We start from the raw sequence: 57,671 nt of genomic DNA, 5'->3' as shown, positions 1-57,671 counted from the left end.
ATCAGTTAGTTGATGGATTAATGATTTCCCGAGCAACATTAAAGAATATTAAACAAAATTTATTCTTTGCTTTGATTTATAATGTGTTAGGTATTCCACTTGCAGCATTGGGTTATTTAAGCCCTGTCTTGGCTGGTGCAGCGATGGCGATGAGCTCACTTTCGGTTCTGTCTAATGCACTGAGATTAAAAAGAGTGAAAATTAAATAAGAACAAGGCGATATGAAAATATCGCCTTGTTTGAATTAACTTTGTTTCCATAATGGAAGTTGAATCGTGACAGCAAGCCCACCTAAATTACTTTGTTCAGCCCAGACCTTTCCTTGATGCTCATTAACTACATTAGCAACGATAGTTAAACCTAATCCGGTCCCACCAGTAGCTCTAGTTCTTGTTTCATCAACACGATAAAATGGCTTGAAAATTTTTTCAAATTCTTCAGGTGGCAAACCAAGTCCATTGTCCTCAACTCGGATTTGAACATAATCATTCTCTTGCACATTTCTATGCAAGGAAATAGTCAGAAAAATTCTGTTTTTAGTATATTTTAATGCGTTACGAATAATATTTTCAATAGCACTTGTGAGTAGTCTTAAATTACCATAAATGGTGTGTTGTTCTGGGTGTAAAATTGAAATATTGACATCACAAATTATTTTACGTTGCTCTGCTTCAAATAATGCATCTTTGATAACGTCAGTCCAAAGATGATCGATTGTAAATAGATTATGCTCCATTTGAGAATGCATTTTTTGACGAGAAATGAGGAGTAGCTCACTAATCATTTTATCCATTCTTGATATTTCTTTTTCAATTCTTTCAACAGCATCTATATTACCTACTTTGTGACGAATAAGTGCTGTAGAGAGTTGTAATCTGGTTAACGGGGTTTTTAATTCATGTGAAATAGATGAAAGTAAATTATGTTGGTTAGAGATTAAATTATTAATAGCAATGGACATTTTGTTAAAGCTTTGTCCGACCTCTCGTAGTTCAGAAGGGCCTTGATTAGCTAGTTCGTTATCTACCTTGAAATCACCCAGTGCAACACTATTAGCGGCTTTTTGTAGCTTGGTGATAGGCTTAACAATTGTATAAGTAAACCACCAAAGTAAGGGAGTTGTAATAATTAGGGTCATGAGTAGTAGTACCCATGGATGGTTTAGCATATAGCGTAATACTTCTTGCTGCCCGTTAACTCTTGATATAAAAAAGAGCTCAGAGGCTTCTTCAGCATCGCCTATATATACTTTAAAGGGACCTGCAATTTGGATATCTCTGAAGGTTTTTCTTTGTGGAATAGTAAAGTTAGTTGATTCATCAAAAAATTGAAGGATATGTGTTTTTTCTTCTCCTAGTGCACCAAATACTTCTTTATTTGGTGTAATTAAAACTGGGCGTGCTGAGTCAAATTTATCTGTAGGAAGAACAGGAACACCCGCTAGAAGTCCTTTAATTTTATTATTTCGAATAGACTCAACGAGTTTTTGTTGATAAGTGGCTATTTCATTATCATCAAGCTCAGAATATAAATGTCCATCGAAATAAGGAAGAATGACTAGAAGAGTCGTCATTACAAACAACGCAATCCAGAAAACGGAGAATGTACGTATGGTTAAACGGTTTAAACTAAGTTTTGTTGTATACATTATTCACAAACCAATAAATAACCACGACCACGTAATGTTTTTAGCCATGGCATACCATTTTTTCTTTCAGGAAGTTTTTTGCGTAAGTTTGACATATGCATATCAATTGAGCGATCAAAAGGAGATAAATTTTTTCCTAGAACATTTACACTGAGTTCTTCTCTAGAAATAATTTGTCCAGGGTTTAGAGCCAATTTATATAGCAGGGCAAATTCAGAGCCAGTCAAAGATAAATCAATACCCTGGTAAGAGGCTTGTTGAATTCCAGGATGTAGTATTAATTCATCAAATTCTATTGTCTTGTCTTCTTTTGATGATATTTGATCTGATTGTGAGTCAAGTTCAGAAGAGCCTACTCTACGTAAAATTGCTTTTATACGAGCAACTAATTCTCGATCGTTAAATGGTTTAGGAAGATAATCGTCAGCACCTAGTTCAAGTCCTAATACTCGATCAATTTCTTCTCCCCGAGCGGTGAGCATCATTACTGGAATATTCGATATTTGGCGAATTTTCTTGAGCGTTTCAATGCCGTTTAAAACAGGCATCATTACATCCAATAAAACTAACTGGTGGCTTGCATTTAGTTTATCTAATGCTTCTTGGCCGTTATTGGCGACCTCGATTTCAAAACCTGTCAGTCTTAATACTTCTGCAAGCAAATCAGTTAGCTCAATATCATCATCGACTAATAGAATTTTTGACATTTTTATTACCTTGTAATACAACGAACCTGCTTGATGTTGCAAGCAGGTTTTGTTTTTTAATTATTACCAGAATTTCCACCAGCTTTTCTTACCTGTATTTTCAGGAGTGCTGATGATCGTATTATTTTCGTCTTGTTTTGCTACTTCAGGTAATGGTTTATCTAATTCAGCACTGCTTACTAAACCGTTTTGATCAAATTTTACCGTAAATGTGTGTTGTTCAGGTTTTTGGTAAGAGTGTTGTTGTAAGAATACGTAATACCAAGTTAAGTTACTATAAGGATCAATTAAAACCGGTGTGCCAAGTAAATATTGTACTTGTTGCGCTGTCATGCCCGGTTTTACTTGTGCTACCGTCGATGCTTCTAAATAGTTACCTTGTGGAACATCAATACGATAAACGACTTTTTGTACCGTTGAGCAAGAAGTTAAACTTAATGCTAAAACAACTACACCTAAAAATGTTCTTAATTGCATATTTTTTACCTTTTACTGCAAAGTTATGTCGAATGATACCGAAACTTTATGATCTTGCCAAATTAATTATCGCACTTTAATGCTTTTTGAAGTTGATCTTTCAGATTTGGTGGTATCCCTTTGATTGTTAAAGTATCTGTGAGTGGATCCCATTCAATACGGTTATTCAATAAATCCGCATCAAAACTTAATGTTACCCCCTTACCTGAACCTGAAAATTTCGTTAATGTTTTTAAGGCTGAGCGTACTGGCGGAATTGTTTCTTCCAAGCCGTAATCTTGCTCTTCTGTAAAGGTAACAAAAGGGCGCTCGTTTAGAGTAGGTAAATTCGCTGAAAGTTCAGTTAAGGCAATTTCATCACCGCTTGCTAATTGACCTTTACAGTATTCAAATACCTGTTTTTTCACTGCTTGAGTTTGTTCTTTATTCAATTCACCCTGTTCACAGTAGTCACTTACTGCTTGTAATAAGCATTGGTTTTGAACTTGTGGATTTAAACCTTCTTCCGCCCCCAAGAAATCCATAAAGAAGTCACTGATTTTACGGCCAACACGACCTTTAATAAAAGTAAGGTAGCGGTTTGAGTTTGCGTTTACTTGCAAATCCGTTAGGTTTATACGTGCAGCAATATCAAATTGTGTGATATCTAAGTATTCCGTACGGCGAATTTCAAGATTTTCGTCAACTAACATGCTGATACGACTATCTAATAGTGCGATGAATAGGTAGTCAGTTGCTAAAAAGTTGTATTGACATAGGATTAGTGTGCCACTATCAGCAAAATTATATTTGCCCAATTCTTGCGCTAATAATTTTGTGGATTGTTGGCTGAAATTTAAAAAATTGATTTCATTTTCTAATAAACGATTCAGATCTTGTGCGAAAATGGAATTTTCTTGGAAGACACCAAATGCTTTACCTTTATTTTGATATCCTTGATGTAGTTGCAACATCATTTGTTCGACTTCTGGCGTAATAGTGAGAAGTTCATCACGCAACACGCTTTCCATCATAGTGGTTTCATTTTCAGCGTGCTTAACTAGTTGATGTAGCACGATTTGATTAACCGTAATGCTCATAATTTTTTCCTTCGTAAAATTTACCTTAAATTATAACCGCACTTTTTAAGCAAGAAAAAAGAAATTATTCAGATTGGACAAATTATCGGGTATGATATGAGAAGTTTTTTGTATTTAGAAACAGGCTTAAACATTCCAAATGGCTCAACATTCAAAGTATTCCGATGGGCAAGTTAATGCCATCATTAATGACATGATTAGCGTGCTTGAAACTCACAAAGCGCCCGTTGATCTTTCTCTTATCGCTTTAGGCAATATGGCCAGTAATTTATTAACCACTAGCGTACCAGCCGTACAGCGTGAAGCATTAGCACAAGCCTTTGCCAACTCTCTAATGAATTCGGTAAAAATAAAATAAAATGTTTTGGTTTAAAAAGAGCAAATTTAACGGACGTGAATACCGTGAAGAAACCTCACGAAAAATTTCGTGGGGACACTGGTTTGCTTTTTTTAACATTATTATCGCAATTCTTATTGGTAGTCGTTATGCCTTTCTCATTGACTGGCCAGATACTTTACTCGGCAAAATTTATTTCTTTATTAGCTTATTAGGGCATTTCAGTTTTTGTGTTTTTGCCTTGTATTTACTGGTTATATTTCCGCTGAGTTTCATCATCAAAAATCACCGTACTTTCCGTGGACTAACGGTGATTATAGCGACAATTTGCACTACATTATTGCTGTTTGACACGGAAGTTTTTAACCGTTTTAATATTCACCTTTCTTCTATCGTTTGGAATTTATTAGTAAATCCTGAAAAGGGTGATCTTTCAAGAGATTGGCAAATTTTCTTTGCGCCAATGCCGATTATTTTGCTAATCCAAATGCTTTTCTCCCGTTGGAGTTGGGAAAAATTACGTAGTTTAGAGCGTCAGAAATGGCTGAAGAAAGTGGGATTAGTTCTGACTTCCACGTTTGTCGCGACACACTTAATTTACGCTTGGGCGGATGCATTTTTATATCGTCCGATTACTATGCAGCGTTCAAACTTCCCGCTTTCTTATCCAATGACCGCACGAACATTTTTGGAAAAACAAGGGTTTATTAATGCGGAAACATACTCACAGCGTTTAGAGCAAGAAGGGCGTTTGGATGCATTAAAAATTGATTATCCGAAAAAAGATCTTCAGTTTGAGCAAGTTGAAAACAAACCAAATATTCTCGTGATTACCGTTTCAGGCTTACGTTATGATGCGCTAACTAGCGAGAAAATGCCTAAATTATTTGAGTTTGCCACAAGCTCTACTCAATTTACAAATCATTACAGTAGCGGCAATACGAACAATGCCGGCTTAGTCGGTTTATTCTATGGACTGAATGCAAATTATACGGACAGTATTTTGAGTAATCATACACCGTCGGTATTAATTAAAAAACTACAAGATGAGAAATATCAATTTGTCGCTTATTCGTCTACGGCATTTAAAGACAGCTTGTTTAAACAAGCCTTATTCCGTAATGTGAAATTACCTAAAGTGAAAGCCTCCTCACCAAAAGAAGCGATAAATAGCGTTTTATCTCTCTTAAAAGAGGATAAGCCTTGGTTTGCTTATGTGGATTTAGATATTGTGGATCAAACGGAAGAAAATTACACCAAATCGCTTGCGGAGATTGATCAACAAATTGATGCTACTTTAGCATCAGTTTCTTTAGATAATACGATTGTTATTATTACGGCAGAGCATGGTACAACGTTTAATAAACTGGATGAAAAAGCACAAGAAAACTATTTTGGTCGTGATGAAATCCAAGTGCCGTTTATTGTTTACTGGAAAGATTTGCCGGTACAAGAAGTGACAAAATTAACAAGCCATACCGATTTATTGCCAGCATTGATGTTATCGATCTTTAAAGTGAAAAATCCAATTTCGGATTATGCACAAGGTCGCAATTTATTTGAGCTTAATGGTGATCCTTGGGTGTTGGCGTCGAATTTCCGTTGGAATGTCATTATTCAGCCGGATGGCACACAGTATCATATTGATCGCAAAGGAAACTATAAGAAATTTGACCGCACTTATACTGAACAATCTTCAAGCCGCCCACCACTCGGCTTGTTCTTAGATGTCTTCAAACAAGAGCGTTCTTTTGTCAATAAATAGATAGCTTTTTTGTGCTTAAAATCTTATACTTTGCACTCAGTTGAAAGACTGAAAAGATGTTATTAATTAAAATCTGCGAATTTTTCATAACATTGCAAACAATTCACAATAGACCCGATCCTTATTGGGTTTGCTTTTCAATTAATACACTTCTCGTCTCTCTTTTCCTTTCTTTTTTGGTGGAGTTATTATGAGAAATCACGTTCGTAGTTTTAAAACGTTTATTCGAGACGAAATTATTAAAAAAGGTGGCTGGGTTAACGCCCATGCTCACGCAGATCGTGCTTTTACAATGACACCTGAAAAAATTGGCATTTATCACAACAGTAATCTTCAACAAAAATGGGATTTAGTAGATGAAGTTAAACGTACATCAAGTGTTGATGATTATTACGCCCGTTTCTGTCAATCGATTGAATTGATGATTTCCCAAGGGGTGACGGCATTTGGGACTTTTGTGGATATCGACCCGATTTGTGAAGACCGAGCCATTATTGCCGCACACAAAGCTCGCGAAGTTTATAAGCATGACATTATTTTGAAATTTGCGAATCAGACCTTAAAAGGGGTGATTGAGCCAGAAGCACGCAAATGGTTTGATATTGGCTCTGATATGGTGGATATGATTGGAGGCTTACCTTATCGCGATGAGCTTGATTATGGTCGCGGCCTTGAAGCAATGGATATTTTACTTGATGCAGCTAAATCTCGCGGCATTATGTGCCATGTGCATGTGGATCAATTCAACTCTCCGAAAGAAAAAGAAACAGAACAACTTTGCGATAAAACTATTGAACATGGAATGGAAGGTCGAGTCGTAGCGATCCATGGTATTTCTATCGGTGCACATAGCAGAGAATATCGTTATAAACTTTATGAAAAAATGCGTCAGGCAAAAATGATGATGATTGCTTGCCCAATGGCCTGGATTGATAGTAACCGAAAAGAAGATTTGATGCCTTTCCATAATGCGTTGACACCGGCAGATGAAATGATTCCAGAAGGGATTACAGTCGCGTTAGGTACGGATAATATCTGTGATTACATGGTGCCCCTTTGTGAAGGGGATTTATGGCAAGAACTAAGTTTACTTGCTGCGGGCTGTCGTTTCCCTCATCTTGATGCAATGGTTGATATTGCCAGTATCAATGGACGTAAAGTGTTAGGTTTAGAGCCGGTTTAATCTAAAAATTTAATGAAAGTGCGGTCATAAAATGAAACGTTTTGTGACCGTTTGTATTTATAAGATAAAACAGAATTAATGTTAATTTGAGTGATTTAAATAAGGGTTTTAAGAAAAGTGGTGGGCGATACCGGTCTCGAACCAGTGACCCCCTCCTTGTAAGGGAGGTGCTCTCCCAACTGAGCTAATCGCCCGATGCACCTGAAAAGGTATTCGGATTTATTTAAACACTAAAATTAAGTGGTGGGCGATACCGGTCTCGAACCAGTGACCCCCTCCTTGTAAGGGAGGTGCTCTCCCAACTGAGCTAATCGCCCACATAAGAAAAGCGTTTAAATAATGGGAAAGTTTGAGCGGAAAGAACACTTTAGAAAAGTGGTGGGCGATACCGGTCTCGAACCAGTGACCCCCTCCTTGTAAGGGAGGTGCTCTCCCAACTGAGCTAATCGCCCGCTTGGTCAAACTTTTACAACATTAAAGCCAACTTTGGAAAAAGTGGTGGGCGATACCGGTCTCGAACCAGTGACCCCCTCCTTGTAAGGGAGGTGCTCTCCCAACTGAGCTAATCGCCCTTAATGTTGTGGATTGGCATTATAAGTATAATGAGATTTCAGTCAATATATTTTTATGAAAAAGCGTCTAGTTGTTGCAAAAATAGGCATAAAATCAGATTTTTTATTTAGAACTCACGCAAGTCGTAGTAAAATAAGGGTAATTTTTGTAAATGAATAGGTTATTAAGAAAATGAAAATTGATCCTCCTTTTGAATTAGATCCGAATGTCAAAGTACGTACGCGTTTTGCCCCAAGCCCGACAGGTTATTTGCACGTAGGCGGTGCACGTACAGCCCTTTATTCTTGGTTATTTGCAAAACATAACAACGGTGAGTTTGTACTACGTATTGAAGATACTGATTTAGAGCGTTCTACACCGGAAGCAACGGCGGCAATCATTGAAGGGATGGAGTGGTTAAACCTTGCTTGGGAACATGGTCCTTATTATCAAACCAAACGCTTTGATCGTTACAATCAAGTGATTGATGAAATGATTGAACAAGGCTTGGCTTATCGTTGCTATTGCTCTAAAGAACGCTTAGAAGAATTACGCCATACACAAGAGCAAAACAAAGAAAAACCACGTTATGACCGTCATTGTTTACATGATCACAATCATGCAGCCGATGAGCCACACGTAGTACGTTTTAAAAACCCAACAGAAGGTTCAGTCGTGTTTGATGATGCGGTGCGTGGTCGTATTGAAATCAGCAACAGCGAATTAGATGATTTAATTATTCGTCGTACCGACGGTTCACCAACATACAACTTCTGTGTGGTGGTAGATGACTGGGATATGGGTATTACTCACGTTGTACGTGGTGAAGACCACATTAACAACACTCCGCGTCAAATTAATATCTTAAAAGCGTTAGGCGCACCAATTCCAGTATATGCGCACGTTTCTATGATTAATGGTGATGATGGCCAAAAACTCTCCAAACGTCATGGGGCGGTAAGTGTAATGCAATATCGTGATGACGGTTATTTACCTGAAGCCTTAATTAACTATCTTGTTCGTTTAGGTTGGGGCCATGGTGACCAAGAGATCTTTACACGTGAAGAAATGATTAAATACTTCGACTTAGATCATGTGAGTAAATCAGCAAGTGCATTTAACACGGAAAAATTATTGTGGTTAAATCACCATTATATTCGTGAATTACCATCTGAATATGTGGCAAAACACCTAGCATGGCACTATAAAGATCAAGGTGTTGATACTTCAAATGGTCCAGCGTTAACTGAAATCGTGACAATGCTTGCCGAACGTTGCAAAACTTTAAAAGAAATGGCATCAGCAAGCCGTTATTTCTTTGAAGAGTTTGAGAGTTTTGATGAAGCAGCGGTGAAGAAACACTTTAAAGCAGCGGCAATTGAACCACTTGAAAAAGTAAAAGAAAAATTGACCGCACTTTCTAGCTGGGATTTACATTCTACTCATGAAGCGATTGAACAAACCGCAGCAGAATTAGAAGTAGGGATGGGTAAAGTCGGGATGCCATTACGCGTGGCAGTAACAGGCTCAGGCCAATCACCTTCTATGGATGTGACATTAGTGGGTATCGGTCGTGAACGTGTGTTAGCGCGTATCCAACGTGCCATTGATTTTATTAAATCTCAAAACGCTTAATATTTAGGCTGATAAGCGGGATTTGATTATTTCAATATTGACAGTTTATCAGCCGAAATTTATCATAGCTTGCGTTATTTGGGGATATAGCTCAGTTGGGAGAGCGCTTGAATGGCATTCAAGAGGTCGTCGGTTCGATCCCGATTATCTCCACCAAATTTAAAACCTTGAAACTTAAAAGTGAGTTTCAAGGTTTTTTTCTTTATGGAAATCTACATTTCTTTTAGATAATTCAAGCCCAATCCATTCATTTGTCCCATAATCCAACTTTGTTTTTTACGAACTAATGCACTAGGCTTATTTACTTTATAGATGATAGGGTTTGGTAAAACCGCAGCGAGTAATGCTGCTTCGGATTGAGTTAAATTCTTCGCCGATTTTTTGAAATAATAACGGCTGGCAGCTTCCACACCAAAGATACCATTACCAAATTCTGCGATGTTTAAATACACTTCTAAAATCCGTTCTTTGGACCAAAAGATTTCCATTAATGCCGTTGTGGGAACTTCCAATCCTTTGCGAAACCAGCTTTGTCCATGCCAGAGAACGAGGTTTTTCGCAGTTTGTTGAGAAATCGTTGAGGCACCTCGGGTTCGGCGAGATTTTTCATTAAATTTAAAGGCCTTTTGAATTGCCTCAAAATCAAAGCCCCAGTGGTGGGGGAATTTTTGATCTTCAGCGGCAATCACCGCAAGCTGCATATTCGGTGAGATTTCATCAAGGCTCACCCAATCATATTTGATTGAATAGCTAAAATCTAACTGTAATAAGTGCCCGATTTTTTGCTGTACCATATAGGCAGAGAAGGGAACAGGGATAAAGCGAAAACAAATGAAAAACGCCAGGATTGCGAGAGAGAAACGCCACGCAACCCGTTGCCAATTTTTTTTCCACCAAGAGGGGCGAAAAAGAGGTAAAAGAGCGGTCAGAATTCGCTTAGTTTTTTGCAGCTTGCTCATCGAGTTGGCTTTTCACCCAGTTTATAAAATCCGGATCCATTGTTTTGAGCATATTAGAACCACGCGTAATGGTTGCCGCACTGGTATTGAGATTCTGTTGAATCTCTCGTTGGGAGAGATTTTTATCCAATAACTGGGCCACGATTTGTAAACGTAATCCTACTGCATCGCGCTCATCTGGCGTGAGCAGAAGCGTTAAGAAATCTTGCGCTTTCCCTTGTTCAAACGCAGTTTGCAAGGTTGCGAGGAAAGCATTCCATTGTTCTAAATTGCGACTAATATACATATCAACAACCCTATACTATTAAACTAGTGCGACTAGTATAGCCGATCGTATTCCTCTTTGCTAAAGGTTTGTAATTTTTCTTTGTCTTGTAGGTTTTGATAGTAAAAATCGTAAGTTAATACGTTTTGAACATACCCCCGAGTTTCAAAGAATGGAATGGACGCAATAAATTCATCCATAGTCAATTTGCCATTTGCTCTCGCAAGCCATTTTTCTACACGGCTTGCTCCCGCATTATAGGCAGAGGCGATCAAAATGCGATTGTTTGGATATTTAGCATTCAGCTCATTTAAGTGAGCCGTACCGAGTAAAATATTATTAAGCGGTTTGAATAAATCTAACTCACCGTTATAAGGAAGTTGCTGATTTTCTGCCGTTTTTTGCGCGGTACTTGGTAATAGCTGCATTAATCCCCGAGCATTTGCGGAAGATTGTGCCATTGGATTCCACGCACTTTCTTGGCGAGCAATGGCCATGGCAAAAGTTTTGGTTACACGATTATCCACAATAGCTTGAGGTTCCGTTGCGCTGAGATTCACATTGCTGAGGGCGATATCAAAATATTGACTGTAAGCATTTGGTAAACGTAATCCGATATAATCCCATGCTTTCGCAATAATCGACCCATCCACACCTAATTCAAACCAATTTTGTTCATTCGCATATTGGCTTAAAGCAATCTGTAGTTGTTCTTCTTGCGATAATTTTTCTAACAGAAAACGCCAACGTTGTTTGGCAGCGCCTAATCGATCTAATTGACGTAATTCAGCAATTTCTGCGAGCTCTGGTTGAAATTTTTTATATTCATGTGCCCAGTAGGGATCGGAAATACTCCGCGCGACATATAATTCTGCTTGACCGAAATCATATCCTGCGCCACGATTTTCAGGATATAATTTTGCTGTCGCTAACATTGGGTAGAATCCGCGTTCGTTGCTTAATTCAGAGAATATTTCTTTGGCTTTTGTGACATTCTCTTTTTCGAGTGTTTTCCCCATCCAATAACGCCATTCTTGTTTTTGCTTCGCTTCATCTGAAAGGGCATTCAACCAACCTAATAAATCCGTTTTTTGCCAAATAGCCGTACGCAAACGACGTTCAATGAGATTATCTGCATTGAGTTTGAGAAGTTCTTGATCGCGCCATTGCACAAAATTAGGACTTTCATTATCAAAGAAACGGTTAATAAAGGCGATTTTCCAATCACGTAATTCAGCTTCGTTTAATTGCCAAGTCTTCGCCCACTGCTCGTAAGGGGTGAATGTTGGCTCATTCATATTTTCTGGAATGGTCCGCAAATAACGAGCAAAACCTAGCACTACGACAAATTTATTGGTGATTTTATTCGTATTACCATCAATTAATGGCAGGCTCTCAGCGAGCATTTTCAAATTTGCTGGATTTTTTAAGAGATCCTGATAGAGCGCTAAATGAGCGGCTATTTGCTCATCTTTTTTAGCGTTCTCAATTTTTTCTAACTCTTTAGCGAGTATTTCTAATCCTTTCGCATTATTTTTACTGAAGAGCATTTCCGCTTTTTGATAGATCTTCTCTTCAGTGCGTCCACCTTGTGAATACCAAGCCGCCCATAGCTGAGCATCATTAGGTAGTTCAGCATTATTGAGCCAAAGTTGTTCATATTCAGACAAAATAGCCGATTTATTCTTGTCGTTTGATTGATTTTCTGTCGTCTGACTGGTATTGGCTGCCTCTATTTGATATTTAGCTGTAAGCACGGCAATTTGTGTTTCCAAATTATTAGGTGTGAGTTTGGCGAGTGCTTGAGTATCTTCAGCATTGGTTAATAATGTAAAAATGCTTTGTTCTAATTTTCCGCGTAGAAAATGAGAGGCGTGCTGTTGAATAAATTGTTCAATGTCTGTTCGCAATGCATTCACTTCTTCACGAGGCGTATCGCGATTAACGGTTTTTATACGTGCATCTAAATAAGCCGCTATAGCATCAGTTTGCAATGGATAACCTTTTAAAGAATCAATAAGCCCAAGGAATAATTTTGCATTATTAGAAACATGATTATTTTTGACCGCACTTTTTAGGAGCGACTCTAATTGTAGAAAAGTTGCACGTTGTTCAATCAGCTTTAATTCATGAGCGTGCTGTTGTTGTGCCCATTTGGCTTGTTCTTCTGCAAGGTTAATTTGTGGCGCTGTTTCATTTTTGCTTTTATGGGCATGCTGATTAGCCAAAGCTGAGCCTGAAAGTGCGGTTAAAATTAATAACGAAATTGTCGTGTGTTTAAGTGCTCGCATAGGAGATTCCATATAAAGAGAAAGACGGATATTTAGATCCGTCTTTGAGTGTAGAGTTCGTTTTATTTAGAAAACTTTTTTGAAAGGCTTCACAATCACATCACCGTAAACGCCAGCTTCAACATAAGGATCTTGTGCCGCCCAGTCTTTTGCTGCCGACAGGCTTTCGAATTGAGCAATCACTGTCGAGCCGGTAAAGCCAGCTTCGCCTGGATTTTCATCGTCAATGGCAGGATTGGGACCGGCTGTTAATAAACGACCTTCTGCTTGTAATTGTTTTAAACGAGCAAGATGCTGCTCACGTACTGAAAGACGTTTTTCTAAACTGCCAGGAAGATCTTGGGCAAAAATCACGTAATACATCATTTATCCTTTTAACAATTTAATTCTTCGATAGAGGCTAATGCACGTTCTAGTTCAAGATTACCTTCACGTGGAATAGCGCGGGATTTACCGTCTTTCCCAACCGCGACAAAGGTAAATACGGCATCTGTCACGCAGTAACGTTCCCCAATTGGTTCACTGGCAACTTTTTTCACCCATACTTCTACCTTGATTTTAATAGAAGAACGTCCCACGCTGAGGCATTGACCATAACAACATACCACGTCACCGACAGCGATAGGTTTGATGAAATTCATACTTTCTACGGCAACAGTGACCACACGGCCATGAGCGATTTCTTTGGCAAGAATTGCTCCGCCCATATCCATTTGGGACATAATCCAGCCACCGAAAATATCGCCATTGGCGTTGGTATCTGAAGGCATCGCTAGGGTACGTAGTAATAATATGCCTTTAGATTGACGACCTTCTTTATCAGTAAGATTTGAAATCATTATTTTTCCCCATCATTTTTTTGATCATCTTTAGGTAAGTAACGGTAAATATAAGCGCCGCTGACGATTGTTGCAACAAAGGTCATACCAAGTAAACCAAAAGATTTGAAATCAACCCAAACATCTTCAGACATATTTTGGCTGATATAAATATTTACAAGCATACACAGAATGAAAAATCCTGCCCAGCCTAAATTCAATTTGTTCCACACATTATCCGGTAATTGGATTTCTTTGCCTAATAACTTTTTTACCAGTGGCGTATTGAATTGGAATTGTGCAACCAATAAAACAATGGCAAATAAGGCATTAATAATCGTGACTTTCCATTGTAGGTATTTGATTTCATTGAAATAGGCAGTGAGCAAACCAAAAAAGACGACAGCAATCGCCATGATTTTTTGTTGTTTCTCAATCACGCCATATTTCAGTTTTAGTACAACCATCTGAATGATGGTCGCGATCACTAAGACAATAGCTGCTTCACGCACCCCAAACATTTTGTAGGTGATGAAAAAGAGAACAAGAGGAATAAATTCAAGAAGTTGCTTCATATTATGCCTTCATAAATAAGCTGTAAAAACGGTAAGTAAATACCAAAATAAACATTTGAAATAATGCAACCAAGATACCAACGATAGCACTTAAAAATGATGAACCCAAGATTGCACCAATGGTATTCACCACTAAAGGAAGAAGTAAATAAGTGAGCAAGGCATAAATAATTAATACGCCATTACGTTTAATACCTGCACGCCACACCTGTAAAGCACTTTGCCCGATAGATTGATTTGCGGCAATGTAATGCACAGGCGATAAGCATAGGCGAACAAAGAAAAATAAACCAAATACCATTGAAACAAAGGCTAGAGGGGAGAGGGCATTTTTGCTTAAAAATGAGCTCATGACATCCGCTATGCCAAAGAGAAGTGGCAAGCTCATAAAAATATCTAAAACGACCACACCTAAAAAACGACGCAATGTAAGCATGAGACCTTGATTAATCGGATTTTCATTTTGCAGACTAATATGATGAATGGTTGCAATACCGAAGGTCGCAATAAAAGACATCAATAATTGTTGGAATAAAAAAGATCCAATCAGTGCAGTTGGCTCCACTTTGCTCAATGCATCAATAATATCCTGTTGTGATGGATTAGGATTATCACCCAAACTCGGCATTGGGACACTGACTAGTGCATTAATCAATTGTGAGATGACGAAAATACCAATGAAAATCAGCACGGTTTTTCGCTGATTACGCATAAAGTTGAGGCTATCTTGAAAAATCTGAGTAAAATTAATTTGCATACTATATCCCACAATAATAAAACCCCGATTATACAGGGTTTATTGTTTTTTTCATAAAATCAGGTTATTTAATGGTGATTTCATTTACCATTTTCAAGAGAGAATATCGTTTTATTCATAAGCATAGCCATTAGGCGGTAGCAACTTACCATCTAAATAAGCTTGATTTTCAATCAGTTTTAATCGCTCTTCAATAAACCATTTAATCACTAAAGGATAAATATTATATTCCTGTTCACGCGTACGAAGTTCAATTTCCTCGACGGTATCACCAGGGAAAATAGGCACTTTAGCTTGTAACACAATGGCACCACCATCGATCTCTTCATTGACAAAATGCACAGTTGTACCGTGTTCGCTGTCGCCATTCTCAAGTGCTCTTTGATAAGTATGTAACCCAGGATATTTTGGCAGAAGGGAAGGATGAATATTTAAAATTTTCCCAGTAAAACGTTGTGTGAATGGCTTGGTTAAGATTTTCATGTAACCGGCTAACACAATGAGATCAATATTGAGAGCGTCTAAATAATCCCCTATAGCCTTATCCATAGCGGGATTGGAACTAAAATCTTGGTGCAAAAAAACTCGGCTAGGAATGCCCGCACTTTCAGCGCGTTCTAAGCCAAATGAATCAATTTTATTACTGATGACAGTCACGACCTTTCCTGGAATAAACCCAGTTTGACAAGCCTCAATTATCGCTTGAAGATTTGATCCTTGCCCTGAAATCAGGACGGCAATTTTTTTCATATTATACTACATAAAAGAAGGGCGAACCTTTCATTCTGAAATTTTCGCCCTGAAATGGAAAAGAGAAATTATTTAATAATAACTTGTGGTTCGTTATCTGTCGCATTTTCAATATGACCGATTAACCAGGCATTTTCACCGGATTGTTTTAAAATCGCTAAAGCGGTTTCCACTTGCGATTGTGGTAATGCAATCACCATACCAACGCCACAGTTAAATGTACGGTACATTTCATAGGTTTCAATGTTGCCTTTTTCTTGTAACCATTTGAATACGGGTTGCCATTCCCAACTGCTTTCATCAATAACAGCTTTGGTATTTTTCGGTAATACACGAGGGATATTTTCCCAGAAACCGCCACCCGTTAAGTGTGCGATAGCATGGACTTCCGTTTGTTTGATTAAAGCGAGAACAGATTTTACATAGATTTTTGTCGGTGCAAGCACTTGTTCACTTAATGGACGACCATCTAATTGCTCAGTGGCTGGGTTGACGCCAGCAACATCAATGACTTTACGAATTAAAGAATAACCATTTGAATGCGGGCCACTTGAACCTAGTGCAATTAAAGCATCTCCTACTTTAACTTGGCTACCATCAATGATTTCTGATTTTTCGACGACCCCCACACAGAAACCTGCTAGGTCATAATCGCCAGCGTGGTACATACCCGGCATTTCAGCGGTTTCGCCACCCACTAATGCACAACCCGATTGTACACAGCCTTCTGCAATGCCTTTTACCACATCAGAGGCAACATCCACATCAAGTTTTCCTGTCGCATAGTAGTCTAAGAAGAATAATGGTTCGGCGCCTTGAACCACTAAATCGTTAACACACATCGCAACCAAATCAATACCAATGGTATCGTGTTTTTTTAAGTCAATGGCTAAACGTAGTTTTGTTCCTACACCGTCTGTGCCTGAAACGAGGATCGGTTCTTTATATTTGCCCGGGATAGCACATAATGCGCCAAACCCACCTAATCCCCCGATGACTTCAGGACGAGTAGTTCGTTTCACGTGTGGTTTAATACGTTCAACTAATTCATTACCGGCATTAATATCCACGCCTGCATCTTTATAACTTAATGATGGTTTGCTCACAATGCTATCCTATATTTTTAGGTTAAATGATAAAACGGCGTGATTGTATCAGATTAAGCAAACGTTTGCGATAGTGATTTAATCAGGATTTAAGCAAAAAAATAACCGCACTTTATTTTGCATGATAAAGTGCGGTCAATTTCTAAAATATTTTTAGCGATTTGCTAATTCGAAAATCATCGCTTCAGCTTGGCAGCTAAATGTAAAACGCGCCGTTAAATTGACGCCATTTTCAGTTTCTGTGATTTCACTTTTAATGTCGCAAGGATCGCTTTCTGTTTTGCGTGCTTTTTCAATGAAACGATTAAGTGCCGCTTCAGCTTCAGCTTTATTCGCATAGATTTGATGAATATCAACAGAGCAATCTGAACCGTCAATAATCGTACCCACATCAACACAACTACAAGTGAGAGATTCTTCTGCTTTGCATGTTACTGTCATAGGATTTCCTTATTTAAAATTAAGATTGGTTCTATTCTAGCATTTTTAAAACGCTCTGCCAAAGTAGCCGCATTTTTTTAATTTAAATATCATTTATTTATCACTGGTCGGAACACTTTTAAATTAATCTAAAATAATTTGCACTCCATTTATTGGAGTTTTAGAATCTCGCGGATTTTTTCATTATTATTAATAACAAAAGGTTCCAAATGACAAAATTTAATAAAACGCTATTAGCAATGACCACATTGTTAGCAGCAAGCGGTGCAAATGCAGCCGCATTCCAATTAGCAGAAGTTTCAACATCAGGTCTTGGCCGTGCTTATGCCGGTGAAGCAGCAATTGCTGATAATGCTGCAGTAGTTGCAACTAACCCTGCATTAATGAGTTTATTCAAAACTAATCAATTCTCTGTGGGTGGCGTTTATGTGGATTCTAAAATTCACATGAGTGGTCCAGTTACAGTTAATGCACTAGGTCGTACCGTTGCTGTTGGTTCTGCAGCTCATAATAGTGTTGTTCCTGGTTCATTGATTCCAAATATGTATTTTGTGGCACCAATTAATGACAAATTTGCCATTGGTGGTGGTATGAATGTGAATTTTGGATTAAAAAGTGAATATGAATCAGATTACAATGCAGGTGTATTCGGCGGTAAAACCGATTTAAGCGCGATTAACTTAAATTTAAGCGGTTCATATCGTGTTTCTCAAGGTTTAACTGCTGGTGTGGGGTTAAATGCAGTTTATGCCAAAGCAGAAATTGAACGTCGTGCTGGTATTTTAAGTGATGCAGTAAAAAATGTTGCACCATTAGTTCCTGGACTAGTTAAAGCAGGAAAAATTCCTCAAAGTGCTGCCGCATCTTTAGCTCGCTTACAAGGAGTGAATAAAGATACTACATTAACGCATTTACAAGGTTCTGCTTGGGGATTCGGTTGGAACGCAGGTTTAGCCTATGAGTTTAATGAGCGCAACCGAGTTGGTTTAGCCTATCACTCAAAAGTCGATATTGACTTTGAAGATGATAATGCTGTGAGTGCGAGTCGTACTATTCGTGGTCAAGGCCCTGCTGCAGGTGGATTAACACTACACTTACCAGATTATTTAGAATTATCAGGTTTCCACCAAGTTACAGATAATTTGGCATTGCACTATAGCTACAAATTTACACATTGGAGCCGTTTCAAAGAGTTACACGCAACCTTTAATGACGGTGAACTTGCTTTCCATAAAGATGAAAAATACCGTAGCAATTCTCGTTATGCATTAGGTGCAACCTATAATGTAAATGATAAATTAACACTTCGTGCCGGTATAGCTTATGATGAAGCGGCAGCACCAACAGAACATGCAAGTGCATCTATTCCAGATACAGATCGTATGTGGTATAGCGTAGGAGCAACGTATAAATTTACCCCGAATCTTTCTATTGATGCGGGCTTTGCTCACTTGCGTGGTAAAAAAATTCACTTTACCGAAAGCCAATCAATTGGTGGCTTAGCGACAGTAACAGCGAATTATACCTCTAAAGCAAGTGCTAACCTTTACGGTTTAAACTTAAACTACAGTTTCTAATTTGTTAAAAATTTAGCATAATACGTAGCACACCGAATGAATGTTCGGTGTGCTTTTTTCTTATATGGTCCCATAAAAAACGGGAGAAAAATGACCGCACTTTTTTATGCTTATATGGATTCACCAATTGGTCGGTTATTAATGCTTTCTGATGGTGAAAACCTTACAAATTTAGATTGTGAGTTAGAACAAACCACGCCAAATCCAAATTGGATTTTACGAGAAGATTTACCGCTTTTTGAAAAAGTGCGGTGCGCTTTAATGCGTTATTTTAATGGCGAGCCAGAAAGTTTCTCCGATATTCCTTTATCGCCTAAAGGTACCGCATTTCAACAAGCGATTTGGAAAGCATTGCGTCAAATTCCTTATGGTAAAACAGCCAGTTATGGTGGATTAGCCGAAAGTATTAATAACCCTAAGGCGGTGCGAGCCGTTGGCGGTGCTGTTGGGAGTAATCCAATTAGTATTATCATTCCATGTCATCGTGTATTAGGGAAAAAATGTGAAATCACCGGTTTTGGTGGTGGATTGCCGGCAAAACGCTTTTTATTGAAACTAGAAAATATTCCTTACATCGACAAAGGCGTAGAATACGTTAAACCGAAATTATTGAAGAAATACCACGAATGATCCCACAAACCGAACAAGTCTTATTAGAAAAAGCACAATCTATTTCGGGGTTAACCTTTGGCGAACTTGCAGATGAGTTAAATATTCCTGTTCCGCCTGATTTAAAACGCGATAAAGGTTGGGTTGGAATGTTGCTTGAAACCGCATTAGGGGCGACTGCCGGCAGTAAAGCAGAGCAGGACTTTTCTCATTTAGGCATTGAGTTAAAAACGTTACCCATTAATACCGAAGGTTTTCCGTTGGAAACTACGTTTGTGAGCCTTGCGCCCTTGGTTCAGAACGCTGGGGTGAATTGGGAAAACTCACACGTTCGTCATAAATTATCGAAAGTCTTGTGGATTCCTGTTGAAGGTAGTCGAGATATTCCTTTGCGTGAGCGCCATATTGGCCAACCTATCTTATGGCAACCTTCGGCTGAACAAGAACATCAATTACGCCAAGATTGGGAAGAGTTGATGGATTATATTGTGCTCGGAAAGTTAGATCAGATTACGGCGCGTATTGGTGAAGTCATGCAACTACGTCCAAAAGGTGCAAACAGCAAGGCCATTACGAAAGGCATTGGTAAAAATGGGGAAGTGATTGATACCTTGCCGCTGGGATTTTATTTACGGAAAGAATTTACGGCAGGCATTTTAAACGCTTTTCTTAATTATAAAAATGGGTGAATCATCACCTATTTTTTATTTCTCTAAGTTCTGAAAAACACGGAAAAAACCCACCGCACTTTGTAAAGTCTCACCATAAAAAATGAGCGGAATACGATTTCGTTGCCAAGGCGGAACGCCGAGCTCTTGCCAAATTTTTTTCATGGTTTCGGCAGGGCGATTATGCTGTCGTTTTACTTTGCCAGTATAAGCAAATCGTATTTGAATCGGCTCTTGTGTATCAGCAAGTTGAACCTGTTTGTTATTCCAATGCACTAAAATGCCTTTCGCATTGTGGGTAGCATAAATTGTTCCAAGATTATCAGGCAAGGCAATCTGTTGATTTAACGGCATATCAAGACAAGTTTTCGACAAATCAGCAAATTTCCCCGTTAAATAGAGATATTGCTGATAACGGCGAATAATATGCTCCCCAAGTTGAAATTGTGGGGATGCATCCGCTTTAGCCTGAATAACATCATCAATAATATGCATTAATTGAACCTGCGTAGGCATAGCAATCTGATTTTTAGCCAACCACATGCGTAAAAGTGTGGTTTGTTTTTGCAATGAATATTCTAGAAAATTTACGAGTGAAAACTGTTTTTGATCCTCAAGAATGTGCTGCTCAAAGCAGGTCTGTAATAATTCATTAATCAGTTGTTGTTGCTCAAAACAATGTTGTGCGGCATGCTGAACTGCATGATCAAAATGTCTCCAGCGTTGGCGTATTTCAGGCAAAATTTGGTTACGTAAGAAATTGCGATCGTAATGATTGTCTTGATTGCTTTCGTCTTCGACCCAAGACAGAGTTTCTCGCTGAACGTAATCTTCTAATTCATAGCGGCTAAAAGAAAGGAGTGGGCGTAGAATAGGCATTCCGAATAATTGGCTTTCTTTTTGCATAGCACCTAAACCTTGTAATCCAGCTCCGCGTTTTAGCGCCAGGAAAAAAGTCTCAGTTTGATCATTTAAATGATGTGCAGTGACCAGATATTCATCTGGCTGAATATGTTTTAAAATCGCCCGATAACGAGCTTCTCTTGCGCCCGCTTCAATGCCATTGTGCATTTCCACTTTGACTTTTTCAATAATAAGTGGAATGGCAAATTGCTCACAGAGTTGTTGGCAATGAGTCGTCCAAGTATCCGCATTCGGGCTTAATCCGTGATGGATATGAATAGCTCTCAGGCTTAAGTGCGGTCGTTTTTCGCTGAGTTTTTTAACTAAAGAAAGCAGTGCAGTTGAATCCAAACCACCGCTAAAAGCGATGAGAAGCTTATTGGCGGTGGTTGGGATTTGTGCTTGGAATAATGAAAAAAGATTCATTAGGCAACTTTAACAGCTTTGTAGTTTGTGCTTGGATTTAAGATCTCAAAACGTGCAGCAATAGGTTGGAGTTCGTAAGATTTTAAATCAAAGGTAGTTTTCATTACGCCAGCAACAGCATTATTCATTTTTTCAAAAGCTTCAACATCATTGCCACAGTTTAAGTAATGCGCCAAGAAAGTTCCCGCAATTAAATCACCCACACCAACAGGTTCAAAAGAGAATTTATAAAGTGGACGACTTAAATGCCATACACCTTCAGGTGTCGCCATAATAATTTCAAAGGTATCAGGATCATTTAATTTACCTGCTTTACCTAAGTGTTTAACCAACACTTTTTTCACACCTTTAGCCACTAATGCATTAGCGGCTTTCAGCACATCGTCAAACGTATTGATAGGGAAGTCAGAAAGTGTACGAAGCTCTGAAAGGTTTGGGGTCATGATGTCCGCACGTGGAATAGCTTTTTCAATTAAGCGTTCACGTACGCCATCGGCTACCACGCAGACTTTTTCGGCATTTGGCATCACTGGATCGCACAAGTAAAGTGCATTTGGGTTACGAGCTTTGATTTTCTCTAAAGCATAGATAATTTTGTCAACTTGCTCAGCTGAACCTAAATAGCCAGAGAGCAACGCATCACATTCTTGCAGTTTTCCAATGGCATCTAAACCGTTAGCAATTTCACCAATTTGTTCTTGTGGAATCACCATGCCTGTCCATTTGCCATATTGAGTGTGATTAGAGAATTGCACGGTATTAAGTGCCCATACATCCACGCCTAATAGTTGCATTGGAAAGGTGGCAGATTTATTACCGGCAAAACCATAAACTACGTGGGATTGGATTGCTAATACGTTTTTCATTTTAAACTCCTTTTACGTTATTTTTATTTTAGCATTGATGCATTTTCTGGCATCCATGTATTATTCTTTAAACACAAAAAAGAGCGGTTAAATTAACCGCTCTTTTTATATATTATTAACAATAGCCATAAGACATTAAACGTTCATAACGTCTTTCTAATAAGCCATCTTTATCGAAGGTATCGAGTTCGTTGAGTTCTTCAACAAGACAGTGTTTTAAATTGCGAGCCATTTCATGATAATTACGATGCGCACCACCTAATGGCTCAGGAACGATATTATCAATTAAACCTAACTCTTTTAAACGAGGTGCGGTTAAGCCCATGACTTCTGCTGCGGTTGACGCTTTTTCTGCGCTTTTCCATAAGATAGAAGCACAACCTTCTGGTGAAATAACGGAATAAGTTGAATATTGTAACATATTCACTTTGTCACCCACACCAATGGCTAATGCACCACCGGAACCGCCTTCACCAATTACGGTACAGATAACAGGCACTTTTAAGGTAGACATTTCACGTAAGTTACGAGCAATCGCTTCAGATTGACCTCGTTCTTCCGCACCGATGCCCGGGTAAGCCCCTGGCGTGTCGATAAAGGTAATGATAGGTAAGTTGAAACGCTCAGCCATTTGCATTAAACGTAACGCTTTACGATAGCCTTCAGGTGCTGGCATACCAAAGTTACGTGTTACTTTATCTTTTACTGTACGACCTTTTTGGTGACCGATAATCATTACCGCGCGACCATCTAAACGAGCAAGACCACCTACGATCGCTTTATCATCTGCAAAGGCACGATCGCCTGCAAGTTCTTGGAAATCAGTAAAAATATGTTCGATATAATCAAGGGTGTATGGACGATTTGGGTGACGTGCCATACGAGAAACCTGCCATGCATCAAGATTTGCAAAGGTTTTTTTGGTTAATTCATCGCTTTTCTTTTGTAAGCGTTTAATTTCATCGTGTAAATCAATTTTGTCATCAGATGCTGAACGTAGTGCTTCAATTTTGGCTTCAAGTTCAGCAATAGGTAATTCAAAATCTAAATATTCTTGGCTCATTTCTTATCCTAAAATATCGTCAAAAGTTGCCCGCACTTTATCAAGATTTAAGGTGCGGTGCAAATGGTTTTCACTGGTTGGAGCGGATTATAAATATTCCTTTTTTAGTAATGATAACAAAAACAAAAATGCGGAACAAATCACGACAGAAGGCCCCGCCGCTGTATCATAAAAGGCGGAAAGGAATAACCCGCCAACGACGGAAAGCATGCTGATTAAAATCGCAATAAATACCATTTGTTCAGGCGTTTTAGCAAAACGTCTTGCCGTTGCAGCGGGAATAATTAAGAGTGATGTAATAATCAGAGCCCCAACAAACTTCATACTTAAGGCAATGGTAAGTGCGGTCAAAATCATTAAGATAAATCGCATTTTTTTGATGTTAATGCCTTCCACTTGAGCCAGTTCAGGCGAAACTGTGGTGGAGAGTAAGGCTTGCCAGAAGTAAAGCAGTGTGCCTAATACAATGACGACACCTGCGCCAATGTAAGGTAAGTCGTTAAAGTTAATGGCGAGCAAATCCCCAAAAAGATAACTCATTAAATCTACGCGGACATTTTTAAGTAAGCCAACTGTGACTACACCAAGGGAAAGACAACTGTGTGCGATAATGCCTAAAAGGGTATCCACTGAAAATTGCGTGTTACTTTCGAGCCATACCATTAATACGGCGAGAATAATCGTCAAAATTACAATGGCAACATAAGGATTAATTTGTAGGAAAATCCCTAATGCCACACCAAGCAAGGCTGAGTGGGAAAGGGTATCACCAAAATAAGCCATTTTACGCCACACCACAAAAGCACCCAGTGGCGCGGTAATTAAGGAAAGCAGTAAGCCCGTAAGCAAGGCGGGAAATAAAATCTCAAACATGATTTTTCCTTATTGTTGGCATTCTGATGGATTGGCGCTGCAACTACAAACATCACCATGCATATTATGGTGGTGATTATGATGGTGTGTATAAAAGCCCACATTTTGTGAGATTTGATTGCCCCAAAGACGCATAAATGTGGGATCATTCGATAGGCTTTCTGGTGTGCCGGCACAGCAAATATGTTGATTGATGCACAACACTTCTTTACTGTCTGCCATCACGATATGTAAGTCATGAGAAACCATTAACACCGCGCAATTTAAGGTTTGTTGAGTACGGTGAATCAGCTGATAAAGTTCAGCTTGACCATTAATATCCACGCCTTGAGTCGGTTCATCTAGCACCAGTAAATTGGGTTTATTCAAAATCGCACGAGCCAATAATACACGTTGCATCTCGCCACCTGAGAGTTTTTGCATATTATTTTTTCTTAAATGAGTAATAGAGAGTTGCTCAAGTGCGGTTGATATTTCTTGCGTTTTAACACCTTTTTTGAGCGCAAGAAAACGCTCAACCGTCATCGGTAAGCTGTGATCGAGGTGAATTTTTTGTGGTACATAGCCAATTCTGACATTCGCGCTATAAATCACCTCACCTGATGTAGGCGTTTGCAATTTTAATAAGGTTTTTAAAAGGGTCGATTTTCCCCCACCATTTGGGCCTACAATGGTGATAATTGAATTAGGATAAATACTGAGGTTAATATCCCGCAATGCGGTCTTTTGTTCAAAGACCACATTGATATTTTTCAGTGTAATTAATGGTGTGAGTTGAGTTGGTTGAATGGCGCGAATCTGCATAATTCCCCCTTTAAAAATAGCTCACTAAAATAGCTCATTTCCTTATTTTTCTCAAGAAATTCCGACTATGCCTAATATTTAGGCATAAGATTTGACATTTTTAGGGTAAAATGAATTTTTCCCAGAGTTTGTAGTCTGAAAAGCGAAAAGCTTTTTATTCATTTTAAAGGTATCTATTTTGCAACACGTTAAATTAGCCAGAGATAGACGGAAACGAAAATCCCGCATAAAAGCGGCGATTTTTTTCGCCGCACTTTTGCTTATTTTAACGGGTATTTTCCTCGCCTTTAAAGATACCGCTGATTATGATCCTTCTCTGCAAAGTAATCTTGAACCAGAGATGGTGGATAATGTTCAATATCAATCTCTTACACCTGAAAAAACAGAATCAGACAAGCAACAAACTCAAGCAGGTGAACATCCTGAAACTAAGCAGAATGCGAATACGGAAGATGCGACTTCTTACGATGATGATCTTCAAGCCAAAGATGATGAAGTTGATGAAATTAAACCACAATTTGACGATCTCAATGATTTACCAAAAGATGCACAAGATGCACTCAGCGGCATTTTAGATGTAGCTGATCAGGCATTGCGTATTACCGATCAATTTAGTCATACCGTGGTGCGTGGTGATTCATTAAAAGATGTATTAGAGCTTTCCGGTTTAGAAGATGATACGGCGAAAGATTTGATTGCTGCGTATCCTGAATTAAAAACGCTGCGCGCAGGTCAACAGTTCTATTGGATTTTAGATAAAGAAGATCAACTGGAATATTTAAACTGGTTGGTGTCTGAAAAAGAAGAACGCATTTATGAACGCATGGAAGACGGTAAGTTTAAACGCCAAATTCTAGAGAAGAAAAGTATCTGGAAGAAAGAGGTGCTAAAAGGTACGATTAACGGATCTTTTGCATCAAGTTTGCGTGATTTAGGTTTGGATGGTCGTCAAATCAGCCAATTAAGTTCCGCGTTACAGTGGCAGGTAAGCCTTCAAAAACTCAGTAAAGGCACCAAATTTGCGATCTTAGTATCCCGTGAATATTTAGGCGATAAATTAACCGGTCAAGGTAACGTTGAAGCGATTCACATCATGGCAGACGGGAAGAGCTATTATGGCATTCAAGCCGCCAATGGTCGTTACTACGATAAGCAAGGGGAAACCCTTGGTAAAGGCTTTGCGCGTTATCCATTGCAACGTCAAGCGCGTATTTCGTCACCATTTAACCCAAATCGCCGCCATCCGGTAACAGGACGCGTTCGACCGCATAAAGGGGTGGACTTTGCTGTTTCACCAGGGACGCCAGTTATTGCGCCAGCAGAAGGTGTGGTAGAAAAAGTGGCTTATCAAGCAGGTGGTGCAGGACGTTATGTGGTGATACGCCATGGTCGTGAATATCAAACGGTGTATATGCATTTAAGTCGTGCTTTAGTTAGTGCGGGTCAAACCGTGAAGAAAGGAGAGCGCATTGCATTAACTGGTAATACGGGGATTTCAACTGGTCCACACTTGCACTACGAGTTTCATATTAATGAACGTGCGGTGAACCCGCTTACGGTGAAATTGCCAGGTACCAGCAGCGGAATGGCAACAGCAGAACGTAAGCAATTCTTAGTTCGAGCGAAAGAAGTTGAAAGAACATTAAAATTATAGCGAATGAAGTGCGGTCAAATTTGACCGCATTTTTTATACGACTAAAAATTAGCCGAAAACTGACCGCACTTCATCTTTTCTCTTTTCCTTCAATATGCTATTCTTTTTGCATTTTAGAATTATTCTCATTTTTATGATTAAGCGACGTTATCTGATTTTTCTTTTGATCGTGCTTTCCTTTATTTCACTTTTTCTCGGGGTAAGTACTGTTAATCTGCAAGGGTTACTGAATTTTGAAGGTAATCAATGGCAGATATTTTTCATTAGTCGAGTGCCTCGTTTAATCAGTATCTTGATTGCGGGTGCATCCTTAAGTATTTGTGGCTTAGTGATGCAGCAACTCAGTCGAAACCGATTTGTTTCTCCCACCACTGCGGGCACCATGGATAGTGCAAGATTAGGGATTTTAATGGCGATGCTGTTTTTCCCAACGGCTTCAATGTTGTTAAAAACCACCATTGCGGTGATTGTGTCTTTCCTTGGTACATTGTTATTTATGACGATTCTGTCCCGTTTGAAATTCAAGGACACCATTTTTGTACCTTTAGTGGGGATTATGTTTGGTAATATCATCAGTTCAATTACTGCTTTTATTGCTTACAAAGAAGATTTATTACAAAACCTATCTGGATGGCTACAAGGGGATTTCTCGCTTGTGATGTCTGGTCGTTATGAATTGTTATATTTCAGTATTCCTACACTCATCGTGGCTTATTTATTTGCCCATCGTTTTTCTATTGTCGGGATGGGGAAAGATTTTGCGGTTAATCTAGGTCTAAATTACAACCAGGTACTTTATCTCGGTCTGCTCATTGTGGCGGTGGTGTCTTCGATTATTATCGTGTCTGTTGGCGTGATCCCTTTCTTGGGGCTAATTATTCCAAATATCGTCACGCTTTATTTAGGGGATAACTTGAAGAAAGTGTTATCTCATACCGCTTTGTTAGGTGCGGTATTTGTTTTATTCTGCGATATTTTAGGTCGAAGTGTGATTTATCCTTATGAGATTTCCATTAATGCCGTGGTTGGTGTATTCGGTAGTGGTGTCTTCTTATTTTTATTATTAAAGCGGTATAGAAATGGCTAAGAAATCTTCTTCTCAACTGATTATATTGTCATTGTTAGCCATTGTTTCTCTTGCACTCTATTTAGGCTACAACTTACCGAACCGTTGGCAATATGCCTTGGAAAATCGTGCCTTATCCTTAATTGCGATTGTGATTACAGGCGCGGCAAGTGCACTCGCTACGATGATTTTCCAAACGGTCGTGAATAACCGGATTCTCACCCCGAGTATTTTAGGGTTAGATTCACTGTATTTACTGATTCAAACGACGATTATCTTCCTTTTTGGTTCAAGCACATTGCTTTCCATGAATTCAATTGCCTTGTTTGTATTGTGTACGGGATTAATGATGGCATTTTCATTAGTGCTTTATCACTTTCTGTTTAAGAAAGAGAACCAAAATATTTTCTTCTTATTGCTTGTTGGGATTATTTTCGGCACCTTCTTTGGCAGCTTAACGACGTTTATGGAAGTGTTGATTGATCCAAATGAATTCCAGATCGCACAAGATATTGGCTTCGCAAGTTTCAACCGAATCAATACACAAATCTTGTGGGTGGCATTAGCCATTTTAGTGGCGACGATTGTTTTCAGTCTGAGATATTGGCATTGCTTTGATGTGTTGGCGTTAGGGCGAGAAAATGCCATTAACTTAGGTATTGATTATCAAAAGACCTTAAAAGTCCTATTAATTCTCGTGGCAATTTTAACGTCAGTGTCGACTGCACTTGTTGGCCCACTTACGTTCCTCGGGTTATTGGTAATGAACGTGACCTTTGAATTTGTTCGTGATTATCGTCACAAAGTCCTCATTCCTGCCGCGATGTTAATTTCCATCATTACCTTGGTTTTAGGGCAATTATTGGTGACGCATATTTTTACGTTCCGCACGACATTAAGCATCATCGTTAATTTTGTCGGTGGCGTGTACTTTATTTATTTGTTATTAAGAGCAAACAAAAAATGGCAATAGAAATTCGCAATATTACTAAAAGTTACGGAAGCAAAAAGGTGGTGGATAATGTGTCCGTTACCATTCCCACGGGGAAAATTACGTCTTTTATCGGGCCGAATGGCGCGGGGAAGAGTACGGTGCTGTCTATTATGAGCCGTTTGTTGAATGCTGATAGCGGCGAGATCTATCTCAACGGTGAATTGCTCAATCGCAAGAAAAGTAGCGATATTGCGAAACAACTTGCGATTTTAAAGCAAACTAACAACATTAATTTGCGTCTAACCATTGAAGATTTAGTCGCTTTTGGGCGTTTTCCTTATAGCAAAGGAAACTTAACCCAAACTGACCGCACTTTTATTGATAATGCTATTGCCTATATGAATTTAGATGATATTCGTCATCAATATATCGATAACTTAAGTGGTGGTCAGCGACAACGCGCTTATATTGCGATGACACTTGCACAAGATACGGATTATATTTTGTTGGATGAACCATTAAATAATCTGGATATGAAACATTCTGTGCAGATCATGCAAGTTTTGCGTAAATTAGCGACAGAACTCAACAAAACCGTGGTGATTGTGATTCACGATATTAATTTTGCCTCTTGTTACTCAGACTACATTGTTGCCATGAAAAATGGAAAATTAGTGCACCAAGGGGAAGTTAACCACATTATGCAATCGCCCGTGCTACAAGATATTTATGATATGTCGATACCTATTCAGGATATCGACGACCATAAAATTGCCGTTTATTTTAGATAAATAAGGAAATCTTCATGAAAAAAACATTATCAACATTAGCACTTTCACTTTTTGCTTTGGTCGGTGTTACTCAAGCAGCAGATATTACCGTTGAAAATGCCGCTGGAAAGCAGGTTGTGCCACAAAATCCACAGCGTGTCATTGTGCTTGATTTCGGTGCGGCAGACACACTTCGTGCATTAGGTGTGCAAGATAAAATCGTGGGCTTCCCACAAAGTGGAAAAATTCCAAACTATCTTTCAGAATTTGCAGACAAAAAATATAAGAATGTCGGTGATTTGAAAGAACAATCATTGGAGCAAATTAACGAACTCAATCCGGATTTGATCATCGCGTCTAAACGTCAAGAAAAAATGATCGACAAATTTAAAGAAATTGCGCCAGTATTTAATGTTGAAAATGACTACAACAATTACTACCCGAGTTTTCAACAAAATGTGACCGCACTTGGTCAGATCTTTGGTAAAGAAAATGTTGCGAAAGAAAAACTTTCAGCATTAGAAAGTAAGGTTGACCAAGTCGCCAAAGATGCGAAAGACAAAACAGCCTTATTGGTGTTGGTTAATGAAAGTAAAATCAGTGCCTTTGGTGACGGTTCTCGTTATGGTATGGTGTATCAAAAATTTGGTTTTAAACCGATTGATGACAGCATTAAATCGTCTACGCACGGCCAAAGTGTTGGTTTTGAATATATCTTAGAAAAAAATCCAGACTTTTTACTTGTCGTGGATCGTACTGCGGCGATTACAGAAAAAGCCAACAATGCACAAAAAGTGTTGGATAACGATATCATCAAACAAACCAAAGCGTATAAAGATGGACACATTGTGTATCTTGATGCAGCGAATTGGTATCTTGCGTTTGGTGGTTTAGAAACCATGGAAATCATCGCACAAGAACTTGATCGTGCAGTGAAAAAATAATACGAAAAATCATCTAAAAGGGCAGTCAAGGATTGCCCTTTTTATATGTAAATTAATCTTTACACATATCAATAAACTCCCTATCATATCGGCATCATTCAATAAAATCGAGCTTATTTTATGCTGACATTTAATCCACAAGATCCTTTCTCTTGCTTTGTCACTCAAAGCTTTTCCATGAAAAGTGCGGTCGAAAATGCACAACGTTTTGCGATGTTTGATGTACCACTTTTAATTCAAGGTGAAACGGGCACGGGTAAAGACTTATTAGCAAAAGCTTGCCATTTTGCGAGCTTGCGTCGTGAGAAAAAATTCATTGCAGTAAACTGTGCGGGCTTGCCAGATGAAGATGCGGAAAGTGAAATGTTTGGGCGTAAAGTGGGTGACAGTGAAACCATCGGTTTTTTTGAATATGCTAATGAAGGTACGGTGTTACTGGATGGCATTGCTGAGCTTTCATTAAGTTTACAGGCAAAATTATTGCGTTTTTTAACGGATGGTTCTTTCCGTCGAGTGGGGGAAGAAAAAGAACATCATGCAAATGTTCGAGTGATTTGTACTTCACAAGAACCGATGGAAAAACTGTTAGAACAAGGGAAATTACGCAGTGATTTATTCCATCGATTAAATGTTTTAGCACTAAATGTGCCACCATTGCGTGAGCGAGTGGAGGACATTCAGCCTTTAACAGACAGTTTTTTACAAGAAATCAGCACACAGCTTAAGATTTCAATGCCGCAATATGATGCTGATTTTCTAAATTATTTGAAAGGTCAGCCTTGGCAAGGTAATGTGCGAGAGCTTTACAATGTCTTGTATCGTGCCTGTTCCTTAGCAAAGAATAACCAGCTTGATATTGAAAGTTTAAATTTAAAACCTGTACAAAGTGCGGTCATTTCTGCAGATGATTTTGGTGAGCAAACGCTAGATGAAATCATGGGACAATATGAGGCGAGTGTATTGCGCGCGTTTTATGCTCAGTATCCAAGTACGCGAAAATTGGCACAACGATTAGGCGTATCACACACGGCGATTGCCAATAAATTAAAACAATACGGTATTAGTAAATAATTTCTGACAGTTTAGGGAATTGTTTACAAAGTTTGAGCCATTCGACTTTATCAATTTGTACATTGAGGATAAATTCACCTCCATCTGAAATTTGCTCGTGACGAATGCTATCTAATTGATAGAGCGCATGGCGGATTTTGCCCTCTTGTGGGAGCAGTGTGAGGGTGAAAGAAAGTATCTCGTTTTTCAACCGCACTTTAATAGCTTCAAGTAGCAGATCTAATCCTTCACCTGAATGTGCTGAAAGATAAACGGCAACGGGTTTATTCTCGTCATCATATTCAATATGAGGCGCCACATTTTCCAATAAATCAATTTTGTTATACACAAGCAAAGCCGGTACTTTATCAGCCTTAATTTCTTCCAACACTAAATTCACAGCTTCAATATTTTCGATCTTTCGAGCGTCTGCTGCATCAATGACGTGCAATAACAAACTAGCTTCAACCGTTTCTTGCAACGTAGATTTAAACGCGGAAACTAAATCATGGGGAAGTTGGCGAACGAAACCAACGGTATCGGCGAGAATCGCTGTGCCAACATCTTGAATTTGCAAACGTCTTAATGTGGGATCGAGGGTGGCAAAAAGCTGATCTGCCGCATAGACATTGGCTTGCGTGATGAAATTGAAGAGTGTCGATTTCCCCGCATTGGTGTAGCCTACTAAGGAAATGGTCGGAATATCCGCTTTTTGTCGGGTTTGGCGATTTTGATTGCGTTGTTTTTCGACTTTCGCCAAACGATTTTGCAACTGTGCGATACGAACCTTGATTAAACGGCGATCCGTTTCTAACTGCGTTTCGCCAGGGCCACGCAATCCTACCGCACCTTTTTGCTGATCTAAGCCTGTTTTTCGGCGGACTAATCGAGTGGATAAATGCTTAAGCTGAGCTAATTCAACTTGCAATTTCCCTTCGTGCGAGCGGGCTCGTTGGGCAAAGATATCTAAAATCACCCCCGTGCGATCTACTACACGACATTGGCAAATGCTTTCTAAATTACGGGTTTGAGCAGGGGTTAATTGATGATTCACCAAAACCACATCGGCATCTAAGGTTTTCACTGCATCAGCAATTTCTTGTGCTTTCCCCTCACCGATAAAGTATTTTGCTTGTGGTGTAGCTCGGCTCGTGGTGATGATTTGTAAAATCTCAACATTGGCAGATTCCGCTAAAAGTTGGAATTCTTGTAGATCTTCAATGTTTTTATTTTGAGAAAAGAAAACATGCACGACGACAGCTTTATCTTTTGCCGATTGGCTATTGTCGCCTGTTTTAGATGACGAAAGTGCGGTTGAAATTTCAGGTGAATTTTCAACCGCACTTAAACTGATGAAATCGTTCATTGAACAGAATTATTCTGCTTGTGTTTCTACTTCCGCTACAGCATCAGAAGTTTGTGCTACATGATGACCGCCATTATTATTGTGGTGAGAAACAGAACGTGCTGGAACCACAGTCGAAATTGCGTGTTTGTACACCATTTGATTAACCGTGTTTTTTAATAAAATCACGAATTGGTCGAATGATTCGATTTGACCCTGTAATTTAATCCCATTAACGAGATAAATCGAAACAGGAATACGTTCACGGCGTAACGCATTCAAATAAGGATCTTGTAATGATTGTCCTTTTGCCATTTTGCTATCCTTTGTTGTTATATGTTAATTAATGATAGAAACGAGTTGTCTCCGTCATCAAATATAGCAATAAACATTTTTCTTGTCTATGGGTTTATCTCTTTGCTTTCACGCAGTTTTTTCAGAATTGCTTTCATTTTTTCGTCTAGTTGAGCATTGAGGCGTAATGTTTCACCCGTTTTAGGGTGCTCAAATCGAATAGAAAACGCATGTAAAAACAAGCGATTAAGCCCGAGATCTTGCATATATTTATCGAATTCTTTATCACCGTATTTATCATCTAATGCAATTGGGTGACCTGCATATTGAGTATGAACTCGGATCTGATGAGTTCGTCCGGTTACAGGTGAGGCTTTTACTAAGGTCGCATTTTGATAGCGTTCTTCGATGGCAAATCGCGTTTCTGAAGGTTTGCCTTGTTCACTGACTTTAACGATGCGTTCGCCACTGGCCAATTCATTTTTTAATAAAGGGGCTTGCACGACTTTTACATGAGATTGCCATTGTCCACGCACGAGCGCGAGATAATCTTTTTGTACCGTTTTAACACGAAGTTGTTCGTGTAAGTTGCGTAAGGTAGAACGTTTTTTGGCAACTAATAAAATGCCGGATGTATCTCTATCCAAGCGGTGAACCAATTCTAAAAAACGGGCTTCAGGACGTAATGCACGTAAGGCTTCAATCACACCAAAATTCAAGCCACTCCCACCATGAACCGCAATGCCAGAAGGTTTGTTCAATACTAATAAACAATCATCTTCAAAAAGAATATGGCTTTCAAGGGAAGCGACTTTATTCAAGTTTTTAGAAATTGGGGCAGTATTTTTTTCAGAAACACGAACAGGTGGCACACGCACCACATCACCATTTTGCAATTTATATTCAGGTTTGATTCGCCCTTTGTTCACACGCACTTCGCCTTTACGTAGAATGCGATAAATCAAACTTTTTGGCACACCTTTTAATTTTGCCAATAAATAATTATCAATGCGTTGTCCTGCTTCATCCTCAGAAATCGTGAGCATTTTGACGGATTGATTGATGATTTTTTCTTGTTTTTCAGTCATTGAATCTATCCTTTAAAAATTGGGCTGAATCATATCACAATATCCCTGGTGATAATAGCAAGAATGCCTTGCTAATTTAGCCCTGAATGTGGATAATAGAGCGTCTTTCTGCGCCTCAAATTTGGCATTTAGAAAGTAATTTTGTATGTTGGTCAAAACTCAATGCGGCAAATGGCATAAGACATTGATAATCAACATGTTTTTCTTGAAGGTTGACGCTTCCTTGCAATGCGTAATTAACACATCGCATTGTTTTACGAAAATTGTCTTAGATAACAATTGAGTATGCTATCAATGCACCCAGCAACACACAGTCGTGAGATTGACTGTTCGCGAGAAACACGAGGTCGATGGCTAAGGTCAGTAAATCTGTAAAGTGCGGTTAATTTTCAAGGTGTTTTAGATAATTCAAAACGAGAAATTGACAATGAAAAGAATGTTAATCAATGCGACTCAAAAAGAAGAGTTGCGCGTTGCGTTGGTCGATGGCCAGCGTTTATTCGACTTGGATATTGAAAGTCCTGGTCATGAACAGAAAAAAGCCAATATTTACAAAGGGAAAATCACTCGCGTAGAGCCGAGTTTAGAAGCAGCCTTTGTGGATTATGGTGCAGAGCGCCATGGCTTCCTTCCTTTAAAAGAAATTGCCCGCGAGTATTTCCCTGCTGATTATGTGTTTCAAGGTCGTCCAAATATCCGTGATATTTTGACCGAAGGCCAAGAAGTGATCGTTCAGGTGAACAAGGAAGAACGCGGCAATAAAGGCGCAGCCTTAACTACTTTTGTTTCCCTTGCCGGTAGTTATTTGGTGATTATGCCAAACAATCCGCGTGCAGGTGGTATTTCTCGCCGTATTGAAGGCGATGAACGTATCGAATTAAAAGAAGCATTGAGTTCTTTAGATGTACCGGAAGGCGTTGGTCTTATCGTGCGTACAGCGGGTGTAGGTAAATCACCAGAAGAATTACAGTGGGACTTAAAAGTACTTTTACATCATTGGGAAGCAATTAAGCAAGCTTCACAAAGCCGTCCAGCTCCGTTTTTAATTCACCAAGAAAGTGATGTGATCGTTCGTGCGATCCGTGATTACTTGCGTCGTGATATCGGTGAGATCTTAATTGATAGCCCGAAAGTATTTGAAAAAGCAAAAGCACACATCAAACTTGTGCGTCCAGATTTCATCAATCGTGTGAAACTGTATCAAGGAGAAGTGCCACTATTTAGCCACTATCAAATTGAGTCACAAATTGAATCAGCCTTCCAACGTGAAGTGCGTTTACCTTCTGGTGGTTCGATTGTCATTGATGTAACAGAAGCGTTAACGGCGATCGATATCAACTCGGCGCGTTCAACTCGTGGTGGTGACATTGAAGAAACCGCATTAAATACCAACCTTGAAGCCGCAGATGAAATTGCTCGTCAATTACGTTTACGTGACTTAGGTGGGTTAGTGGTTATCGATTTCATTGATATGACACCTGTTCGTCACCAGCGTGAAGTAGAAAACCGTATCCGTGATGCCGTGCGTCAAGACCGTGCACGTATTCAAATCAGCCGTATTTCTCGCTTCGGCTTGTTGGAAATGTCACGTCAGCGTTTAAGCCCATCATTAGGTGAGTCTTCGCACCATGTTTGCCCACGCTGTCAAGGTACAGGTAAAGTGCGTGATAACGAAAGCTTATCACTTTCAATCTTACGTTTAATCGAAGAAGAAGCGTTAAAAGAAAATACCAAACAAGTACACACTATCGTGCCTGTACAAATTGCGTCTTACTTACTTAACGAAAAACGTAAAGCCGTTCATAGCATCGAAAAACGTCATGATGTAGATATTATCGTGGTGCCAAATGAAGCAATGGAAACGCCACATTTCAGCGTATTCCGTGTTCGTGAAGGTGAAGAGCTAAATGAATTAAGCTATAACTTAACCAAATTCCATGATGCACAAGACGATACATTTGTACCAGAAGAGTCTCTTGTTTCTCGCAATATCGAAACTGCAGCAGTAACCTCTGAGCAAGTGATGGAAAGTGCCGCGGTATCTCTATCGATCCCAACGGCTGCACCAGCACCAGTTGAGCGTAAATCAGAAGAACCGTCATTGTTTGCAAAAATTGTTGCCGCAATTAAAGGTTTATTTGCTTCTGAACCAAAAGAAGAAGAGAAAAACCAAAACAACCGCAACAATCGTAACAACAACCGTAATAATCGTCGTAATCAAGATCGTCGTAATAATCGTCGTTCTCGCAATAACGAAAACAACGATAATGCGAAAAATACAGATGAAGAAAATGCGCGTCCAACTCGCGAGCGTGTGAATAATCGTCGCAATCGTCGTAACGCGAATGAAGAAGTGACATCTGAAAGTGCGGTTAATTTTGCTAATGTTTCTGATGATAATCGTCAAGAAGAAAAAGCAGAGAAACCGGTAGCAGAGCGTCGTCAACGTCGTGATTTACGTAAACGTGTTCGTATTGATGACAATGCAACTGATGTAAACGAGAATGTTATTGAAGCGGTTGAAGTACCCGTTGTTGAGACTGTTCAAAATGAAGTGGTTGAAAACAATGTTGCTGATAATGCTGAAGATAAACCACGTCAAGAACGTCAGCGTCGTACTCCACGTCATTTACGTACATCGAATAATCAACGCCGTCGTCGTAATGAAGTGAAGTCACCAATGCCATTATTTGCGGCAGTTGCTTCACCTGAATTAGCAAGCGGTAAAGTTTGTGTCGATTATTCTGTTGTGAATGCAGCGAAAGAAAGCAATTTCTTATCTGTGGATGAATTGCTTGAGCAAGAAAAAACGAAAAAAGGTGTAATCACGCCAGCAACGGGTATTGTAGTGGAAGAACAACCGGTAAAAACTCAACCAGCTTTAGATTTTATTACTCAACCGGCAAATGAGGCTGTGCAACAGAAAGTGCAAGAATCATTAGAACGCTTGCATCATAAATCAGAGCCTGTTGTTCAAGTCGAAACAGCTGAAGTTGAACCACAAGAGAAAACAGAGTTTGTTCGCTCTTATGTGTTCACTGGTCGTGCAGGTACCATTTCAGCGGTACAACACACTAAAGCAGCGATGACATTAGCTAAAGCACCAAATGAAGTGTCTAAACCATTCCCAATTGTAGAATGGACGGAGTCTCGCTATTACTTTAACGGTAAAGGCGCCGCAGGCCATCATAGTGCAATTAGCCATATTTATTCTGAAGCGACACAAGCAAAAGCAGAGTAATATCTCAATAATAAAAGCGGAGCCAGTAGGTTCCGTTTTTTATTTTGTGTATTTTTAAAACATAGTGATTTAAAAGTAGTCAGTCAGATAATTTTTTTATTTTCTTGCTTGACGGGGTGGGGGAAAAAACGTATTATTCACCTCGCTTAAATCACGGAGGAATGGTCGAGTGGTTGAAGGCACCGGTCTTGAAAACCGGCGAGGGTTTACGCCCTCCCTGGGTTCGAATCCCAGTTCCTCCGCCATTTTCTCGGAAGTCGTAAGTTAAAAAGGTCTCTAAACTCAGTAACTTACGGCTTTTTTATTTGTGTCGAAACATAAATCCTCCTCATTTTGTGAATCTGAATTTGTCGCCGAAAAAGTCAACTTTGACGTAACTTTGACATGATTTGCGTATTGCAATAAATGCCTCTCGTTAAGATGTGCGTATTTTTGCACCATCTCGATTGTCTCCCAACCGCCTAACTCCTTAAGCACCATTAGCGGTGTGCCACTTTGTATATGCCAACTTGCCCATGTGTGCCGCAAATCGTGGAAGCTGAAATCACTAATCCCTGCGCGTTGCAAAGCTCGTTTAAAATCCTCCCGATCAATGTCTGAAATCATCTTGCCTTTGCCACGGTGAAAAACATATTGAGATATACGCCTTGTCTCTTTTTGCCGTAAAAAATTAACTGCATTACGCGGTAGCGGTAGCGATCTTGCGTGGCCAGATTTGGCAACGTCACTTGTGACAATGGCAATGCTGCGCGGAAAATCTATCTTATCCCACGTTAAAGTTAAAATCTCCGACATACGCCCTCCGGTGAGTAGCGCAAATGAGCAGACCTCACGCATCCACTCTAAGTTAAGGCTATCTAAAAACCTATTTGCCTCGTCTTGCGTTATCCATCTAACGCGCTTTTTAGGCTCGTTATTTTTGGCAAGATACGGGATTGCATCAACCCACCCAGCTTGCTTGGCAAGATTAAGCGCCCGCATTATTGATGTGCGGTATCTATTTTGCGTAGATGGCGATAGTCTCTCTCCAGTGCGCTTGTGCGTTGGTAGATTGTTATAGATGTCATCACTTGTTAAAGAGCTAAGATTTTTATGGCCGATACGGTCTCGCCAGTATTGCGCGTGATGTATCTTGGTCTCCAAATCTTTTTGATGTTCGGCGTCCTCTAAAAAGCAGATTAGTGCGTCTTCCACCGTCCGTTCCGGTTGCTTGTTTAGTCGCTCGACCTTGTATGACTCGGCTTTTAATTTGTCGTGCAGCTCTTGCGCAAGCCGCTTGTCAGTCCTGCCACTAGACGATCGAATACGCCGCCCTGACGGCGTGGTAAAGTCGATTTGCCAAACACCATATTTGTTTTTGCCTGATCTTATCAAGATCTGTTTTGTAAATTCGCCAGCCGCGCACTCCAGCAACCTTAAAAAATCCCCAGTTGGATCTATTGTTATACACTGTGCTATAATCAAAATCGGAATAACGCTCATCTTTCTCCTCTTCGGTTAACGTTTTTTTCTTGCATTCGGCCTTACCTAAAACCACACCATAAACGGCATACGGTAAATCATTACTCTCATAATTTTCGTATTCGTCCATGTCGTCTGCAAATTCGTGAGCCTCGACAGCGCCAGCCAAACAAGCCCCTCTTGCTTGCTCTAATGTTTCATACAAATTAATAATGTGGATATCGTTTGATATATCCACTGAAAAATATTTGGTCATTTTGTACCACCTTTGTCTGCTTAAAATAAAAAACGCTCACTTGGAGCGTCTTTGGGGTTGGTTAAATACTGTTTATTTTTTGTAATCCACCACCGGCAACACATCAACCAGTGGTCGAGGGATGTTGTAGTCTTGCGGTGCATTAAATTGGCTTTTGGCCCACTCAATAAAATTATTTACGTAGTTGTTAACTACCGCAGGATAGTTTGCCGATTCCGCCGTCCGGATAATGTCATTTCGCAACTCAGATCCAAACATAAGCCAACTGTATTTAGCGTCATCTAACGCCCGAGTAACAGACGACGGGTCTCCACTATATCATACGCACATAAAAATAGCAGCAGAAAATATCTACAAATCTTGAGTAGGGGATGTTGATGTTAATTTCGTTCATTTTCACCAAAACTTAGCCCCTCGTATTGAGGGGCGATATGAATTATTAGAATTGATAGGTTAGACCCGCGCCGTAAGTAACTTGTGATTGCGTATCCACACTGCCACTTGCACTTACAAGCCATTTAGTGTTATCGGATAAGCGAGAGTAGCGCACTGCTAGAGCCTGTTGTCCGCTGTGACCGCCTACGCCTACACCAAGAGCAGATTTACCTGCATAAGTAGCGTGCGGGATGTTGGCCACAGCAAAAGCGGAAGCAATACCGGCAGAAGCTAACTTACGGTGCTTACGCACATCATCAGATAAGCTGTCAATACGTTTATTAGCTTGAGCAATACCATTACTTAGCTTATCGATTTTTGCGCGGTTTACGTTGATTTTTGACGTATTATCACCAATAGATTTGCTGTTGCTATTGATTTTGTTCCATTGTTGCTCATCTACGACATCGTTAGCGTCTGCGCGCTTGGTTAATGTATCGATTTTTGCGCTGTTTACGTTGATTTTTGACGTATTATCACCAATAGATTTGCTGTTGCTATTGATTTTGTTCCATTGTTGCTCATCTACGACATCGTTAGCGTCTGCGCGCTTGGTTAATGTATCGATTTTTGCGCGGTTTACGTTGATTTGTGACGCATTAGCACCGATATTTTTTGCATTGGTTACAATTGCTTGTTTGTTATCGGAGATTGCTTGCTTATTGCTATTTACCGCCGCCTTATTTGCCGCAATAGCCTTAGCATTATTGTTGATTGATAATGCGTTATCACCAATAGATTTGCTGTTGCTATTGATTTTGTTCCATTGTTGCTCATCTACGACATCGTTAGCGTCTGCGCGCTTGGTTAATGTATCGATTTTTGACGTATTATCACCGATATTTTTTGTATTGGTTACAATTGCTCGTTTGTTATCGGCGACTTTTTTAGCAACGGAGTATAGCTGTGAGCCATTCACCGCTTCGGTTGATGTTTTGGAGATTTCCGCAGCCGCAACATTGGAGATGGCGCGCTCTTTGTCTTTTGTGCCAACAGATACCTCACCCATGGTTTTTGTACCCGCCCAACCATCAAGCGTTACATCGTCAATCACCGCGGATTCGTTTGTGCGGTTCCAAAGTTTTTGATTTACCGCCTCGCTTTCATTGCCTAGGGCGACTGCACCTGGGCCACTTGCTTTGGTGTTTGTACCTAAAGCAGTTGCGCGGTGTCCGTCTGCATTCGCGTTGGCGCCAACCGCAACGGAGCGCGTATCGCTAGCGGTTGCCGCGGGGCCTACCGCAACGGAGCTTGTGCCAGTTGCCTGAGCTGCACTACCTAAAGCCGTTGCCCCTGCACCTTTGCCAATTGCACCACGTCCAATCGCTGTAGCTCTGGCACCTTCCGCGCTCGCCTCCGCGCCAGTAGCAATAGAGCCATCACCTGTAGCTTTAGCGGCGTTACCATGAGCAATAGACACAATGCCGCTTGCTGTGGATGAGTAACCTGTTGCAACTGCTCCTTCCCCATTTGCCACAGTATTTGCGCCCGTTGCTGTACCACGATAGCCCGCATAAGTGCGACTGTCGCCGTAAGCTGTTGCGTCGCTTGCATACGCTTTGGCATCGCTGTTAGTTGTAACGCCAGTCATCGCTTTAGCGTGAGCAATAGCATCAGGATTTTGGCTTGTATTTGTCGAGTAATTAGTTTTATCGGCATCATAAGTATTTGCGTATGCGCCAATGGATAACGTTGCAATAGTTAGTGCTAAGATTGTTTTTTTCATGTTTTTTTACCTTTTTTTGATTAATAAAAAAGTCCTCACGTGGAGGGTATTGATTGATATAGTTGGCTATCCTTGGATTCTGCTTTTGGCTACCTCAATGAGTAATTTGTATTCGTTTTTTGTTTTATCATCATGTACTTCGGCTGATTTTGATAAAAACTCATCAACCGTGCCAACAAAACAACCACGCGTTACAATTAGTCCGTCTTTGCCGTTAAATACTGTTAGCGTACCGTTTTCCGAGCCGACATTACTCGCCAAAAAAATCATTTTACGATCGGAAATTACCGCACAAGATCTAGCCCGTCTATATTGATAATTTCTGCCGCACTGTGGGCATGGTCTTGTTATCGGTTTGTTTTTAATCCCCATCTTCGCCACTCGCCCAATATACGCGGACGGCATCAAGCACGGAAAATTGCTGTGCTTGCGTCATCCCATTTAACTTATCATAAAGCGCGGTCAAATCTTGCGGCAAAGTGCCGTAATGCGTGCGAAAGTCATCGGCTAAATCAAACGGCATTACAAGGCGAGTTAAATCACTGCCGGCGGCATAGACATTGTATAACTCAACCCACTCAGTTTTTGATAATTCTGGCTTTTCCGCGTGGGCTAAATGTGCCAACTGCTCAAATGCATTATTAATGTGTGCCGATAGCCCTTTTTGCTCGCCCTGTGGTGTGCGATCTGTGATGTATTGCCAAGTATTATCTGATAAATGCACTGCTGTTTTTGCCATTTTTCTAAACTCCAATTAAAGCCCCTTGCGGGGCTTGTTATTATCTTCCTGCGCTTTCGCCAAATTCTTCATCAAGTGCCTGGTGGATTACATCTGTGTAGTTTTCCAAATCGACATAACCGCTACCTGACTCCATAACAATCCAATCAACTCTACTGCCGCCAAATTCCATTCTTAGGTTTTCGATTCTTCTTTCGAGGTCATCCATGTTGCTAACAATGTTTTCCCACCAATCAAAGTTTTCTTGGCTTGTGACAAATCTCCCAGTTTCTAATCCGTCTTCGTCGGTTTCTTCCGCAAATCCGTATTCAGGATCGTCGCTATATCCGTCATGATTGCCGACCAAGTCGTTAAACCAATCACAACCAGTTTTGCTATCGATAAGTAATAATATTTCTACTTCGCCTGTTTCTTTAATTACGATTTCTATTTTGATTTCTTTTTTCTGCCCCTGCCGGTTGGTGGGGTCTGGTTAAAGTTTTGGGTTTATAGCCTCATCTCTTGGCTATGTGTATATAGTACAATATACAGAAGATATTAATGCAAGTGCTATTTTGTAAAGAATTGTAAAGAAGAAAAAGAATTGAATATTTGGTATGACTTTGACGTAACTTTGACGTAATAGATGATAATAGATAGTAATTAATACTAATTTAAAAGGTGGGTTTGCGTGTGATAGGGTGTGTAAATCTTTGAATTGATTGAAAATTAAAAAATTGATTGATAAAATATGGTCGGTCTTGAAAACTGGCGAGGGTTTACGCCCTCCGTGAGTTCGAATCTCACTTCCTCCGCCATCAAATTCAAAAAATCCCTAAATCGAAAGATTTAGGGATTTTTACTTTTCAGTCTATTAAAAAATATCTTATTTTTTGACCGCACTTTCTTGGGCTTCTTTAAAGGCAAGGTATTCTTCTAAGGTCTCAATCGCTTCTAAACATTTTTGACGACGCGTTAAATAAATTGCGGCTGTTTGCTTATGTACATCTCGTTGAATATCTGTTTGAGCCGTATTCGCTTGTGCTTTAGCTTCTTCGTATTTTTCCGTGAGTTGTTGTAAGGCTTCATAATATTTTTCTAGACGCTCTCTTGGCGGGAGACGATGAATGCTATGTTGTGATTTACTACTTGCAACTTGTGGCTCTGTTTTTTTCGGTTGAATGGGCTTTTTATGCTTGCGATTCATGGCTTCAGTCAAGGCGGTGCATTGCCCTAAAAGGTGTTCAACCATAAATACAATTTGTTCTTCATTTTGATGAGGAAGGCTGGATAGCTTCGTTAAGCTTTGCTGGATTTCTTTGAGATAAAAACCGACGGTTTCAAAATCTTCAGTAAATAAAGTGCGGTTAAATTTAGCGTTGATTTTTTTATCAGAGTCAGCTTGATAGGCTTGAGTCAGTTGCTGTACTTTTTGTTCGAGCGTATTGAGTAATGATTGAATAGACATAAAAAAAATCCCCACATAATGAATGCAGGGATTATAACGATTAAAGGGTCATGGCTGCAATCCAACCGAACGCTAATAATGGAATGTTGTAGTGAATAAAGGTTGGTACAACAGAATCCCAAATGTGGTCGTGTTTACCATCCATATTCAAACCGGATGTTGGACCAAGTGTGGAGTCAGAAGCCGGTGAGCCCGCATCCCCTAATGCCGCAGCTACACCTACGATAGCCACTGTCGCAAGTGGTGAGAAACCAAAAGAGAGACAAAGTGGTACATAAATTGAGGTGATAATTGGCACGGTTGAGAAAGAAGAACCAATACCCATGGTAATCAATAACCCAACGAGTAGCATTAAGAATGCCGCAACGCCTTTGCTTTGAATTACACCCGTTGAAAGTGCATCAACTAACTCTTTCACGCCACTTGTTGAATTAATGACATTAGCGAAACCAGAAGCCGCAATCATCACAAAGCCGATCATCGCCATTAAGCGTAAACCTTGTTGGAAAATATCATTACTTTCTTTGAGTTTGAAGATACCAAATGCACCGAAAATCACTAAACCGACTAAACCACCAATAATTGTAGAACTTGTGAAAAGCTGTGTGGCAAACGTGGCGACGATAGCGACCGCACTTGCGGTAATTTGAATAGGTTTAATGTTAGCGATGTGTTGTTCAATTTCAGTTGTAGTTGGTTCTGCCGTTGTCACCACATACTCGCGAGGTTTGCGATAGGTAACAAATACGGCAGTGAGTAAACCAAGAATCATACCAATAACAGGGATAAGCATAGCAAAAGAAACTTCACCAACACTGGTTTGTAAACCGAGTGAGGCACCAGCAAGATTGATATTTTTTACTAAAACGCTTTCAATAAAGATTTTCCCGAAACCAACCGGCAAGATCATATAGGTTGCGGTTAAACCAAAGGTAATAATACAAGCCACTGCACGACGATCGATTTTTAAACGGTTAAAAATAGAAAGTAAAGGCGGTACCACAATCGGAATAAACGCAATGTGCACTGGGAGCAAGTTTTGGGATGAAATTGAGAATAAAAGCAAAATACCAAGCAGCATATATTTAAACCAGGCTAAATTTTTGCCAGTTGGTGTTTTGTTCATTCGGGTAATAATTTTGTAGGCAAGCAAATCAGTGATGCCAGATTTTGAAATCGCAATGGCAAATGCACCGAGCATCGCATAGTTCATCGCCACTTCAGCACCACCACCTAAGCCGCCTGTAAAGGTTTCAATGGTTTTGCTTAAACCTAAGTCGCCGCATAAGCCGGCTGTAAGCGCAGAAATTACCAGTGCGATAACCACGTTCACGCGCAGTAGGCTTAATGCCAGTAGTACGACAATTGAAATAACAACGGGATTCGATAGCATATTGTTGTTCCTTATTGATTAATTAAACTTAAAAGGTCGCATAAAAGAAAATTGATTTAAGGCTAAATGTCGCATAGTAATAAACTCCTGTAATTAATAATAAAACAAAACCCCTCGAAAGTTGCCTTCCGAGGGGTAAGATTTTTTTGATCTTTATCTTGTCAGCTCGGAAGAAATCTTCCAAGCACGCCAACAGCCTGAAAGATTATTCAGTTGAATGGCGATGATGGTGACGAAGGATAAAGTTCATTTGAAACTCTCTTATTTAGATAACTAAATTGAATTACTTTTTAAAATACGGTAAACCGAAAACGATTGCAAGCTTTTTTCAAAAAAATTTGAAAATTAAAGTGCGATCTGATTTTCAGCAGTTTTTTCCGTTTCATTTGTTTGAGCAATATGCGGGAAACCACCAAGCTCTTTTAAATGATTCACCATATAGCAAAATAATTCTGCCGTACGTTCAGTATCATATAGCGCCGAGTGTGCTTGTTTACCATCAAAAGGAATTTTTGCCGCTTGGCATGCTTTGACGAGAACCGTTTGTCCAAACATAAAACCGGCAAGTGTTGCCGTATCAAACATCCCAAAAGGGTGGAATGGATTGCGTTTTACGCCCGTACGTTCAGCCGCAGCCATCACGAAGCTTTGGTCAAAAGCCGCGTTGTGTGCCACGATAATAGAACGCTGACATTCAGCATCTTTTTGTCCACGACGCACCATTTGGAACAATCCTGTGATGGCATCTAATTCAGATACGGCACCTCGCAATGGATTGTGAATATCAATCCCGTTAAATTTGAGTGATTCCGGATTAATATTCGCACCTTCAAATGGCTCAATATGAAAATGGCATTTTTGATCGGGGTGTAAATTGCCATTCCCATCCATTTTTAAGGTGATTGCCGCAAGTTCTAAAAGCGCATCTTTTTTGGCATCAAACCCAGCCGTTTCCACATCAATAATGACAGGAAAGTAGCCGCGGAAGCGATTTTTTAATTGATGGTGATAAGGAATTTCAGGTGTATCTGACACAATGTATTCCTTAATTCCCTAAAGCTGATTTTGCACTTTTATTTTCGATAAACTCGATCTTATAACCATCTGGATCTTCAACGAATGCAATCACGGTTGTGCCACCTTTAACAGGGCCTGCTTCGCGAGTTACTTTACCGCCATTAGCACGTACCGCTTTACAAGTTGCGTAAATATCATCTACACCAATAGCAATATGACCGTAAGCATTACCAAGATCATATTCAGTCACGCCCCAGTTATATGTTAATTCAATTTCAGTTGCACTCTCACCATCCTCGTAACCTAAAAAGGCTAGTGAATATTTATACTCAGGGTTTTCACTTGTGCGTAATAAACGCATACCTAAAACGTCTTGATAAAATTTAATAGAGCGGTCTAAATCACCCACTCGAAGCATGGTGTGTAAAATTCTCATCTTATATCCTTTTTTTATTGGGTTGGTCGGTATTATAACATAGAAATTTTTAAATAGACTTAGGACGTAATTTATCCCAGAAATTAGAGTCGTTTAAATAACGAAAATGAACTAATCATTTGGAGTGGTCGGAGCTCTGTTTCATATTCGGCTTTGGTAATCTGTTTCTCATTGTAGTGGACTAGCTATTACAAGGATACGACAAGTTGTAAATTATTATAGGAGAACAAAGATGTTTTCATTCTTAAAAGCATCTCCTCCAGCACCAAGAATTGAAAGTTCTAGAACAGATGCCGAGTATAAAAAATTACGTTGGCAGGTATTTGCTGGAGTATTTATCGGGTATGCGGCTTATTATCTTATCCGCAAAAACTTTTCTTTAGCAATTCCTTATCTTATTGATGAATATGGCTTTACTAAAGCTGATTTAGGTACAGTTGGGGTAGCGTTATCACTGGCTTACGGTTTTAGTAAGTTCATTATGGGGAATATTTCTGACCGAAGTAATCCTAAATATTTTATTACTATTGGTTTATTAGGTTCTGCATTAGTGAGCTTAATTTTCGGTTTAGTACCAGGCGTGCTTTCTTCTATTCCATTGATGATTGTGTTAGCTGCATTAAATGGCTGGTTCCAAGGAATGGGATATCCACCAGGTGCAAAAACAATGACCAACTGGTTCTCGGTTTCTGAACGTGGTGTTTGGTGGAGCTGGTGGAACGTATCGCATAACTTAGGTGGTGGTTTAATTGGTCCATTAGCGATCCTCGGTTTATCGATTTTCGGCGTATGGCAATCTTTATTCTATTTACCAGCCTTAATCGCGATTGTATTGGCATTCATCATGTTCTATTTAATGCGCGATACTCCAGAATCACAAGGGTTACCACCGGTAGATGAATGGAAAGGTGAAAAAATCGTAGAGAAAGTCGAATCGGCTCACACGCTTTCTTCTAAAGATATTTTCATGAAATACATCATTAATAATAAGTTCTTATGGGCGATTGCACTTGCGAACGTATTTGTGTATTTCATTCGTTATGGCATCATTGACTGGGCACCAACGTATCTAAAAGAAGTGAAACACTTCTCTGTAGACAAACAAAGTTGGGCGTATTTCCTTTACGAATATGCAGGTATCTTTGGTATGCTTGCTAGTGGTTATTTGAGTGATAAAGTCTTCAAAGGTCACCGTGCACCGCCGATGTTATTATTCCTAACCGGTGTATTAATCGCGATTATTGTTTATTGGAAAAACCCAGAAGGAAATCCACTCGTAGATAATATTTGTCTTGTAGCTATCGGTTTCTTAATTTATGGTCCAGTAATGATGATCGGGCTTCAAGCGGCAGACCTTGTACCACGTGTGGCAACCGGTACAGCGACAGGTCTAACCGGGCTATTCGGTTACTTATTAGGTTCTGCGAGTGCAGGCTATGTAATGGGCAAATTGGTCGACTTATTTGGCTGGGATGGTGGTTTTTATGCCTTGATCGTTTCTTGCTTCTTAGGATTTGGTTTCATTGCTTTTACCTTACTCCATAAGCCGAATGCAGCGTAATAAATATTATTTTACCTAAATTAAAATGTGGCTAAATTGTATTATTTAGCCACATTTTTTTGTTATTTATTTACCTGACTATTATGCTAAGATAATACGAATATTTTTATAAAAAGGAAAAATGAATGAATACAACTGGCCTTTTTAATCTTTCTTGGCAACGTTATTTAAATTTACTGTTTTTATTATTAACCGTGGGATTTTTAACGAGTGGAGTCGTCACGTTAATTGCAGCCAATTTAGATTATTTTTCTGATTTAGCCAAAATTTATGGCTTACAAACACTGCTTGTGGTGACAGTGATATTAGGCCTTTATTGCTTTATTCGAGAAAGTCGTCGACAAGCCAAAGAAAAATTAAAGTGGAAGACATATAGTATCTTTTTTGTTGTTTCTGTGTTAATTGGCGGTTTATTTGCCTTAGTCGGACAAACCTATCAAACGGGGGCCGATGTATGGCAGTTATTTGCTGTTTGGACACTTTGCCAACTTCCATTTTTATTATTATTTCCGAATGTGGCCTCAGCGTTACTATTTGCCGCTACTGCCAATGTTGCGTTTTATTTATTTAATGAACAAAACTCGCATAACTCAATGTGTTATGCCGTGCTGATTAATGCTGGATTACTTGTGATATCGGAATTATTCAGTAAAGCTTTTCATGACCAACATTGGCGCATTTTACCTAAAGTATTTTTAGCACTGACTTTTACGAGCCTATTTGGTTTAGCGGTCTTTAATGGTGTGTTTTTTTATTCTACTTGGGCTGAATTTGGTCGTTCATCACTTAGTTCTTTGCTAATTGCTATTCCTGCCTCGATCGCATTTTATGTATATCACAAATATCGCTTTGATTTTATTAATTTAATTATTTCAGTCATAGCCTTACTTGGGGCTTATTGCTTTTTGGCATCTCTTTTGATTCGTGGTGTAGAAGAGGGGGTGCTTTTAGGATTAATTGGCTTTACTTTCACTGTTATGGCAATAAATTGGTTGGTGAAACGTTATAAGCGAGAATATCCAAATAGTAAGAAATTCCATTGGGCGATTTCAATATTATGGGTGGTTGCCTTATTGATAGCTGTCGTTACGATAGGTGTTTGGTTATTTTTTTCTTTCGGTCTAGAAGAATCTGGCGCATTATTCTTTGGTATTCTTTTATTTGTTGTGGCTTTGTTTATCACATTAAACAAAGAGACAGATGAACAATCTAAAATCTTAGCGGGTTTATTTTTTCTGATCGCAAACTGTTTTTTAGGCTTTTATTTGTTTGTTAAATTTAATGGTATTTTTCTTTTATTCGGATATGAATCTAGTGAAGGTTCAAATTTAGGTATCTTTATCTCCGCACTGATTTTTACCGTCATTATTATCGTCAGCTACAAATTGATGCCGAATTCTTTAGTGAGGATTCTACTGGTTACCCAGCTTCTCGTGTATTGGCAAATTTCGTATAATCTATATTTCCATAGTTACAGCTTGAATAACGCATGGTTTAACACATGGTTTAATAACACATGGTTTAATAAAATCCAGCTCCTGATTTCGATTGCACTCTTTTATTGGGTCATGCGACCTAATCAATCAGCTCGAATTCATTTAAAGCCTATTGCTTGGGGAACAGTATTATTCTCTCTATGGATCTCTGTGCCGTCGTATATGGCGTTTCCTTGGGTAGATTATGGTCTTATCGATACAGATGTTTCAAGTGATGTCATGCCAGCAGACGCGATGAGTCTTGATAATATGTTGCAAGTTTTAAGTGGGCAATTTTGGTCACACTTCCAGTTTGATGTTAGCCATATCTTATATTTACTTGTCTGTGCATTACCATTAATTGTCTATGCACTAATGAAGAAGCATAGTGACTCCAAACACACAGAAGCAGTGTTAATTTTATTAGTATTAACCTTGTTTGCATTAGGCTTTGTTGGGATACCCGTCATTTTATATTTAACAGCGTTATTATTGCTTGTTTATTGGACGGACAGCCGTGCGTTCTTCGGTCTTTTGGTATTTGCCTTTGTTGTTTATTTAGGTGGGTTCTATTACCAATTGAGCATCCCATTACTCTATAAAGGGGGATTGCTAGTAAGCTTTGCCGTTATTTTTGCGATTGTTACTTTATTCTTGCATGCACGTTATAAAGCGCCTTCACAAAGTGCGGTCGAAAACCATTCTGTTTTTAAAGCACCGATTTGGCTTGTTGGCGTCTTTGTGATCGCGTTATTGGGCGCGGTGAACTATAAAGTACAGCAATTTGAAGATGTGCTGGCTACTGGTAAGCCTGTTGTCTTAAAAATCGCTCCTGTGGATCCTCGTTCATTGATGCAAGGCGATTATATGGTATTGAATTACGCTATTTTATCTGAGTTTCAGCAAAGTCAGGTTTTACCTGAATCAAATGAACCTCTTGAAAGTAATGAGCCTATTGAAACTGTTGAATCTAATGAAATCACAGGTATAGATGAATCAAGTCCTTCGGAAAAAAAAGCTTATATCCTTGTTCATCTTGATCAAAATCATGTTGCGACATTTTGTGAGGAGCAATCAGAGATACCAACAGATTTTAAACATTGCACACCAAATGTTTATTTACCAATTCGTTATAAAGGTGGTTGGCTTCCTAAATTACCAAGCCAAGATTATTTCTTTGCGGAAGGGAAAGGTGAACATTATGCGCAAGCGGAATATGCAGAATATCGCTTTAAAGACGGTATTTTATTGCTAGCTCGTTTATTAGATAAGGATTTAAAAGGGCTATAAAGCATTGGTGACAAATAAGGGCGTATTTGATACGCCCTTATTTTTTAGATTATTGATTGGATTATAATTATTTCACTGCAATCATTGAGCCAAAATTAAAACATTGGAACCATAATTCTATATGTGAAAACCCGATGTTTTTTAACCGCTCTTTGTGGATGTTAATCGAGTCAGTACGCATTACATTTTCAAGTGCGGTGCGTTTTTGGCTCACTTCAAGTTCACTGTAACCGTTAGCACGTTTGAATTGGTGGTGCAGATCAATAAGCAACTCATTCACTTTTCCATCTTCAAAACGGAATTTTTCAGAGAGCACCAATACACCGTTTGGGTTTAAACCTTGGTAGATTTTGGTGAGCAAGGCTACACGATCTTCTGGTGGTAAAAATTGCAATGTGAAGTTGAGCACCACCATTGAGGCGTTCTTAATTTCAATTTGACGAATATCATCGCAAAGAATTTCTACGGGCACATCACTATGATAAGCCGCAACATGCTGACGGCAGCGTTCCACCATTGGCAGAGAATTATCGACACCGATAATTTTCACATTCGGTTGTTTAATATTACGTCGCATAGAAAGAGCTGCCGCACCGCGTGAACAGCCTAAATCATAGACTTGGCTGTCAGCCGTCACAAAACGTTCAGCCAACATGCCAATCGCCGTGATAATGTTGGAGTAGCCCGGAATCGAGCGTTGAATCATATCGGGGAAAACTTCCGCCACGCTTTCATCAAAAGTAAAATCGCCCAGTTTTTCGATCGGGGCTGCAAAAATCGTATCTTTCATCATGATTGAATTCTGTTGTTGTCTTGAGAGAGCATTTATTTAGATAAAATGCAAAAAACTGCGGTCATTTTAGTGAAAGTTTTTAAAGGATCAAATAAATTTCGCTTTTCAATTTAAAAGGCATGTCTTTTTCCGTATAATCAACGCGTTAATTATCCATTTTAGAAAAATGAAAGGAATACAGAAATGATGCGTACACATTATTGCGGTGCATTAAACCGCAACTATATTGGACAAGAAGTAACATTAAGCGGTTGGGTTCACCGTCGTCGCGATTTAGGTGGTTTAATTTTTATTGATATGCGTGATCGTGATGGTGTCGTACAAGTTTGTTTTGACCCGAAATATCAAGAAGCGTTAACTGCAGCTTCAGGCTTACGTAATGAATTTTGTATTCAAATTAAAGGTGAAGTAATCGCGCGTCCGGATAATCAAATTAATAAAAATATGGCGACAGGCGAAGTGGAAGTGTTAGCAAAAGAATTACGCATCTACAATGCTTCTGATGTTTTACCGCTAGACTTCAACCAAAACAACACTGAAGAACAACGTTTAAAATATCGTTATTTAGATTTACGTCGTCCAGAAATGGCACAACGTTTAAAAACTCGTGCGAAAATTACCAGCTTTGTGCGTCGCTTTATGGATGACAATGGTTTCCTTGATATCGAAACCCCAATGCTAACTAAAGCAACGCCAGAAGGTGCGCGTGACTATTTAGTGCCAAGTCGTGTACATAAAGGCAAATTCTATGCATTGCCGCAATCACCACAGCTTTTCAAACAGCTTTTAATGATGTCTGGTTTTGACCGTTATTATCAAATCGTGAAATGTTTCCGTGATGAAGATTTACGTGCAGATCGTCAGCCTGAATTTACTCAAATCGATGTGGAAACCTCTTTCTTAACTGCGCCAGAAGTACGTGAGATCATGGAGCGCATGGTGCACGGTTTATGGCAAAACATCATTGGTGTGGATTTAGGTAAATTCCCACAAATGACCTGGCAAGAAGCGATGACTCGTTTTGGTTCAGATAAACCAGATTTGCGTAACCCGCTTGAATTAGTCGATGTAGCTGATATCGTTAAAGACGTTGAATTTAAAGTATTTAATGAGCCAGCAAACAATCCAAACGGCCGTGTGGCAGTCATTCGTGTACCAAATGGCACAGAAATCACTCGTAAACAAATTGATGAATATACACAATTTGTTGGCATTTACGGTGCAAAAGGTTTAGCTTGGGCAAAAGTAAATGACATTAATGCTGGTCTTGAAGGCGTACAAAGCCCGATTGCGAAATTCTTAAATGAAGAGGTATGGAAAGCCTTAGCTGAACGTGTGAAAGCTCAAACTGGCGATATCTTATTCTTCGGTGCAGACAAATGGCAAACCACCACGGATGCAATGGGCGCGTTACGTTTAAAATTAGGTCGTGATCTTGGCTTAACTCGTTTAGATGAATGGCAACCACTTTGGGTGATCGATTTCCCAATGTTTGAACGTGATGAAGAGGGTAATCTTGCTGCAATGCACCACCCATTTACTTCACCAAAAGATTTTACGCCAGAACAATTAGAAGCGAATCCAACCGATGCGGTAGCAAATGCTTACGATATGGTGATTAATGGCTACGAAGTAGGTGGTGGCTCTGTCCGTATTTTCGATCCGAAAATGCAGCAAACCGTATTCCGCATTCTTGGTATCAATGAACAAGAACAACATGAAAAATTCGGTTTCTTATTGGATGCATTAAAATTCGGTACACCGCCACATGCAGGTTTAGCATTTGGTTTAGACCGTTTAACCATGCTTTTAACTGGCACCGAAAATATCCGTGATGTGATTGCATTCCCGAAAACAACGGCAGCAGCTTGTTTAATGACAGAGGCACCAAGTTTTGCGAATCCGCAGGCATTGGAGGAGTTGTCTATTTCTGTAGTGAAGTCGGAGAAAGAATAAATATTACATAATTTTATTTGGTTATGTTTATATGAAACTTGTTGATGCGTTAAGAATAGCTAATTCAGATATTAAGGCTCAATTTGAGAAGAGTTCTTTGTTCACTCATTCACTCATTCAGGGGAAAAAGGGCAAGTAAGAGAAGAAATTATTTCTAATTTATTGCGTCCTTTTCTTCCTGAATGTTTTGGGTTGGGAACTGGTCAAGTCTTTGATTTAAATGATAATATGAGCAAACAAATCGATATCGTTGTATATGACGCAATTCATTCAAATGTTTTATTAAAAAATCATAAGAGTAATTTATTCCCATGTGAATCAATTTATGGCTTAATTGAAATTAAATCTAACTTGTCTACTGATGAATTATTAAAAAGCTTAGACAATATAGCTTCAATTAAGCAACTTCAAAGAAGAGATTCAACAATGTTAGACATTACTCCTATTGTAGAATTAGGCATAGGTGCGGGGCTAACAGCATCAACCGAAAAACGTAATGATTATATAGGCATTATTTTTGGGTTTGATGGATTGGAAAAACAAACTCTTTTAGAAAAATTAAATGATCAGATAGGTCAAAGAGATAAAAGTTTATTACCTGATTTTGTTTTCTGTTATGAAAAAAAATACATGGTTTGGAAAACAAACGAAAATCTGAAACCTGTTGGATTAAAAGGGGCGTTCGAACAATACTCAGCTATTGATTGTGGGAATGATGTACTTACTGTAATGTTTTTGATATTAAACATATATTTAAATCAATTAAGACTGAAAGCTCCTAATTATGTAGAATATTTGATTAAAGTATTAAAGGAAGTGGAACAATCATAGCCCTTTTTGTTGCTGTTTATGTATTATTCTAGTGATAACGATTCTTGCTAATTGATGAAGTACTGATGCTGATTGAAAAAATTTTATTCACTTAAAGATATCAGTTTTTCGGTATGAATACTTGTGAAATTTATTTGTTTTGAACTTATATTCTGAAATATTAAAATAATTAGATTTTTATTTTTAACCTTCGCTTTTAAGTGGATTTTATTTACTTTACTCAAGGATAAAATTCTATTATAAATAAGACCTTTTTCAGTTTATGGTCAATTTATAAGAGAACATTTTATGAGTGAAGTTTCAACTCCAGTAGAAAAATCAACGTGGGCGAGTAAATTCTCTGCCTTAGGTCCTGGAATCGTGATGGCATCAGCAGCTGTTGGCGGTTCACATATTATTGCATCTACCCAAGCGGGTGCGATCTATGGTTGGGAATTAGTGAGCATTGTTATTCTTGCTAACTTATTTAAATATCCTTTCTTCCGTTTCGGTGTTCAATATACCCTAGATACGGGTAATACCTTGTTAGAAGGTTACCGTCAAAAAGGAAAATTCTATCTTTGGTTATTCCTTGCTTTAAACGTTTTTGCCACAGTAATTAATACTGCTGCAGTGGGATTATTAACGGCCGCAATTTTAACTTTTATTACGCCAATTCCACTCCCAATGCCCGTGTTAAGCTCATTAGTGATTCTTGTGACAACTGGTATTTTATTGTTGGGTAAATACCGTTTATTAGATAGTTTATCGAAAATCATCATGATTGCTTTAACGGTGACAACCGTGAGCGCTGTCGTGATTGCTTTTATGCGTAATGGTATCAATGGTGTGGCTACACCTGATTTTGTCGCGCCTTCTCCATGGGAATTAAGCAAGTTAGCATTTTTAGTTGCATTAATGGGCTGGATGCCTGCGCCAATTGAAATCTCTGCCATTAACTCCATGTGGGTGGTGGCAAAACGTCGTCTAACGAAAGTATCTTATGAAGACGGTTTATTTGACTTCAATGTGGGGTATATCGGTACAGCAATTTTAGCTGTCGTATTCTTAGCGCTTGGTGCATTGGTGCAATATGGTTCGCCAGAAACCGTAGAGATGGTAGGCGGAAAATATATCGCGCAACTTATCAATATGTATGCAAGTACTATCGGTGAATGGGCGCGTTTATTAATTGCCGTGATTGCATTTATGTGTATGTTTGGTACAACAATTACGGTAATTGATGGTTATTCGCGTACTAATGTTGAAGCAGTACGTATCTTGTTTGGTAAACAAGAAAGCTCAGTGAGAATTCTTAATATCGGTATGATTTTTGCGGCGTTATCTGGTTTAGCGATTATTTTCTACTTTAATAACGCGGTGGGTCCAATGTTAAAATTCGCGATGATTGCTTCATTTGTTTCAGCACCAATCTTTGCTTGGTTGAATTTATCTTTGACTAAGCACGCGAAACACAGTGTAAAAGGTGGCTTATTGTGGTTATCCCTTATTGGGTTATTCTACTTAACAGCCTTTGCAGGATTATTTATCGCTCAACAAGCTGGCTGGTTAAACTAAAATAATTGAGATAATTACCGCACTTTAGTTTTAAAGTGCGGTAATTTTTTTGAAAGTTTTTAGTAGAAAAGGTATGATGCTGCCCATTCTCAATTATGTAGATGACGAGCTTGAAATATAAAAATAATCAATCGGTTCTCGTGGTAATTTATGCAGAAAGCACGCATAGTGTTCTTATGCTTCAACGTCAAGATGATTCCACTTTTTGGCAATCTGTTACGGGTACATTGGAAACCAATGAAACACCAAGAGAAACAGCCATTCGAGAAGTTTGGGAAGAAATAGGATTAAAAATAGAAGAAAATTCGACCGCACTTTTTGATTGCAAAGAGAGCATAGAATTTGAAATTTTCCCGCATTTCCGCTATAAATACGCACCGAATGTGACTCACTGTCATGAACATTGGTTTTTATTGGCAGTTGAGCAGGAGTTTGAGCCGATATTAAGTGAGCATTTGGCGTATCAATGGGTTTTACCAGAAGATGCTATCCAAATGACGAAATCGCCGAATAATGCCGAGGCCATCAAAAAATATTTGATGAACGGCTTTCCTCTATAGAAAAGAGGATTCAATTTAAAAACGTTTTTAAGATAAGAAGGAAAACAACATGGCAGGCCATAGTAAGTGGGCAAATATTAAACACCGTAAAGCCGCACAAGATGCGCAACGCGGTAAAATTTTTACAAAATTAATTCGTGAATTGGTAACCGCTGCAAAAATTGGTGGTGGTGATGTTGGTGCGAACCCGCGTTTACGTGCGGCAGTAGATAAAGCCTTATCGAGCAACATGACTCGCGATACCATTAACCGTGCGATTGAACGCGGTGTGGGCGGTGGTGATGACACCAATATGGAAACAAGAATTTACGAAGGTTATGGTCCGGGTGGAACTGCTGTGATGGTTGAGTGTCTAAGTGACAACGCAAACCGAACCATCTCACAGGTTCGCCCAAGTTTCACTAAATGTGGTGGTAACTTAGGGACTGAAGGTTCTGTGGGCTATTTATTCAGCAAAAAAGGCTTGATTTTAATTAGCGAAGGTGAAGAAGATGCGTTAATGGAAGCGGCAATTGAAGCCGGTGCGGATGATGTTCAACCACAAGATGATGGTTCATTCGAAATCTATACTGCGTGGGAAGATTTAGGTTCTGTGCGCGATGCTATCGAAGCAGCAGGATTTAAAATTGATAACGCAGAAGTGACAATGATTCCATCAACAACCGTTGATCTTGATCTTGAAACTGCGCCTAAATTGTTGCGTTTAATTGACATGTTAGAAGACTGTGACGATGTACAAAACGTATATCATAACGGTGAAATTAGTGATGAAGTTGCAGCTCAGCTGTAATTTTAAGGAGATTTAGAATGAAATTAGCTAAAGTATTACCTGCAATGGCTGCTCTTGTTGTCTTATCAGCTTGTGCAAGCGAAGCACCAAAAGTAGAAAACAAAGCAGAGCAAGCTGCAGCACCTACTGTAACGGATAAAACAGTAGTTTATACTTGTAACAAGAAAACTGTAACTGCAGTTTATCAATTTGAAAACCAAGAGCCAACAGCGGCAATGGTAATGGTAGGCAACAAAGTTGTTGCGAAAGATTTCGCTCGTGATGCAGCTCAAAAAGACTTCACTTCATTTACTTCAGGCAAATATGTTTGGAATGTAGATAGTGGTTTAACTTTAGATAAATTTGATTCTGTTGCGCCAGTAAATCTTTTAATCAAAGGCAAAAAAGCAGATAAAATTGTTGTGAAAAACTGTGATGTAGATGCAAAA

General features: G+C 39.2%; 55 protein-coding genes, 6 tRNA genes, 1 pseudogene and 1 other annotated feature (2 of these 63 only partly in view). Of the genes and pseudogenes, 25 read left to right on the top strand and 37 right to left on the bottom strand.

Annotation, left to right across the window (positions count from 1 at the left end; translation table 11 throughout):
- Positions 1–209 carry the 3' portion of a heavy metal translocating P-type ATPase gene (locus RDV53_RS01730; protein ID WP_005696753.1) on the top strand. 1,960 nt of this gene lie to the left of the window's left edge, so 209 of the gene's 2,169 nt are visible here — the last part of the coding sequence; the start codon falls outside the window, past its left edge; it ends in the stop codon at positions 207–209.
- A 35-nt stretch (positions 210–244) separates the two neighbouring features.
- Here the strand turns inward: RDV53_RS01730 and cpxA are convergent, their stop codons facing one another.
- The 4 genes from cpxA to yejK all read right to left on the bottom strand — a co-directional run bounded on the left by cpxA (position 245) and on the right by yejK (position 3,911).
- Positions 245–1,648 (bottom strand): envelope stress sensor histidine kinase CpxA, encoded by a 1,404-nt coding sequence (cpxA, locus tag RDV53_RS01725; RefSeq protein ID WP_005696751.1) that lies wholly within the window; start codon positions 1,646–1,648, stop codon positions 245–247.
- Complete coding sequence (locus tag RDV53_RS01720; protein WP_005696750.1) at positions 1,648–2,355, bottom strand: response regulator; 708 nt, start codon at positions 2,353–2,355, stop codon at positions 1,648–1,650. The genes cpxA and RDV53_RS01720 overlap by 1 nt, the downstream gene beginning before the upstream one ends.
- A 63-nt stretch (positions 2,356–2,418) precedes the next feature.
- A complete protein-coding gene (gene bamE / locus RDV53_RS01715; RefSeq protein ID WP_005696748.1) occupies positions 2,419–2,832 on the bottom strand; it encodes an outer membrane protein assembly factor BamE in 414 nt (137 codons plus the stop codon).
- 62 nt (positions 2,833–2,894) lie between these two features.
- Positions 2,895–3,911 carry a nucleoid-associated protein YejK gene (gene yejK / locus RDV53_RS01710; protein ID WP_005696747.1) on the bottom strand — a complete coding sequence of 339 codons (1,017 nt, stop codon included), beginning with the start codon at positions 3,909–3,911 and terminating at the stop codon, positions 2,895–2,897.
- A 139-nt stretch (positions 3,912–4,050) separates the two neighbouring features.
- Between yejK and RDV53_RS01705 the strand changes: the two genes are divergently transcribed.
- From RDV53_RS01705 to RDV53_RS01695, 3 genes are all read left to right on the top strand, one after another.
- Complete coding sequence (locus tag RDV53_RS01705; protein WP_005696746.1) at positions 4,051–4,269, top strand: YejL family protein; 219 nt, start codon at positions 4,051–4,053, stop codon at positions 4,267–4,269.
- 1 nt (position 4,270) lies between these two features.
- Positions 4,271–6,013 (top strand): DUF3413 domain-containing protein, encoded by a 1,743-nt coding sequence (locus tag RDV53_RS01700; protein ID WP_005696744.1) that lies wholly within the window; start codon positions 4,271–4,273, stop codon positions 6,011–6,013.
- A gap of 190 nt (positions 6,014–6,203) precedes the next feature.
- Complete coding sequence (locus RDV53_RS01695) at positions 6,204–7,196, top strand: amidohydrolase family protein (RefSeq protein WP_005696743.1); 993 nt, start codon at positions 6,204–6,206, stop codon at positions 7,194–7,196.
- A gap of 118 nt (positions 7,197–7,314) precedes the next feature.
- Here RDV53_RS01695 and RDV53_RS01690 read toward each other — a convergent pair.
- The 4 genes from RDV53_RS01690 to RDV53_RS01675 all read right to left on the bottom strand — a co-directional run bounded on the left by RDV53_RS01690 (position 7,315) and on the right by RDV53_RS01675 (position 7,768).
- Positions 7,315–7,390: transfer RNA gene (locus RDV53_RS01690), tRNA-Val, on the bottom strand.
- A gap of 47 nt (positions 7,391–7,437) precedes the next feature.
- Positions 7,438–7,513: transfer RNA gene (locus RDV53_RS01685), tRNA-Val, on the bottom strand.
- A gap of 59 nt (positions 7,514–7,572) precedes the next feature.
- A tRNA-Val gene (locus tag RDV53_RS01680) sits at positions 7,573–7,648 on the bottom strand.
- A gap of 44 nt (positions 7,649–7,692) precedes the next feature.
- Positions 7,693–7,768: transfer RNA gene (locus tag RDV53_RS01675), tRNA-Val, on the bottom strand.
- A 172-nt stretch (positions 7,769–7,940) separates the two neighbouring features.
- Between RDV53_RS01675 and gltX the strand changes: the two genes are divergently transcribed.
- Both gltX and RDV53_RS01665 read left to right on the top strand, forming a co-directional pair.
- Positions 7,941–9,383, top strand: coding sequence for a glutamate--tRNA ligase (gene gltX / locus RDV53_RS01670; RefSeq protein ID WP_005696742.1), 1,443 nt, complete (start codon positions 7,941–7,943; stop codon positions 9,381–9,383).
- An 80-nt stretch (positions 9,384–9,463) separates the two neighbouring features.
- Positions 9,464–9,539 (top strand) — tRNA-Ala (locus RDV53_RS01665).
- A 56-nt stretch (positions 9,540–9,595) separates the two neighbouring features.
- Here RDV53_RS01665 and mtgA read toward each other — a convergent pair.
- From mtgA to RDV53_RS01615, 10 genes are all read right to left on the bottom strand, one after another.
- On the bottom strand, positions 9,596–10,342 hold the full coding sequence (mtgA, locus tag RDV53_RS01660; protein WP_005696740.1) for a monofunctional biosynthetic peptidoglycan transglycosylase: 747 nt from the start codon (positions 10,340–10,342) through the stop codon (positions 9,596–9,598).
- Entirely contained in the window at positions 10,320–10,628 is a 309-nt protein-coding gene (gene trpR / locus RDV53_RS01655; protein ID WP_005696738.1) for a trp operon repressor, read from the bottom strand. The genes mtgA and trpR overlap by 23 nt, the downstream gene beginning before the upstream one ends.
- A gap of 32 nt (positions 10,629–10,660) precedes the next feature.
- Positions 10,661–12,898, bottom strand: a complete 2,238-nt coding sequence (locus RDV53_RS01650; RefSeq protein ID WP_032822618.1) for a transglycosylase SLT domain-containing protein — start codon at positions 12,896–12,898, stop codon at positions 10,661–10,663.
- 66 nt (positions 12,899–12,964) lie between these two features.
- A complete protein-coding gene (locus tag RDV53_RS01645) occupies positions 12,965–13,261 on the bottom strand; it encodes a YciI family protein (RefSeq protein WP_032822619.1) in 297 nt (98 codons plus the stop codon).
- Positions 13,262–13,272: 11 nt separating this feature from the next.
- A complete protein-coding gene (yciA, locus tag RDV53_RS01640) occupies positions 13,273–13,737 on the bottom strand; it encodes an acyl-CoA thioester hydrolase YciA (RefSeq protein ID WP_005696734.1) in 465 nt (154 codons plus the stop codon).
- Positions 13,737–14,291 (bottom strand): septation protein A, encoded by a 555-nt coding sequence (locus tag RDV53_RS01635; RefSeq protein WP_005696732.1) that lies wholly within the window; start codon positions 14,289–14,291, stop codon positions 13,737–13,739. The genes yciA and RDV53_RS01635 overlap by 1 nt, the downstream gene beginning before the upstream one ends.
- A 1-nt stretch (position 14,292) precedes the next feature.
- The gene (locus RDV53_RS01630; protein ID WP_005696731.1) at positions 14,293–15,048 is read right to left on the bottom strand and encodes a hypothetical protein; all 756 of its coding nucleotides are present in this window, start codon (positions 15,046–15,048) and stop codon (positions 14,293–14,295) included.
- A 111-nt stretch (positions 15,049–15,159) separates the two neighbouring features.
- The gene (gene purN / locus RDV53_RS01625) at positions 15,160–15,798 is read right to left on the bottom strand and encodes a phosphoribosylglycinamide formyltransferase (protein WP_005696730.1); all 639 of its coding nucleotides are present in this window, start codon (positions 15,796–15,798) and stop codon (positions 15,160–15,162) included.
- A gap of 68 nt (positions 15,799–15,866) precedes the next feature.
- Positions 15,867–16,904 (bottom strand): phosphoribosylformylglycinamidine cyclo-ligase, encoded by a 1,038-nt coding sequence (gene purM, locus RDV53_RS01620; protein ID WP_005696729.1) that lies wholly within the window; start codon positions 16,902–16,904, stop codon positions 15,867–15,869.
- Positions 16,905–17,057: 153 nt separating this feature from the next.
- Positions 17,058–17,345: a YfcZ/YiiS family protein gene (locus RDV53_RS01615; RefSeq protein WP_005696728.1), complete on the bottom strand. Its 288-nt coding sequence runs from the start codon at positions 17,343–17,345 to the stop codon at positions 17,058–17,060.
- 209 nt (positions 17,346–17,554) lie between these two features.
- Here RDV53_RS01615 and RDV53_RS01610 point away from each other — a divergent pair, with 209 nt between their 5' ends.
- From RDV53_RS01610 to mutH, 3 genes are all read left to right on the top strand, one after another.
- Positions 17,555–18,922, top strand: a complete 1,368-nt coding sequence (locus RDV53_RS01610) for a porin (RefSeq protein WP_005696727.1) — start codon at positions 17,555–17,557, stop codon at positions 18,920–18,922.
- A 90-nt stretch (positions 18,923–19,012) separates the two neighbouring features.
- Entirely contained in the window at positions 19,013–19,552 is a 540-nt protein-coding gene (locus tag RDV53_RS01605; RefSeq protein WP_032822620.1) for a methylated-DNA--[protein]-cysteine S-methyltransferase, read from the top strand.
- Positions 19,549–20,220 carry a DNA mismatch repair endonuclease MutH gene (mutH, locus tag RDV53_RS01600; protein ID WP_005696724.1) on the top strand — a complete coding sequence of 224 codons (672 nt, stop codon included), beginning with the start codon at positions 19,549–19,551 and terminating at the stop codon, positions 20,218–20,220. Before RDV53_RS01605 ends, mutH begins: the two co-directional genes overlap by 4 nt.
- Positions 20,221–20,235: 15 nt before the next feature.
- On the opposite strand, the gene tilS is transcribed toward mutH, so the two are convergent.
- The 5 genes from tilS to znuC form a co-directional block, all read right to left on the bottom strand.
- The gene (gene tilS, locus RDV53_RS01595) at positions 20,236–21,528 is read right to left on the bottom strand and encodes a tRNA lysidine(34) synthetase TilS (RefSeq protein WP_005696723.1); all 1,293 of its coding nucleotides are present in this window, start codon (positions 21,526–21,528) and stop codon (positions 20,236–20,238) included.
- Positions 21,528–22,394, bottom strand: coding sequence for a pyridoxal kinase (gene pdxY, locus RDV53_RS01590; RefSeq protein WP_005696722.1), 867 nt, complete (start codon positions 22,392–22,394; stop codon positions 21,528–21,530). The genes tilS and pdxY overlap by 1 nt, the downstream gene beginning before the upstream one ends.
- Positions 22,395–22,509: 115 nt before the next feature.
- Positions 22,510–23,457, bottom strand: a complete 948-nt coding sequence (gene accA / locus RDV53_RS01585; protein ID WP_005696721.1) for an acetyl-CoA carboxylase carboxyl transferase subunit alpha — start codon at positions 23,455–23,457, stop codon at positions 22,510–22,512.
- Between the two features lie 87 nt (positions 23,458–23,544).
- Complete coding sequence (znuB, locus tag RDV53_RS01580) at positions 23,545–24,330, bottom strand: zinc ABC transporter permease subunit ZnuB (RefSeq protein ID WP_005696720.1); 786 nt, start codon at positions 24,328–24,330, stop codon at positions 23,545–23,547.
- A 9-nt stretch (positions 24,331–24,339) separates the two neighbouring features.
- Positions 24,340–25,134: a zinc ABC transporter ATP-binding protein ZnuC gene (gene znuC / locus RDV53_RS01575; RefSeq protein ID WP_005696719.1), complete on the bottom strand. Its 795-nt coding sequence runs from the start codon at positions 25,132–25,134 to the stop codon at positions 24,340–24,342.
- A gap of 178 nt (positions 25,135–25,312) precedes the next feature.
- Here znuC and mepM point away from each other — a divergent pair, with 178 nt between their 5' ends.
- From mepM to RDV53_RS01545, 6 genes are all read left to right on the top strand, one after another.
- Complete coding sequence (gene mepM, locus RDV53_RS01570; protein WP_005696718.1) at positions 25,313–26,788, top strand: murein DD-endopeptidase MepM; 1,476 nt, start codon at positions 25,313–25,315, stop codon at positions 26,786–26,788.
- A gap of 133 nt (positions 26,789–26,921) precedes the next feature.
- The gene (locus tag RDV53_RS01565) at positions 26,922–27,875 is read left to right on the top strand and encodes an ABC transporter permease (protein ID WP_032822621.1); all 954 of its coding nucleotides are present in this window, start codon (positions 26,922–26,924) and stop codon (positions 27,873–27,875) included.
- Positions 27,868–28,827 carry an iron chelate uptake ABC transporter family permease subunit gene (locus tag RDV53_RS01560; protein ID WP_005696715.1) on the top strand — a complete coding sequence of 320 codons (960 nt, stop codon included), beginning with the start codon at positions 27,868–27,870 and terminating at the stop codon, positions 28,825–28,827. Before RDV53_RS01565 ends, RDV53_RS01560 begins: the two co-directional genes overlap by 8 nt.
- On the top strand, positions 28,818–29,579 hold the full coding sequence (locus RDV53_RS01555) for an iron ABC transporter ATP-binding protein (RefSeq protein WP_005696714.1): 762 nt from the start codon (positions 28,818–28,820) through the stop codon (positions 29,577–29,579). The genes RDV53_RS01560 and RDV53_RS01555 overlap by 10 nt, the downstream gene beginning before the upstream one ends.
- 14 nt (positions 29,580–29,593) lie before the next feature.
- Positions 29,594–30,502, top strand: coding sequence for a siderophore ABC transporter substrate-binding protein (locus tag RDV53_RS01550; protein WP_005696713.1), 909 nt, complete (start codon positions 29,594–29,596; stop codon positions 30,500–30,502).
- A 120-nt stretch (positions 30,503–30,622) separates the two neighbouring features.
- Entirely contained in the window at positions 30,623–31,573 is a 951-nt protein-coding gene (locus tag RDV53_RS01545; protein WP_005696712.1) for a sigma 54-interacting transcriptional regulator, read from the top strand.
- Here RDV53_RS01545 and hflX read toward each other — a convergent pair.
- The 3 genes from hflX to rluC form a co-directional block, all read right to left on the bottom strand.
- A complete protein-coding gene (hflX, locus tag RDV53_RS01540; RefSeq protein WP_005696711.1) occupies positions 31,563–32,918 on the bottom strand; it encodes a ribosome rescue GTPase HflX in 1,356 nt (451 codons plus the stop codon). The two genes, RDV53_RS01545 and hflX, sit on opposite strands and share 11 nt — an antisense overlap.
- Before the next feature lie 9 nt (positions 32,919–32,927).
- A complete protein-coding gene (hfq, locus tag RDV53_RS01535; RefSeq protein ID WP_005696710.1) occupies positions 32,928–33,212 on the bottom strand; it encodes an RNA chaperone Hfq in 285 nt (94 codons plus the stop codon).
- An 86-nt stretch (positions 33,213–33,298) separates the two neighbouring features.
- The gene (rluC, locus tag RDV53_RS01530) at positions 33,299–34,279 is read right to left on the bottom strand and encodes a 23S rRNA pseudouridine(955/2504/2580) synthase RluC (protein WP_005696708.1); all 981 of its coding nucleotides are present in this window, start codon (positions 34,277–34,279) and stop codon (positions 33,299–33,301) included.
- A 427-nt stretch (positions 34,280–34,706) separates the two neighbouring features.
- On the opposite strand from rluC, the gene rne reads away from it, so the two are divergent.
- Entirely contained in the window at positions 34,707–37,520 is a 2,814-nt protein-coding gene (rne, locus tag RDV53_RS01525) for a ribonuclease E (RefSeq protein WP_005696707.1), read from the top strand.
- 155 nt (positions 37,521–37,675) lie between these two features.
- Positions 37,676–37,765: transfer RNA gene (locus tag RDV53_RS01520), tRNA-Ser, on the top strand.
- 37 nt (positions 37,766–37,802) lie between these two features.
- On the opposite strand, the gene RDV53_RS01515 is transcribed toward RDV53_RS01520, so the two are convergent.
- The 10 genes from RDV53_RS01515 to gloA all read right to left on the bottom strand — a co-directional run bounded on the left by RDV53_RS01515 (position 37,803) and on the right by gloA (position 46,430).
- Positions 37,803–38,891, bottom strand: a complete 1,089-nt coding sequence (locus tag RDV53_RS01515) for a tyrosine-type recombinase/integrase (protein ID WP_032822657.1) — start codon at positions 38,889–38,891, stop codon at positions 37,803–37,805.
- On the bottom strand, positions 38,812–39,237 hold the full coding sequence (locus RDV53_RS01510; RefSeq protein WP_232620855.1) for a hypothetical protein: 426 nt from the start codon (positions 39,235–39,237) through the stop codon (positions 38,812–38,814). The genes RDV53_RS01515 and RDV53_RS01510 overlap by 80 nt, the downstream gene beginning before the upstream one ends.
- A 439-nt stretch (positions 39,238–39,676) precedes the next feature.
- Positions 39,677–41,398, bottom strand: coding sequence for a YadA-like family protein (locus RDV53_RS01505; RefSeq protein WP_005696704.1), 1,722 nt, complete (start codon positions 41,396–41,398; stop codon positions 39,677–39,679).
- Positions 41,399–41,464: 66 nt separating this feature from the next.
- Complete coding sequence (locus tag RDV53_RS01500) at positions 41,465–41,770, bottom strand: hypothetical protein (RefSeq protein WP_005696703.1); 306 nt, start codon at positions 41,768–41,770, stop codon at positions 41,465–41,467.
- Positions 41,760–42,137, bottom strand: coding sequence for a hypothetical protein (locus tag RDV53_RS01495; RefSeq protein WP_005696702.1), 378 nt, complete (start codon positions 42,135–42,137; stop codon positions 41,760–41,762). The genes RDV53_RS01500 and RDV53_RS01495 overlap by 11 nt, the downstream gene beginning before the upstream one ends.
- A 40-nt stretch (positions 42,138–42,177) precedes the next feature.
- Entirely contained in the window at positions 42,178–42,483 is a 306-nt protein-coding gene (locus tag RDV53_RS01490; RefSeq protein ID WP_005696700.1) for a hypothetical protein, read from the bottom strand.
- 519 nt (positions 42,484–43,002) lie between these two features.
- Positions 43,003–43,584 (bottom strand): primosomal replication protein PriC, encoded by a 582-nt coding sequence (gene priC, locus RDV53_RS01485; protein ID WP_005696699.1) that lies wholly within the window; start codon positions 43,582–43,584, stop codon positions 43,003–43,005.
- 40 nt (positions 43,585–43,624) lie between these two features.
- On the bottom strand, positions 43,625–44,977 hold the full coding sequence (locus RDV53_RS01480; RefSeq protein ID WP_005696698.1) for a Na+/H+ antiporter family protein: 1,353 nt from the start codon (positions 44,975–44,977) through the stop codon (positions 43,625–43,627).
- Positions 44,978–45,079: 102 nt separating this feature from the next.
- Positions 45,080–45,207, bottom strand: a sequence feature (His leader region).
- Positions 45,208–45,322: 115 nt separating this feature from the next.
- Positions 45,323–46,012, bottom strand: a complete 690-nt coding sequence (gene rnt / locus RDV53_RS01475) for a ribonuclease T (protein ID WP_005696697.1) — start codon at positions 46,010–46,012, stop codon at positions 45,323–45,325.
- Positions 46,013–46,022: 10 nt separating this feature from the next.
- The gene (gene gloA, locus RDV53_RS01470) at positions 46,023–46,430 is read right to left on the bottom strand and encodes a lactoylglutathione lyase (protein ID WP_005696696.1); all 408 of its coding nucleotides are present in this window, start codon (positions 46,428–46,430) and stop codon (positions 46,023–46,025) included.
- A gap of 232 nt (positions 46,431–46,662) precedes the next feature.
- On the opposite strand from gloA, the gene RDV53_RS01465 reads away from it, so the two are divergent.
- Positions 46,663–47,991, top strand: a complete 1,329-nt coding sequence (locus tag RDV53_RS01465) for a phosphoglycerate transporter protein PgtP (protein ID WP_005696695.1) — start codon at positions 46,663–46,665, stop codon at positions 47,989–47,991.
- Positions 47,992–48,116: 125 nt separating this feature from the next.
- Entirely contained in the window at positions 48,117–50,756 is a 2,640-nt protein-coding gene (locus RDV53_RS01460) for a GDYXXLXY domain-containing protein (protein WP_115353578.1), read from the top strand.
- A gap of 67 nt (positions 50,757–50,823) precedes the next feature.
- Here the strand turns inward: RDV53_RS01460 and cmoA are convergent, their stop codons facing one another.
- Positions 50,824–51,549, bottom strand: a complete 726-nt coding sequence (gene cmoA / locus RDV53_RS01455) for a carboxy-S-adenosyl-L-methionine synthase CmoA (protein ID WP_005696693.1) — start codon at positions 51,547–51,549, stop codon at positions 50,824–50,826.
- Between the two features lie 183 nt (positions 51,550–51,732).
- Between cmoA and aspS the strand changes: the two genes are divergently transcribed.
- From aspS to RDV53_RS01425, 6 genes and pseudogenes are all read left to right on the top strand, one after another.
- A complete protein-coding gene (aspS, locus tag RDV53_RS01450; protein ID WP_005696691.1) occupies positions 51,733–53,505 on the top strand; it encodes an aspartate--tRNA ligase in 1,773 nt (590 codons plus the stop codon).
- A 117-nt stretch (positions 53,506–53,622) separates the two neighbouring features.
- Positions 53,623–54,336: pseudogene (locus tag RDV53_RS01445) on the top strand (DUF6602 domain-containing protein); the annotation flags it as partial.
- Between the two features lie 288 nt (positions 54,337–54,624).
- Positions 54,625–55,893 carry an NRAMP family divalent metal transporter gene (locus tag RDV53_RS01440; RefSeq protein ID WP_005696688.1) on the top strand — a complete coding sequence of 423 codons (1,269 nt, stop codon included), beginning with the start codon at positions 54,625–54,627 and terminating at the stop codon, positions 55,891–55,893.
- Between the two features lie 101 nt (positions 55,894–55,994).
- The gene (gene nudB, locus RDV53_RS01435) at positions 55,995–56,453 is read left to right on the top strand and encodes a dihydroneopterin triphosphate diphosphatase (protein WP_005696687.1); all 459 of its coding nucleotides are present in this window, start codon (positions 55,995–55,997) and stop codon (positions 56,451–56,453) included.
- A gap of 49 nt (positions 56,454–56,502) precedes the next feature.
- A complete protein-coding gene (locus RDV53_RS01430) occupies positions 56,503–57,243 on the top strand; it encodes a YebC/PmpR family DNA-binding transcriptional regulator (RefSeq protein WP_005696686.1) in 741 nt (246 codons plus the stop codon).
- Positions 57,244–57,260: 17 nt separating this feature from the next.
- Positions 57,261–57,671, top strand: partial view of an ACP-like domain-containing protein gene (locus RDV53_RS01425; RefSeq protein WP_005696685.1) — the 5' portion only. Its footprint extends 24 nt past the window's final position; only the first 411 of its 435 coding nucleotides appear in the window; its start codon is at positions 57,261–57,263; the stop codon falls past the right edge of the window.

The sequence above is a fragment of the Haemophilus parainfluenzae ATCC 33392 genome (assembly GCF_031191205.1).
Lineage (GTDB): Bacteria > Pseudomonadota > Gammaproteobacteria > Enterobacterales > Pasteurellaceae > Haemophilus_D > Haemophilus_D parainfluenzae.
This window is presented reverse-complemented; position numbering and strand designations above follow the sequence as displayed.

Excerpts from the sequence above, each read along its gene's own strand:
- cpxA (WP_005696751.1), bottom strand. The coding sequence starts at position 1,648 with ATGTATACAACAAAACTTAGTTTAAACCGTTTAACCATACGTACATTC.
- RDV53_RS01720 (WP_005696750.1), bottom strand. The coding sequence starts at position 2,355 with ATGTCAAAAATTCTATTAGTCGATGATGATATTGAGCTAACTGATTTG.
- bamE (WP_005696748.1), bottom strand. The coding sequence starts at position 2,832 with ATGCAATTAAGAACATTTTTAGGTGTAGTTGTTTTAGCATTAAGTTTA.
- yejK (WP_005696747.1), bottom strand. The coding sequence starts at position 3,911 with ATGAGCATTACGGTTAATCAAATCGTGCTACATCAACTAGTTAAGCAC.
- RDV53_RS01705 (WP_005696746.1), top strand. The coding sequence starts at position 4,051 with ATGGCTCAACATTCAAAGTATTCCGATGGGCAAGTTAATGCCATCATT.
- RDV53_RS01700 (WP_005696744.1), top strand. The coding sequence starts at position 4,271 with ATGTTTTGGTTTAAAAAGAGCAAATTTAACGGACGTGAATACCGTGAA.
- RDV53_RS01695 (WP_005696743.1), top strand. The coding sequence starts at position 6,204 with ATGAGAAATCACGTTCGTAGTTTTAAAACGTTTATTCGAGACGAAATT.
- gltX (WP_005696742.1), top strand. The coding sequence starts at position 7,941 with ATGAAAATTGATCCTCCTTTTGAATTAGATCCGAATGTCAAAGTACGT.
- mtgA (WP_005696740.1), bottom strand. The coding sequence starts at position 10,342 with ATGAGCAAGCTGCAAAAAACTAAGCGAATTCTGACCGCTCTTTTACCT.
- trpR (WP_005696738.1), bottom strand. The coding sequence starts at position 10,628 with ATGTATATTAGTCGCAATTTAGAACAATGGAATGCTTTCCTCGCAACC.
- RDV53_RS01650 (WP_032822618.1), bottom strand. The coding sequence starts at position 12,898 with ATGCGAGCACTTAAACACACGACAATTTCGTTATTAATTTTAACCGCA.
- RDV53_RS01645 (WP_032822619.1), bottom strand. The coding sequence starts at position 13,261 with ATGTATTACGTGATTTTTGCCCAAGATCTTCCTGGCAGTTTAGAAAAA.
- yciA (WP_005696734.1), bottom strand. The coding sequence starts at position 13,737 with ATGATTTCAAATCTTACTGATAAAGAAGGTCGTCAATCTAAAGGCATA.
- RDV53_RS01635 (WP_005696732.1), bottom strand. The coding sequence starts at position 14,291 with ATGAAGCAACTTCTTGAATTTATTCCTCTTGTTCTCTTTTTCATCACC.
- RDV53_RS01630 (WP_005696731.1), bottom strand. The coding sequence starts at position 15,048 with ATGCAAATTAATTTTACTCAGATTTTTCAAGATAGCCTCAACTTTATG.
- purN (WP_005696730.1), bottom strand. The coding sequence starts at position 15,798 with ATGAAAAAAATTGCCGTCCTGATTTCAGGGCAAGGATCAAATCTTCAA.
- RDV53_RS01615 (WP_005696728.1), bottom strand. The coding sequence starts at position 17,345 with ATGACAGTAACATGCAAAGCAGAAGAATCTCTCACTTGTAGTTGTGTT.
- RDV53_RS01610 (WP_005696727.1), top strand. The coding sequence starts at position 17,555 with ATGACAAAATTTAATAAAACGCTATTAGCAATGACCACATTGTTAGCA.
- RDV53_RS01605 (WP_032822620.1), top strand. The coding sequence starts at position 19,013 with ATGACCGCACTTTTTTATGCTTATATGGATTCACCAATTGGTCGGTTA.
- mutH (WP_005696724.1), top strand. The coding sequence starts at position 19,549 with ATGATCCCACAAACCGAACAAGTCTTATTAGAAAAAGCACAATCTATT.
- tilS (WP_005696723.1), bottom strand. The coding sequence starts at position 21,528 with ATGAATCTTTTTTCATTATTCCAAGCACAAATCCCAACCACCGCCAAT.
- pdxY (WP_005696722.1), bottom strand. The coding sequence starts at position 22,394 with ATGAAAAACGTATTAGCAATCCAATCCCACGTAGTTTATGGTTTTGCC.
- accA (WP_005696721.1), bottom strand. The coding sequence starts at position 23,457 with ATGAGCCAAGAATATTTAGATTTTGAATTACCTATTGCTGAACTTGAA.
- znuB (WP_005696720.1), bottom strand. The coding sequence starts at position 24,330 with ATGTTTGAGATTTTATTTCCCGCCTTGCTTACGGGCTTACTGCTTTCC.
- znuC (WP_005696719.1), bottom strand. The coding sequence starts at position 25,134 with ATGCAGATTCGCGCCATTCAACCAACTCAACTCACACCATTAATTACA.
- RDV53_RS01565 (WP_032822621.1), top strand. The coding sequence starts at position 26,922 with ATGATTAAGCGACGTTATCTGATTTTTCTTTTGATCGTGCTTTCCTTT.
- RDV53_RS01560 (WP_005696715.1), top strand. The coding sequence starts at position 27,868 with ATGGCTAAGAAATCTTCTTCTCAACTGATTATATTGTCATTGTTAGCC.
- RDV53_RS01555 (WP_005696714.1), top strand. The coding sequence starts at position 28,818 with ATGGCAATAGAAATTCGCAATATTACTAAAAGTTACGGAAGCAAAAAG.
- RDV53_RS01550 (WP_005696713.1), top strand. The coding sequence starts at position 29,594 with ATGAAAAAAACATTATCAACATTAGCACTTTCACTTTTTGCTTTGGTC.
- RDV53_RS01545 (WP_005696712.1), top strand. The coding sequence starts at position 30,623 with ATGCTGACATTTAATCCACAAGATCCTTTCTCTTGCTTTGTCACTCAA.
- hflX (WP_005696711.1), bottom strand. The coding sequence starts at position 32,918 with ATGAACGATTTCATCAGTTTAAGTGCGGTTGAAAATTCACCTGAAATT.
- hfq (WP_005696710.1), bottom strand. The coding sequence starts at position 33,212 with ATGGCAAAAGGACAATCATTACAAGATCCTTATTTGAATGCGTTACGC.
- rluC (WP_005696708.1), bottom strand. The coding sequence starts at position 34,279 with ATGACTGAAAAACAAGAAAAAATCATCAATCAATCCGTCAAAATGCTC.
- rne (WP_005696707.1), top strand. The coding sequence starts at position 34,707 with ATGAAAAGAATGTTAATCAATGCGACTCAAAAAGAAGAGTTGCGCGTT.
- RDV53_RS01510 (WP_232620855.1), bottom strand. The coding sequence starts at position 39,237 with ATGACCAAATATTTTTCAGTGGATATATCAAACGATATCCACATTATT.
- RDV53_RS01505 (WP_005696704.1), bottom strand. The coding sequence starts at position 41,398 with ATGAAAAAAACAATCTTAGCACTAACTATTGCAACGTTATCCATTGGC.
- RDV53_RS01500 (WP_005696703.1), bottom strand. The coding sequence starts at position 41,770 with ATGGGGATTAAAAACAAACCGATAACAAGACCATGCCCACAGTGCGGC.
- RDV53_RS01495 (WP_005696702.1), bottom strand. The coding sequence starts at position 42,137 with ATGGCAAAAACAGCAGTGCATTTATCAGATAATACTTGGCAATACATC.
- priC (WP_005696699.1), bottom strand. The coding sequence starts at position 43,584 with ATGTCTATTCAATCATTACTCAATACGCTCGAACAAAAAGTACAGCAA.
- RDV53_RS01480 (WP_005696698.1), bottom strand. The coding sequence starts at position 44,977 with ATGCTATCGAATCCCGTTGTTATTTCAATTGTCGTACTACTGGCATTA.
- gloA (WP_005696696.1), bottom strand. The coding sequence starts at position 46,430 with ATGAGAATTTTACACACCATGCTTCGAGTGGGTGATTTAGACCGCTCT.
- RDV53_RS01465 (WP_005696695.1), top strand. The coding sequence starts at position 46,663 with ATGTTTTCATTCTTAAAAGCATCTCCTCCAGCACCAAGAATTGAAAGT.
- RDV53_RS01460 (WP_115353578.1), top strand. The coding sequence starts at position 48,117 with ATGAATACAACTGGCCTTTTTAATCTTTCTTGGCAACGTTATTTAAAT.
- cmoA (WP_005696693.1), bottom strand. The coding sequence starts at position 51,549 with ATGATGAAAGATACGATTTTTGCAGCCCCGATCGAAAAACTGGGCGAT.
- aspS (WP_005696691.1), top strand. The coding sequence starts at position 51,733 with ATGATGCGTACACATTATTGCGGTGCATTAAACCGCAACTATATTGGA.
- RDV53_RS01440 (WP_005696688.1), top strand. The coding sequence starts at position 54,625 with ATGAGTGAAGTTTCAACTCCAGTAGAAAAATCAACGTGGGCGAGTAAA.
- nudB (WP_005696687.1), top strand. The coding sequence starts at position 55,995 with ATGACGAGCTTGAAATATAAAAATAATCAATCGGTTCTCGTGGTAATT.
- RDV53_RS01430 (WP_005696686.1), top strand. The coding sequence starts at position 56,503 with ATGGCAGGCCATAGTAAGTGGGCAAATATTAAACACCGTAAAGCCGCA.